Consider the following 55,346-nt stretch of genomic DNA (forward strand, 5'->3'; position numbering starts at 1 on the left):
TAAGCACTTGAACGCCGAAAGTAGTTGGGGGCTTCCCCCTGTGAGGATAGGACGTTGCCAGGCACTTGACCGATCTGCAGATTGCAGGTCGGTCTTTTTGTGTGTAGTCCCGAAAGAAATAGAAAAACTGACAAGTGAACGTCAATCCGTCATCAAGTCAGTTTTAAGACAAGCATCTAGATTAAAAAGAAGGTGTTGTATCAAGAAGGCGAGACTTGATTTGACGTAATAGCGCTGCAGCACGCGCTTCAAGAGGTGCTGGTAATTGATTTAAGGAGAAATATTGTAAGTCGAGACTCTCTCCATCTGTCATTTGTAATGTACCGGATACGTCTTTTGCTTGAAAGAGATGAATCACACTGTAGGTTTGGTCACCATTTGGATAACGGAAGAAGTAATCAGGACCAGAAAAGACGTCTAGCAGTTGAACGCTTTGTGCTTGAAGTCCGGTTTCTTCCTGCAACTCACGCATCGCGACTTCTTCAAGTGTCTCACCCGGTTCCATTGAACCACCGGGAGCCCCCAACTGTGCGTATCCGAACGATATTGAAATAGCAGTTCAAATTGTGAATTCATGACGAGTACGGTCGCGCCTACACTGATCAACGGTCGATTTCCTACGATTTTTCGTAAATCTAATAAGTATCCCATCTGTTCACTCCTTTCGTATCAGTATAGAAGAATATTCATTAGGACAGTTAGTAAAAAGAAATGAGGCAAAAAGACTTGCCAATTTAAAAAACACATGTTATATTAATATCTGTCGAAACGTTATATCATCGCGGGGTGGAGCAGTCTGGTAGCTCGTTGGGCTCATAACCCAAAGGTCGTCGGTTCAAATCCGGCCCCCGCAACCAATTTTTAAATAATCAAATCCGAAACGTTTATCGTCGCGGGGTGGAGCAGTCTGGTAGCTCGTTGGGCTCATAACCCAAAGGTCGTCGGTTCAAATCCGGCCCCCGCAACCAATTTTAAACTTAACTTCAACTTTACTACGAAACGTTCAGCGTTTCGTATTTTTTTTTGCCTTTTTCGTCCGGTACAATAGAGAAGGACGAACAGTACGTATTAAAGGAGGAGACATCGTATGATAGAACTGGAAATGAACAGCTTGGAAGAAACGACTGCCTTAGCTCTTGAACTCGGACGACGTGCTGAAGCAGGGATGGTCATTACGCTTGACGGAGATTTAGGTGCTGGGAAAACGACCTTTACTCAAAGCTTTGCGAAAGGATTAGGTGTGACGCGTCATGTCAATAGCCCTACCTTTACGATCATGAAAGTCTATACGGGACGTCTCCCTCTCTATCATATGGATGTTTATCGCCTGGAAGGTTCCGGTGATGATATCGGACTTGAAGAATATTTGAATGGTGAAGGCGTCGCCGTCGTCGAGTGGTCTGAATTGATTGCGGACAGCCTTCCACCGGAACGGTTGGCAATCACGATTACACGAACGGGTGACGATAGCCGCCGTTTTGAGCTGACACCGATCGGAGAACGATACATTACATTATGTGAGGGATTGAGATCATGAAAATCGTAGCTATTGATACATCGACGAAACAATTATCGGTCGCTCTTTCAGACGGAAAACAGATCGTAGCAGAAGCTTCTTACGTCACGTCTTTGAATCATGCGACAAAACTCATGCCGTTACTTGAGCGCTTGATGGCGGAAGCGAAGTGGGCACCATCCCAACTGACACGCGTCGTCGTTGCTGACGGTCCTGGTTCTTATACGGGATTACGGATTGGAGCGACGACAGCGAAGACACTTGCCTATACACTCGGTATCGAGCTCGTTGCCATCTCGACACTTGAACTGATGGCAGCTTCGACAGGTCATACGGGACGCGTCGCAGCGATTCAAGATGCGCGACGTGGTGCAGGTTTTGTCGGAGTATACGACGCCGGGAAACGAATCGGTGAAGAACAACATGTCGAAATCGCCTCTTTTGTGAAGACGTTAGCGCCAGATACGCTCATCACAGGAGACGTCGATACATTTGAAGAACTTCTTCAACCATTTGAAAAGGCGGCTCCTGCGTTTCGGACGCCGCGTGCCGGAGTGCTCGCCTTACTCGGTGCAACACGCGAGACAGTCGAAGCGCATGCGTTTGAGCCACGTTACCTGCGTCTGGCTGAAGCAGAAGCGAAATGGATCGAGGCACAGCGTCATGAGTAAGGGGATTCGTCGCATGACCGTAAACGATGCTGCAGGTGTTCACGCCGTCGAACTCGAATCGTTTGCGACACCGTGGACACTGGATGCCTTCGAAGCAGAAATGACACAAAATCCGAATGCCTATTATGTCGTTGCCGATCAAGATGGTATCGTCGGGTTTGCTGGTCTGTGGCATATTGCGGATGAAGGACATATTACGAATATTGCCGTCAAGCAGTCGCACCGCGGACAAGGACTTGGGGAAGACTTGCTAACGGCATTGATCGCGGTCGGTCGTGCACTCGATTTGCGGGCGATGACACTTGAAGTACGTGTCTCGAACACACCGGCGCGAACCTTATATGAAAAACTCGGATTTCACTATGTTGGTATCCGAAAACGATATTATCAGGACAACAATGAAGATGCTGCCATCTATTGGCTGGAGCTGGAGGGAGAAGACTTATGACACAACCATTGATTCTAGCAATCGAATCGAGCTGCGACGAAACGGCGGCTGCCGTCGTTCGTGGAGGAACCAACGTCTTATCGAATGTCGTCTCGTCTCAAATTGAAAGTCATAAACGATTCGGTGGAGTCGTGCCTGAAGTGGCATCACGACATCATGTCGAACGAATCACATACGTCATCGATGATGCGTTGACGGAAGCAAACGTAACGATCGACGATATCGATGCGATCGCTGTCACGGAAGGTCCCGGACTGGTCGGGGCATTACTCGTTGGTGTCAGTGCGGCAAAGACACTTGCTTTTGCGCATAATAAGCCTTTGATCGGTGTTCATCATATCGCAGGTCATATCTACGCGAATCGTCTCGTACAAGAGCTTGAATTCCCGCTCGTCTGTTTGATTGCATCAGGTGGGCATACGGAACTGATTTACATGCCAGAAGACGGTGTATATGAAGTCATCGGTGAAACACGAGATGATGCAGCAGGGGAAGCCTATGATAAAGTCGCTCGAACATTGAAGTTACCGTATCCAGGTGGTCCACGAATCGATCAGTTGGCACAAACCGGTCAGGATACGTTCCATTTTCCACGCGTCTGGCTCGAGAAGGACTCGTATGACTTTAGCTTCAGCGGTTTAAAGTCAGCGGTCATCAATGCCGTGCATAACGCTGAGCAACGGGGAGAAGTGATCATCCCGGAGGATTTAGCTGCGAGTTTCCAAGCGAGCGTCGTCGAAGTCCTCGTGACGAAGGCGATCCGTGCCGTGAAGGATAAAGGGGGACGCCAACTGCTGCTTGCTGGTGGTGTCGCCGCCAACAAAGGATTACGTAACGGTCTCGAAGCAGCGTGTGCGAAGGAAGGAATCGATCTCGTCATTCCGCCGATGCACTTGTGTGGAGACAATGCGGCGATGATCGGAGCGGCTGCGATTCATCCATATCGCGCGTTACGCTATTCGACACTTGCCATGAATGCAGAACCTGGGCTAGATTTAAAGTAAGGAATCCGAACAACTTGGGGGAAATGGAATGAAAAAAGTCATCATCGCATTGTTAGCGGTACTGGTCATCGTCGCGATCGGACTTCAGGTCCGAGAAATCGTCAACGCATACCAAGTCGCCTATAAGGAAGAACTCGTACCCGATAAGAAAGCGGTCGAGACGAACACGAAACAACGTCCACTTTACGAAATCGGACGAGCAGAAGGGGAAAAAACCCGGATTCAAAAGTTGTACGCTTTTGATCAGACAATCAATGGGAAGCTCAGTAACGTCGTCATCGTCGATCGGAAGTACGGTTTAACGAACAAGGCGAGTGATGATTATTTCATGATTGCTCCCGGAACACCAGTGACGAATCAAGAGAAGAAGTCATTCGAACCGATGATTCAAAAGATGGATGCGGAACAAGTCCAAGCAGAAGTGATCTCGAAGCACGAGGTGACAGCTGTTGAAAACAATAAAAAACGGACTGTGACGTTATTTAAGGTCTTTTATAAAGATACGGATCAAAACGAATACCTCTTCTTCATCGAAAAAGAGGGCGGGCTGAAACTCGATCTATTCAAGAAGGGCTACTCACGTCTTTCCAATTACTAATCCATTAAAACAGCGGATTCCTAAAAAGGAGTCCGCTGTTGTTCGTTCATTGCCATTCAGTGATACCGGTCAAGTCATCATAGATGCGATCCGGATCAAGATTTAATTCTTCGACCGGAAGTCCGTTTCGATTGATCCATGCCGTTTTGAAGCCGAAACTCTTTGCCCCGGTGATGTCCCAACCGTTCGAGGACATGAAGAGGATCTCCTCGCGTTTTAAACCGAGTGTGTTCAACGCATGCATATAAGAAGCAGGTGCTGGTTTATAGTGTTTGATGTCATCAACACTGACGAGATGTTCGAACCGATCGGCTAAACCTGACTGTTCGATCAACGGATCGAGCATATCATGGGAACCATTCGAGAAGACGACCAAACGCTTATGCGCCATCGTCTCGAGAACAGAGCTAACTTCTGGGTACACATCAAGTGTCAGGTACGTCTCCATTAAAGTCGTGATTTGTTCCTCGGTCACATGGAGCTTCAGTTCGAGTAACGTATAACGGAGGGCATCTTGTGTCACTTGGCTGAACGGCACATATTGTCCGTTCAATTGTCGCAAGAAGGAGTACTCCAGTTGTTTCTCTCGCCAGCGTTTACTGATCGCTTCTCCGTGTCCCGGATACAGCTCCTCTGCTTGCTCTTTGACGGAATGGACATCGAATAATGTACCGTAGACGTCAAAGACGAGTGCTTGAATCGTCATAAAAACATTCATCTCACTTTCATAGAGTCTGTTTTAAGAATTCCCTTACATGACGGATTCAAACGATACTTATGAATGCACCTGCTGCAAAAAGCGATGAAACGTCTGTGCGAACGCGCGACAAGCGGCTTGTTTCTCCGGTGTGTTCGGATCAAACTCAATCTTCAAGCCATCCGTGACGATGGTCGCCCCAGCTTCTTTTAATGCGTCTTCAATCAAATCAACGGCTGCGCAGTACTTCGGATAATCAAGATCACCCGAGCCAAAAGCAGCAGCCGGCATCCCGTCTAAAAATTGTTCCCGTAGCTCCTCGACGAAATCTTCTGCTTCATACGGTAAATCACCGTCTCCCCATGTATATGAGCCGAGTAATAGACCATCAAAACGTGATAGATCCTCCCCGACGAATTGATCCAGTTCTGTGATCGTCACGTTGACATCGTGTTGCTCGAGCTCACGTTGAATGATCGAGACGATATCTTCTGTATTACCGGACATACTGACGAATCCAATTGCAATCTGCATGCATGTTCCTCCTTTCGCTGTACTTCCTTACTTTAATTGATAATGATTATCAATGTCAAAAGATCATATAAAAAAACACCTTCCGAAGAAGATGCTTTTTCATACATTAGTCTTGTAGTTCGGCCCATTCCTCAATGGAACGAATGACCGGTTCGAGTTGACGCCCTTTGTCGGTCAAACTGTATTGAATCTTAATCGGACGATCGGGAATGACAGTCCGGATGACGATGCCTTCCGCTTCGAGCTCCTTCATACGTTCCGTGAGCATACGACCTGATAATTCGGGGATGGCATCTTGAATCTCATTGAAACGACATGTCTTCGTCAACAAGTGACGTAAAATCAGACCTGTCCATTTCTTACCTAAGATTTCAAAGGCATGTTCGACTTTGGGACAAAGAGCCGGTTGGATTGCGACTTCTTCCATCAGCACTCATCCTTTCTATAGTTGTAGTATACCCGCTTCTGCTAAAAAAATCGAATCATTTTACTTAATGTAACAAAAAGAACTAAAACAAATCTATTTACTTTTAGTAAGTGATAAGATATAGTCTGTTTATCGAGTTACTTAAAGTAACTTAAAAACATTAGGTAAAAGGAGAAGAGAGAAATGATGGATACAGGACTTTTAATCATTCGTTTAATCATCGGTTTAACATTTGCTGCACACGGTACACAAAAATTATTTGGTTGGTTTGGTGGACACGGCATCGCTGGAACAGGCGGTTGGTTCGAATCAATTGGCATGAAGCCAGGAAAAGCACTCGCGATTACAGCGGGTCTTGCTGAATTAATCGGTGGATTATTGTTTGCAGGCGGGGTATTCCTCTGGATCGCTGCAATCCTCATCATCGGTTCGATGCTTGTCGCGATCGTTAAAGTACACGGTGCGAATGGTTACTGGGTGACGCAGAACGGGTACGAATACAACATGGCATTGATCGTCATCGCCCTTGGAGTGGCGATGATCGGTGCTGGAGACTATTCACTCGCTGCACTCATCGGGTGAGGAAAAAGGTGGGTCATTCATGAAGTTCGAGGCATCAACGCTTAGCGCAAAAGACAATTATAAATTACTGATCGGAAGCATCATTCCGCGTCCGATTGCCTTCGTGACGACGCTAGGGGAAGACGGGACGGTCAACGCCGCCCCCTTTTCCTTCTTTACGGTCGCATCAAGTAGTCCGCCACAACTGGTGATTGCCGTACAACGGACGGATCAGGGACAAAAGGATACGGCACGTAATATCCTAGCAAAACAAAGCTATGTCATCCATATCGTCAGCGAAGAAATCGTCGACGCAGTCAATGAGACGGCTGCGCCACTCGCTTACGGTGAAAGTGAACTCGAACGGACGGATTTAACGCTCGTCGATAGCGATGCAATCGACGTGCCCGGAATCGCGGAAGCGAAAATCCGGTTCGAGATGCGCTTAACGCAACACGTCGAGCTAGAAGGTGCCGATCTGTTGATCGGGGAAGTACTGCGCTATCACGTCGCGGATGAACTCGTCGAGTCGTTCCGGATTGACGCAGCAGGATTGAAGGCTGTCGCTCGTTTAGCAGGGAATGATTATGCGACGATCGGGAAGACGTTTACGATTGCCCGACCGACAAAATGATAGTAGTGTGAATGCTTGATTCATCGTACGATTCGTTTTGATTCAAACAAAAGGAGTGGAGATACCGGTCTAGCTACCGGAATCTCCACTCCTTTTTCTCATGTCGTTCATCTGATTCATCGATCGGACTTCAAGGTTGCGAATCGATTTCGTTTGAAGAGGCTTCAAGACCATGACGTTTACTGTACTGATAGCCATCGAGCAAATAAAAGACGATTGCGAGTGCCCAAATGCCGACACAGCTGATCAAGAAAGCGGTGAGCGGTGAGACACTACCGTAATACGATAGGATCAACGGGTCAGTGAGTTCGACGAATAGCTGTGTCGTCAGGAGCGTACAGCATAATCCCGAGAGTAAACTGACGAAAAGACCGCTCCATGTCTGGATGACGAGACCAATCATACAAGAAATCAGGAGAAACAAAGGAAGCGCGGCATTAAAAGCATCCGGCCGGATGAAGGTCGACACGTAGTCCGCATACATCGGTACGAAATAAAGGATGCCGGATAGCAGTCCTTGAATCAAGTTAATGAAAAAGCTTTTCGTCCGCATCAGTGTTGGTTCTCCCATCGTTCCATCAATTCGAGTAGATCGACATCGATCTGGTCCCGTTCCGCAGATAACGCTGTCGCTTTTGGAATATCATTAAAGACTTCCGGTTCGCAAAGCAACTGTTCGATTTCCGCTGAACGCTGTTCGAGCCGTTCAATATCTTGTTCGAGTTGTTCGATTTGCTGACGGCGTTTTTTTTCTTCTTTCTGTGCTTCTTTGTCGATCGTCTTCGATGCCGTGACTTTTGCCGCTTTTGCCTCTTCGGCTTCAAGGCGAGCGATTTCTTCTTGTTCGGCCTTCTTCTCTGTGTAGTACGAATAATCGCCGAGGTATTCTGTCACACCAGCTTCACTCATCTCGATGACGCGTGTCGCGATCCGATCGATGAAGTAGCGGTCATGGGAGACGAAGAGTAGCGTACCTTCATAGTCGACGAGAGCGTTCTCAAGGACCATCTTCGAATCCAGATCCAAGTGGTTCGTTGGCTCGTCAAGGATGAGGACGTTAGTCTTCCGGAGTTTCAGTTTTGCGAGCGCGAGACGTCCGCGTTCGCCACCAGACAATTCATGAACGATTTTGAAGACATCGTCGCCGCTGAACAGGAATTGTCCGAGCACAGAACGGACTTCTTGTTCGCGCATCAGTGGCCATTCGTTCCAAATCTCATCGATGACACGGTTCCGGTCATTGAGTTCCGCTTGCTCTTGATCGTAATACCCGATCGAGACGCCGGTGCCGAAACGGAAATCACCGAAGAGAGGACGTAAACGACCGACGAGGACTTTTAAGAGCGTCGACTTCCCGATTCCGTTCGGTCCGACGAGTGCCAGTGATTCGCCGCGTTGCAAGCGGAACGTGATGTCTTTTGAGACAGCTTCTTCGTAACCGATTGCCAATTGATTGACTTGAAGAACGTCATTCCCGCTCTGTTTTTCGATTGGGAAGGAGAGGACCGTACTGCGTTCATCTCCATCTGGTCGATCGAGCCGGTCGACCTTCTCAAGCCGTTTTCGAACGCTTTGAGCACGCTTTGTCGTCGTCGCCCGAGCGATATTTCGTTGAATGAAATCCTGCATCTTTGCAATTTCTTCTTGCTGCTGTTCGAACTGTTTCATTTCTTGATCGTACAATGCCGCTTTTTGCTCGAGGTATTTCGTATAGTTCCCCGTGAACTTACGACAGACATTACGAGAGAGCTCATAGACGACATTGACGACTTGATCGAGGAAGTACCGATCGTGCGAGACGATCAGAACGGCACCACGATAACCACCGAGGTAACTTTCAAGCCAAGCAAGCGTATCGATATCCAGATGGTTCGTCGGCTCATCGAGAATGAGAAGCTCTGGTGCTTGCAGGAGCATCTTCGCTAAGGCGAGCCGTGTCCGTTGACCTCCGGACAATGTCTGGATCCGGCGTGAGTAATCGTCTGGATAAAAGCGCATGCCGTGCAGGACGGAGCGAATATTCGCCTCAAACTGATAACCACCTGCTTCAGAGAAGTCATGTTGCGCTTGATCGTACGTCTTCAGAAGTCGATCGTAAGCGACCGGGTCGTTCAAAATGTGCTCCATGCCCATCTCGATTTCCATCCGGCGCAGTGTCCGTTCTTGTTCTTGCAGATGTTCAAAGACGGTCAGCATCTCGTTCCAGATCGTCTCATTCGATTCGAGACCACTGTCTTGCGCGAGATAGCCGATTTTGACATCTTTACCTTTCATGATATCGCCCGAGTCATGACTGAGTTCACCAGCGATGATTTTGAGCAAGGTTGATTTACCGGCACCATTTCGACCGACGAGCGCAATTCGGTCGCGCTCCTGTACTTCTAGTTTGATATTTTCTAAAATCGGCTCGACGCCGAATGATTTCGAGAGTTGGTTGACTTGTAAGAGTATCATTTCCATCCATCCTTCCACCCTTTAGTCTATCACGAACAAAAGCGCGAGGTCCTGCGGAATATATTATTTGTGACTCTATGTGAAGTGGTTTACAATCAAGGAGAGTAGAAAGCTTTTTGCAAAGATTTGGGTGCCACGATGGATGTGGCCGAAGGGGGAACTGCAGGATGAATGGACCAGACACAAAAATTCCACAAGCGACAGCAAAACGGTTGCCGCTATATTATCGTTTCATCCAAAGTTTATACAATTCAGGTAAGCTCCGCGTTTCTTCTGCTGAGTTAAGCGAGGCGGTGAAGGTTGATTCAGCAACGATTCGTCGCGACTTTTCCTACTTTGGGGCACTAGGGAAGAAGGGGTATGGATATAACGTTCAACATCTCTTAACGTTTTTCCGGAAAACCTTGAATCAAGATGAGGTGACGAATGTCGCCTTGATCGGGGTCGGTCATCTCGGAACAGCGTTTGCAAATTATAACTTTTTAAAGAATAATAGTACTCGGATAGTCGTTGCGTTTGATGCGGACGAAGAGAAGGTCGGAACAACGACGCATGACGTTCCAATCTATCATGTTTCGGACATGAAAGAACAAATCGAAGCGAATCAGGTCGATGTCGCCATCTTGACGGTTCCATCCCAGTTCGCACAGTCAGTAGCGGATGAGTTAGTCGAGTATGGTGTGACAGGCATTCTGAACTTCACGCCTGCACGGTTGAACGTGCCAGCGAGCGTTCGGGTTCATCACATCGATTTATCGATCGAGTTGCAGTCGTTAGTTTATTTCATGAAGCATTATTCGCAATCAGCTGAAGGAGTGAAATCATAATGGAAAACCTTATCCCGCTCACGTTAGGTATCGGACCTGCGAGTATCGGATTAATTGCTGTCGTCGCGTTGATCATCTTTGGACCGAAGAAGTTACCGGAATTCGGTCGTGCTGCCGGTCAAACATTGAAAGAGTTCAAGAATGCCACGAACGGCATCATGGACGACGATAAAAAGGACGAACCGAAAGAGAAGTGATTGAATCATGACGGTTGATCAAGAACAAAGCATGACGTCGCACCTAGACGAACTGCGTAAGCGGATTGTCTGGTCGCTCCTCATCGTCGTCGTCCTGTTCGCTGTCGCATTTCCGCTCGTCCGACCGCTCGTCCGTTTTCTGCAAGCGGACTTAAAAGAGCTCGGTATCGGATTAAATGCCTTCAACGTCGCCGATCCTTTAATGTTGTATTTGAATCTTGCGTTCATCATCGCGCTGATTTTAGCGTCACCGTTCTGGATGTATCAACTGTGGGCATTCGTCCGACCAGGGCTTTATGAAAAGGAACAAAAAGCAACACTGACATATATTCCAGTCATCTTCTTTCTATTTTTGGCTGGTGTAGCCTTCTCGTATTTCTGGTTGCTTCCTTTCTTGCTCGAAGTCTCAACGGATCTCGGGAAAGAATTGGGGATCGAGCAAGTCATCGGGGTCGAAAACTACTTCAGTTTCTTGATCCGGTTGACGATGCCGTTTGGTCTTCTCTTCCAATTGCCGGTCGTGACGATGTTCCTGACACGTCTTGGTCTTGTGACGCCATATTTCATGCGAAAGAATCGGAAATATGCGTATTTCGCGCTGTTCGTCGTTGCGGCATTGATCGCACCGCCGGACGTGACGTCACACTTGATGATCTCAGTGCCGTTGTTCGTTCTCTATGAAATCAGTATCTTGATTTCTGCGCGGACGTATAAAAAGGTCTTGATCCTCGAGCAACAGGCAGAGCTTGAACGACAGGCGGATTTGATGCGTGAATTGAATAAATGAATCGTGAATTCCTTCCAGCAATTTCGGGAGGAATTCTTTTTTATGAAAGCGTTATGTTTATATTGATAAAGCAGTTAGCGATGCGTATACTAAAGATAATTCATGGGGGCTTAGCTCAGCTGGGAGAGCGTTTGGCTGGCAGCCAAAAGGTCGTCGGTTCGATCCCGATAGTCTCCACCAAGTTCATACGTTCAACTCCTCGAGTGCTCGAGGAGTTTTTTTTTATGTTCCCAGTTAAATTCCTTCCAAATATAAAATGTCACCAAAAAGAAATAAATTAAAAAAATAGACAAATATAAATTGTTTATTTCCATTAAATTCATTAAACTAAAAATACAGAATTTTCTTTAAACTGTTTTATTAGTATTACTACTATGGTTTTACAGAAAAGGGGAAACGAACGCATGAAGAAGAAGATTGCACTTATGGCAGCCGTCTTAATGACGTCTTCCAATCTAGTCAGTGCGCAAGGTGCACTGTCCTCGCAAGATAAAGCGACGGGTCAAAAACCGCAGGCGCTCTCACTGAAGAAATCGGGGCAAGAAAAGAACTACAAACAATCGGATAAAGTTCGAGTCGTCATCGAGATGGAACAAAAACCGGCGATTCAAATCGCCCAAGCTCAAAACAAGCGGTATAGCACATTGAGTAATGCCGAAAAGGAATCGATCAAGGATCGACTCGTCAGCGTCCAAAAATCAGTCAAGTCAGCTATCGCTAAAAAGGCGATTCCTGTTACATATAAAGAAAGCTTCACAACCGTCATCAATGGATTCAGTGGTGAAGTGAAGTTCGGTGACATCGAAGATATCAAACAACTCGACGGAGTCAAAAGTGTACATATCGCGCACGAATATGCGCGCCCAACCGTCGATAAAGGTGCCAAGCCAGACATGCTGTACAGCAAGGACATGGTCAATGCGAAGGAAACGTGGCAGGACTATGGCTTTAAAGGGGAAGGAACCGTCGTCGCGGTCATCGATACGGGGATTGATCCATCGCACAAGGACATGGTCTTGAGTCCAGAGACAAAGGTGGATTTAACCTCTTCGAAGGTCGAGAGTACGAAAGAAACAAAAGGCTTAAAAGGAAAGTACTTCACGGAAAAAGTACCGTACGGCTATAACTATGCCGATCACGACAGCGAAATCCGTGACTTAGGTGCGGGGGCATCGATGCACGGGATGCACGTCGCAGGTACGGTCGGAGCAAACGGGGATGAAGCGAACGGCGGCATTAAAGGGGTCGCTCCAGAAACACAGCTCCTTGCGATGAAGGTCTTCGGTAACGATCCAGGGATGCCATCGACATTTAGTGATATCTACATCAAAGCAATCGATGATGCCATCGCACTTGGAGCGGACGTCATCAACATGAGTCTCGGTTCGACGGCATCGTTCGTCAACGCAGATGATCCGGAGCAACGCGCGATCGTCAACGCGATGAACAACGGTATCTTGTGTGCGATCTCTGCTGGTAACTCGGCGTTTGCAGGTCATGGTGCGGGTAATCCATATACAGCAAACCCGGATATCGGTGTCGTTGGTGCACCAGGATTGACGAGCCAGGCGCTCCAAGTCGCGTCACTCGAAAATACGAAATTGACGCTTGAAGGCATGGCGCTGACGATCGACGGTCAGGATGTCGGTTATTTGGCATACCAAAAACAAGATTCGCCGAATCCGATTGCCGTCTTCGATAAAGAGAAGAAGGATGTCGTGTATGTCGGTGACGGTCAAGCTTCGAACTATGAAGGTAAAGACGTCAAAGGGAAAGTCGTCTTCGTCGTGCGAACAGGTGATTTTAACTACAGCATGATTCAAGCAGAAGCTGAGAAGCAAGGCGCAGCAGGTGTCATCGTCCGTGGTAAAGTCGATCACGGGGATTACGTCAGCATGGCGCTCAACAATCCGACGATTCCACTCGTGACGCTTAGCATCGCGGACGGGAATGATCTCGAAGCAAAAGCAAAAGAAGGCAAGGCAATCGCAGTGACATTTGACGGAAAAGCGGTCTCAACCGATAACCCGGTCGCAGGACAAATGTCTGACTTCACGTCATGGGGTGTCACGCCAAGCCTTGACTTCAAGCCGGAAATCACGGCACCAGGTGGGAAAATCTATTCGACGCTTAATGATAACGAGTATGGCGTCATGAGCGGTACATCGATGGCAGCACCACACGTCGCTGGAGGAACAGCACTCGTCATGCAACGGATTGCGAAGGACTTCAAAGTCACTGGTGCAACACGCGTTAAACTCGCCAAAAACATCTTGATGAATACATCGCGTCCGCAACTCGATCAAGGAAAATACAACGCACAATTGAAAACAGGCAACTTCTACTCCCCACGTCGTGAGGGAGCTGGACTGATGGATCTTCGTGCTGCGATGAAGACACCAGTCGTCATCACAGAGACAAAGTCAGGTGAAGGCAAGGCATCCTTGAAGGAAGTCGGCGAGAAGTTCACATTCACGCTTGATTTAAAAAACTACAGCAATGAAAAAGTGACGTATAAGCTAGCGGGAACGGTTCAATCAGATCTCGGTGCAAAAGGATCGAACTTCCTTGAAGCAAATGGAATCTTCAAAAAAGGAACGATCGGTACGGTAGATGCCAACACAGGCACATACCCGATCTCATTTGCAGTCGGCTCGAAGAAAGCGAGTTCAGTCTCGATTAATCCGAAGAGCTCAACGAAAGTCAGCGTGTCAGTCGATTTGAAGAACACAACTGACTGGGCGAACGAGCTTCCGCTTGAACAAGTCTTTAAAAACGGCTACTTCGTCGAAGGATTCGTCCGTCTGATCGATACGAAGAGCAAAAATCCAGAACTGACAGTTCCTTATGTTGGGTTCAAAGGAAAATGGGATCAAGCTCCGATTTTAGATGCACCATTGTACGATAAAAACAACACGTTCTATGGATTGACAGGTCTAGCGACTGAAGTGAAGGATGATTTCGAATTCCTTGGTACGAATGCCGCTGGAAAAGTTGTCGCGAACAAAGTCTCGTTCTCACCGAACAACGACGGTAGCGCAGATGAAGCTTTCCCGATCATCTCATTCCTTCGCAATGCGAAAAAAGTCGAGTATTCGATTCTTGACCGGAATAAAACAACACTTCAGAAGCTTGATATGCAAACGGACGTCGTCAAGAACTACTACGACAGCGGTTCAGAGGACGGCTACACACCAGTCACAAGCGCTGCTTGGGACGGAACGATCAACGGGAAACCGGTCAAAGATGGTCTTTACTACTACAAAGTCAAATCGGTGATCGATTATCCGAACGCAAAATGGCAGACGAATCTCTTCCCAGTCTATGTCGATACGAAAAAACCAGCAGCTACTGTGAAATGGGATGCTGCGAAATCAACACTTTCATGGACAGCAGGCGACCAAGGAACAGGAGTTGCGTCATACGATATCCTCGTCAATGGCAAGAGTGTCTTAAAGCAACCACTTGCCGCAACAGAAAAAGCGTACACGTTGACGGATCTGCCGGAGCGCGCGAAGATTGCCTTCGTCGTCAAAGACTATGCTGGAAACAGTGTGAAAAAAGACGTCAACACGACAGGCGTTGATAAAGCCGTACCAAATGTTCAAATCGATACACCGGTCGCTCTTGGTCTTGCAACATCAAAAGTCATCAACATCGCGGGTCATGTCTCTGATGAGTCAGGTATCAAATCGTTCAAGATCAACGGAAAAACTGTTAAACTGCGTTTCGATGCAGCCCAACAAAACTATGCGTTCAGCCATGACGTGACGTACACGACAGATGGCGTCAAGTCATTCAAGGTCGAAGCATACGATGGAAAAGGAAATCGTGTGGCGTTCAACCGTCAAGTCATCATCGACACAGAATTACCAACGATTCGCGTCACAGCACCAAAAACCGTCTCAAGTAAAACAAAAACAGCTGAGATGAAGATCGTACTTCGCGATAACTACAGCGAATTACGCTTCGACTTCAATGGTAGCGCGGAATACCGCCGGACGTTCAAAGAACCGTACGTCATGAAAGCCTTCAAAAAGACGATCACGAAAAAAGTGACGCTCAAAAAAGGAAAAAACACGTACAACTTGAAACTGAAGGATCTGGGTGGACACGTCGTTACGAAAACAGTCGTCATCACGAAAAAATAAGTTAACAATGAACAAGCCAGGCGGAAATCCGTCTGGCTTTTCGTTGTGTGTCGAAGCGCCTTGAAGGGTTTATGAGACGAGTGGAGGGGGAAATTTAAGAGCAGAAACAATTAGAGGGGGAACGACCATGAATCCGTTTACGACATTAATCGCCTTCATCGTAGGGTGTCTCGTTTTATATCTCGGTATCCGTGACAAAAATGGCTGGCTGATCGGTGTCGCGTTGATACCGCTCGCGATCGTTGCTTATAGTGTCATCTATCTGATCATCCAGGTCAGTGCATAGTCTCTAATGAAAGATGTCTTGTCCGAAGCGACAGGACATCTTTTTTTTGAAAAATCGCACTACAGGTGAAACCGATACAGTAAAATGTAAGTATATGACAGTATAGAGAGGTGGGAGATCATGGAACACGTACATACACAAACGGAAGCATTAGCGACGTTATACGAAGAGATGCACCAAAAGACAAAGACCGGCATATGGGTCATGCTTGCAGCATTTTTAGCACTCAGTAACACACTGGAGAAGCCGGTTTATGCGATGATCGTCCCATTATTGTATTTTGGCTATGACATGCTCGTACAACGCAAGCGGTTCGCGCTTGTCGCGAAATATTCATCAGAGGCATCAGCAAGACGTCTCTATCAGGTGCATGTCTTGATCGGCATCTTACAATACGGAGCGCTTGCCGCCCTGATTGTCTGGGCAGCTGATCGCCCGAACATGTCTTTCTTAATCGGTCTGATCATCGTCGTCATTCCGTTTTACTGGATCTGCCGAAAAACGCTAGAGTTCGTCTCACGAAAGATCGATCCAACGTATGTGACGGAAAAAGAAATTCATCAAGCTTGCTAAAGGAGACGATGTCATGCAAACGGATCGAGAAGAACGTCTACAAAAACTTGCCCTCGCGTACCGGGACGTCGAATGGCTCGGTACACGCTGGTATTGGAACATGTTTCTGTTCATAACAGTCGGTATCTTGATTGAATGGAAGGATCTCCCGATGCTGATTTTGGCGATTCCAGCCATTTTTCTCGCCTCCGATTTTCGTTATCAACTAAAAAAACGAGAAATTTTAGAAGACTATCTCTCAAACGCACAAGTTCGCCGGCAATTTCTACTCCGTATCGGTAGTCATGTTCTGTTGTACGCCGTCTTGACGGTCGTCATCATTCAGACGATCGATAGACCATTCTGGCAGATGTTTGTTGCGATATTTGCGATCTTAACACCGCTCTACTTCATCAGCGAATGGATCATCCGACGTGACGGAAAGCGTGATCCAGATTATATCAGTGACGTTGAAGTTGCCCGCTTCGTCAGACAGAAAGGAACATCGCAATGGAACACCTATTCGAGCGACAAGCACGTCTGAACCTATTGGTACGTCCTGTGCGTTCCGTCGCCTATTTCTTTTTGGTCCCTGGATTGATTTTTGCGTTACCTGCTTGGTTTATGCCGACAATTACATCCGTCTTTCTTCAGATCATGCTCTTTTGTCTTTGCGCGACAGCAGTCTCTCGAGAAATTGTCCGTCTACGGCTCATGAAGTCATATTTAACACCAACTATGTATCAACAAACCGTTCAAAAGGTCGCTCGTCTGACAATCATCGGGTATGTCGTTGCATGGCTGATCGCCGTCGTCATGCTGTCGATTCCAAGTGCTCCTGGTTATTTATTCGTCGTCTTCCTCTTTTGGATTGGTGGGTTTAGTCTTGGTGTCACTCGAATGAATCGGTTAGCCAAACAAATCGATCCAGCCTACGTCTCGATGGGGGAAATCGAACGTGCGTGGTGGAAACGATAAAGCAAAAAATCCGCATCAATCAGCGAAAGACGCTGTTTGATGCGGATTTTTGATTATTTCTTCAACAAGAGATAGATAAAATAAGGTGCTCCGATCAAGGCGACGACGATTCCAGCTGGCACGCCGTCCGGTCCCGCAATGTTGCGTCCGATCGTATCAGCGAACGCAAGCAACCATCCGCCGAGCAAGAGGGCAATCGGCAAGAAGAACTGATGCCGTGGTCCAACGAGCGCGCGGGCGATATGTGGCGCCATCAGACCGATGAAGGAAATCCCACCGGTGACAGAGACGGCAGCAGCGGCAAGTGCGACGGCTGTCAACAAGAGTTGGATCCGTTCTTTTTCAAGCGCGACGCCGACACCGATTGCGACCGGTTCATTCAAGGCAAGGAGATTGAGTTTATTCGCCTTATAGAACGTCAGCGGAATCAAGACGAGTAACCACGGTAACAGTGAGTAGACGAAGATCCAGTCCGTCCCCCAGATGTTACCAGCGAGCCACTTAGCGATGAAGTCGACCTTTTCACGACGCGTCGACGAAATCAGAATGACCATGATTCCGGAAAGCGCCATCGAGAAGCCAACACCAGTCAAAATCAAGCGAATCGGTTGCAGTCCTTGCACACGATCGTATGAGAATAGATAAATCGCCATCGCGGTCACGAGTGCACCGAGAAAGGCAGCGATCGGTAACAGATAAATGAATGATCCGACATCGACCGGGAAGTACAGGAAAAACAAGGCGACGGCGACACCAGCTCCGGTATTGATGCCGATGATACCAGGATCAGCGAGTTCATTGCGCGTGATCCCTTGGAGGATCGAACCGGATAAAGCGAGTGCCATTCCTGCCATGACGGTGATGAGCAGTCGTGGTAAGCGGAGCGAATAGAGGACGAACTCCTCTTTGAACGAGCCGTTTCCAAGTAACGTCGGCAACAAACGATCATAGGATAGGGAAGCAGGTCCGAGACCGATGCTGACGACGAGTGTTGCGATTAATAGTGCCAGTAACGTCCAAAACGTCAGTTGCTGGCGACGACGTAAACGAGATTCCATCATGAGAAAGCACGCCCTCCTTTCCGAACGATCAAGAGGAAGAATGGTAGTCCGAGCATTGAGACGATCGCGATGACCGGAGTCTCGTAGGGAGCATACAATGTCCGACCGATCGTATCGGCAAGTAACATGAACGTCGCACCAAAGATCGCGGTCATTGGCAGGATGAACCGATAGTCCGTCCCGACGATCGCGCGGACGATATGTGGAATCATCAGCCCGATGAACGCCATGTTACCGACGAGTGCAACAGCAGCACCTGCAAGCAGAATGACGACAACATAAAGTACTGCTTTGATCCGCTGGATGTTCTGCCCGAGTCCGAGCGCGACTTCTTCCGATAGACTGAGAATCGTCAATTGTCGGGAGAAGATGAAGGCAATCACAATCCCGATCGCGATGACCGGAGTGATGACTTGCAGTTGTCCCCATGTCGACCCGACGAGTCCACCGGACGTCCATTGTGAGACATCTTGAGCGATCTTGAAGTAGATGCCGATGCCTTCCGCAATCGCATACAGAAAGGCTGAGATTGCAGAACCGGCAAGGACGATCCGGAGTGGCGAAAAACCACCTTTTTTCGAAGCACCGATTCCAAAGACAAGTGCTGCCCCAAGTGCTGCTCCGAAGAAACAAGCAATCATGATACCGAAGTACTCAATTTTCGGGAACAGGACGATGACGAGTGCAAGTGCTGCGTTCGCACCCGCCGTCAGACCGAGCAGACCAGGATCGGCGAGGGGATTGCGTGTCATCGCCTGCATGATGGCACCAGAGACACCGAGTGCCGCTCCGACGAGGATTGCTGCTAATTCCCGTGGCAGGCGGATTTCCTGGACAATTTTTGCTTTTTCATTCAACGGTCCGAACGTCAAGGCGTTCCAGACTTCGCGGATCGTCGTATCGGCAGCGCCGAACGTCATCGCGATCCAGAACATCCCGAAAAAGAGGACAAGACCGAGTGTGATTTTTATGCCGAACGGAATTCGACCAGCTGACATGAATGTCGCCTCCATTTCTGATTCAGGGAGTGAGCCGCAAAAAAGGAAGGGATCCCGCAGGTTCCCTCCCTTATTTATTATGCACCAAGGAAACTTTTCTTGAAGAACTCGAGTTGACGTTCGAGTGTGAGAGGATCATTGAAGTAGAACTCCTTCGAATCGACTTCGAAGACATGATCGTTTTTGACGGCTGGAATGTTTTTAAACGTATCCGTTTTCGTGAATGAGTTGTCCGCTTCTGCGCTCTTGCTGAAGACGAGGTAGTCGCCTGCATATTCAGGGAGGACTTCTGGTGACAACGCATAGTAACCATCTTTTAATGCCATCTTCGTGACTTTATCCGGCATTTTTAATTTCATTTCTTGATAGAGAATCTCTGTTCCACGACCCCAGTTGTTGCCGAAGACGTAGAGTTGTTTATCGAAACTTTCGATGACAGAAACAGTAGCATCTTCACCGATTTTTGCTTTGATGTCTTTACCGGCAGCAGCGGCACGTGTTTTGAAGTCTTTGACCCAATCGCGTGCTTCCTGTTCTTTGTTGAGCAATTTACCGATTTCGATATGTTGCGTCAAGTAGTCGACTTTTCCGTATGTGTACGTGACCGTCGGAGCGATTTTTTTGATTTTGTCGAGGTTTTTCGTTGTCGAGTAGCCGATGATCAAGTCAGGATCGAGTTCGATGATTTTTTCAACGTTCTCTTCCGAAACTTCCGTGACATCTTTTAGTTTATCGAACTTCGGATTCGCTTTTGACCACGAATCAACACCAACGACAGGAACGCCGAGTGCCATGACGTTGCCGGCAAAACCAGCGAGGACCACGACTCGTTTTGGATGAGCTGGAACTTTAATGTTTCCATTTTCTGATTTATATGTGATCGTTTCGTTTTTCGAACCAGATGCTGCGTCGTCTTTTTTCTCTGTATTGCCACACGCTGCGATGACGAGCGTGAGAATGAGTAGAACCGGTACAAGTAGTTTCTTCATGATTTAATCTCCCTTGATTAAGTTGTAGGTGATACACATCGGCTTGTTCGTCCGCGGATCGCGTCCGATTTCAGCATCGATATGGAATACTTCTTGTAAGACATCTTTTGCGATGACTTCCTCACACGTTCCGGCTTTGACGACTTCGCCGTTTTTCATGGCGATGATATAGTCGGCGAAGCGTGCCGCTTGATTCAAGTCATGCAGGACCATGACGATCGTCCGTCCTTCGGTCCGGTTGAGGTGTTCGAGCAGTTCGAGCACCTCGAGTTGGTGGGCGAGATCAAGATAAGTCGTCGGTTCATCGAGAAAGATGATATCCGTCTCTTGGGCGAGTGCCATCGCAATCCAGACCCGTTGACGTTGACCACCAGACAGCGCATCGACCGGACGATGTTTGAACGCCATCGTATCCGTTGCTTCGAGTGCCCAATCGATGATTTCATAATCGTGTTTCGTCAAGCGTCCGAATCCTTTTTGATAAGGAAAACGACCGTATGAGACGAGCTCTGCGACCGTTAGACCACTTGCACTTTCCGGAGTTTGTGGCAGGATAGCCATCTTCCGAGCAAGCAGCTTCGTGCTTTCCTTCGCGATATCAAGACCATCGAGCAACGCCCGCCCCGATTGATGGGGAATGATCCGTGTCATCGCTTTCAGCAAAGTTGATTTGCCGCATCCGTTCGCGCCAATGATCGTTGTGATTTGACGATCGGGAATTTGGACGGACAAGTCTTTGACGATGGGACGATCACCGTAGCCGATATTGATTTCTTCTGTTGCTAGACGTACCATACGCGACGACTCCTTCGTTGTTCTCTCCATTTTTCAATGATAATGATTATCACTATCGTCTCATTAACCATACCAGTCTCATAAAAACGCTGTCAACATTTTTTCTTGTGTTCAAGAGATGTTCACGTTATCATGAGAGAGTGAGAATGATAATCAATAACAATCAAGGATGAGGAGTGAGTGAGATGAGGGAACAGGAGTTGTTCGACGTAACGATCATCGGTGGAGGACCAGCAGGGTTATATTCGACGTTCTATAGTGGTCTTCGAGGTATGAAGACGAAATTGATCGAGTATCAAGCAGAACTCGGAGGAAAACTGCACGTCTATCCGGAAAAGATGATCTGGGACGTCGGTGGACAGCCGCCGATCACTGGTGAAAAACTCATGGCTCAACTCGTCGAACAAGGACTGACATTTCAACCGACTGTTCAATTGAATGAAAAGATCATCTCGATCGCAAAAGACGTCTTCGGTAACTTCGTCTTAGAAGCGGAATCGGGGCAGATTCATTATTCGAAGACGGTCATCGTCGCGGTCGGCGGTGGCATCCTCAATCCACAAAAATTAAAAGTCGAAGGCGCGGAACGTTTCGAAGTGTCAAACTTGAACTATACGGTTAAATCGATTGAACGCTTTAAAGGAAAGACCGTCATCGTCTCAGGTGGTGGGAACTCAGCGATCGATTGGGCAAACGAACTCGAACCGGTCGCGAAAAAGGTCTACGTCACGTATCGGCGAGATTGTTTTTCAGGGCACGAGGCGCAAGTTGATCAACTTGTCAAAAGTTCGGCGGTCTGCCTCCTCAATACGACGATTCACAAATTAATCGCCAGTCCCGATCACCAACGGATCGCGTCGGTTGAATTGATCGACTGTCAAACAGATGAGGTCGTCGAGATTCCAATTGATGAAGTCATCATTAATCATGGGTATGAACAAGATGCGGCGCTACTTGACGCGTGTGACCTCGATATTGCACGGGTCGATGACTTCTACATCGCCGGGAATGCCGCGAGTGAATCGAGTGTACCGGGACTATATGCAGCAGGAGATATTCTTTCGCACGACGGGAAGGTCCATTTGATCTCGGGTGCGTTCCAAGATGCGGCAAACGCCGTCAACCGGGCGAAACGCTTCATTGAGCCGGAAGCGCCAAAAGTGGCGATGGTGTCGTCACACAATGAGGTCTTCAAAAAACGCAATCGTGCGTTGATTGAGGAACGCGTTAATCAACAATCTTAAAAATTATGAAAACGTCCAAAATGCTTGAAAACAAGCGGATTTTGGACGTTTTTTCGTACAGAATTCGGTTTTGTACTATAACAGATGGATTTGACAATGTGCTGTATTTAGGACAAAATTCTATTTATGTTCCACTACATGTAGGATACAAGTAAGACGGATGTATAAGGAGGAAGCGTATGACAACTACGAAACGTAAGCCCATTGGCCTTGCCTGGCAGATTTTAATCGGCTTGATTCTCGGGATCACAGTCGGTGGTGTATTTTATGGGAATCCCCATGTCGCGGAGTGGCTCAAGCCAATCGGTGATATCTTTATCCGGATGATGAAAATGATCGTCGTCCCAATCGTCTTTACGACGATCGTCCTCGGTGTCTCATCGGTCGGTAGTCCGAAGAGTCTCGGACGTCTCGGCGTCAAAACACTGGGTTACTTCACGATCGTGACGATGATCGCCATCTTCACGGGGCTATTTGCAGCCAATCTGATTGAACCAGGTGCTGGCATTAATATGTCGACACTGGATAAAACGGATATCTCATCATATGTCGCAACGGAAGAGACGACAAAAGACGAAGGACTCGTCGAAAAAATCGTCAATATCGTACCGACGAACATTCTCGATGCGATGGTTCGCGGTGATATGCTCGCTATTATTTTCTTCTCAGTCTTATTCGGACTCGGTGTCGGTTTTGCAGGAGAGAAGGGTCAACCGGTCATTCGTTTCTTCGAAGGTGTCGCAGCAGCAATGTTCAATCTCGTCAACATCGTCATGAAGTTCGCACCAATCGGTGTCTTCGCCTTGATTGGTGTGACGGTCTCGACGTTCGGGATTGACTCGCTTGGTTCGTTATTCAAGCTCATCGCGACATTGTATGTCACAGCGCTTCTCTTCATGATCATCGTCTTCGGCGGCATCATGAAGTGGGTTGGTGTTCGGGTCTCAGACTTCGTCCGCGTCTTCAAGGATGAATTGCTCTTGACGTATTCGACAGCCTCTTCAGAAACGGTTCTTCCACGGATCATGGAAAAACTCGAGAAGATGGGCGTGCCGAAATCAATCGTCAGCTTCGTCGTACCGACGGGTTATTCGTTTAACCTCGATGGATCAGCACTCTATCAAGCACTTGCTGCCTTGTTCATCGCACAGATGTACGGGATCGACCTCTCGATCGGGACGCAGATCACACTTGTCTTCGTCTTGATGCTGACATCAAAAGGAATGGCTGCCGTTCCAGGCGTTTCGTTCGTCGTATTGCTCGCAACACTCGGTACGGTCGGTATCCCGGCGGAAGGACTTGCCTTCATCGCGGGGATTGACCGAATCATGGATATGATGCGTTCCGTCGTCAACGTTACAGGAAACACGCTCGCTTCACTCGTCATCGCGAAGTGGGAAGGTGTTCTTGATGAAGACCAACTCGATACGTTCATGTCGACAGAAAATAAGAAAGACGACATCCGCAGTGCGTGATTGTCGTAAGTATGGGGAAGGACTGAATCATCAGTCCTTCTTTTTCGTTTGCGAAAATGTATTAGGGTAGTTACTCGTCATTGGTATTGTTGCAGTCTGTATCGTACAATTTTACTTAGCAAGATTTGAAAGAGCTTAGAGTCCCACGATTGGACTCTGGATTTATGGCTATTAAGAAACAGTACATACACCGTGGTCGAGATTTAGTATTTATTAGAGAGAGGTGAGGGAACACGATGGAACGACAAGACGTACCCGCTTGGGTACTGGCACTCGAACAGGAGCATCTCGAGTTCATCCGAAAGTTCGTCTTGAGCTCCGGTTCGTTGAAGGACATGGCAACGGCCTATCAAGTATCCTATCCGACCGTCCGGGCGAAGTTGAACCAGTTGATCGAGCGGATTGATTCGGTGCAGCAGGAAGATGTCGAATTCATCAACATGATCAAGAACTTGGTCTTAGATGAACGGTTGAGTCTCGATGTGGCGAAGACGATCATCGATTCCTACCGCAAGGGTCAAGCGAAAGAATAAACCAAAAAACGAGATTCCCGCTTGACGGAAATCTCGTTTTTTTATTGTTTATCGTTCTTTTTATCCTGTTCCTTCTTGATCATCTTCTTTGCTGCTGCACGGAAGCGGAAGATCAAGTAGAGACGGTAGAAGTCGATTGCGGCGAACAACGTCAGCAGGATCGTCCAGAAGTTGAAGACCGTTCCCGCCTCGACTGAGTTATTGTAGGCAAGGAACATGAAGAGAATACCGAATATGGCATAGAACACTGCCATGAAGTTCGAGCTTTGACGCATGAAAACACGACCTTTCGTAAATTAAGACATCGCGTAGATGGCGAGTACGACGATTCCGTTGTTAAAAACATGGATGGCGATCGGAGCAAGGATCCGGCGCGTCTTGACGAAGACGAGCGAGAAGACGAAACTCATCGCGACATAGATTAAAAATTTGTTGTCTTGGTGAATCAGTCCGAACAAGGCACCCGTCAAGATGAAGCTGAAGAAGAAACCAAGCTTCGATGAGAGATTGCCGAACATGATATGCCGGAACAAGAACTCTTCCATGATCGGTCCAAGCAAGACGACCATGACTTGCAGGAGCGGGATGACTTGAATCGCTTGAATGATTTGATCCGTATTTTGCGATTTCGCGACATTTTCGATCCCGCCTGCCATCCAGGCATCGATCAAATTGACGCTGATCAAGAGTGCATACAAAAGCGCAATCCCGATCCCGATCCATTTTAGTGTATCCATCGGATCGGTTTGACGTCCTTCTGCCTTCCATTTCTGCCAATCAGGACGCAGACAGTAGTAGGAGACGATGACGGCGACCGTGAAGCCGATCGCGAGCCACCAACCGGCGACGTCAGCAATGACGTTCTTCGGAAGGAAATACTGGAACGAACCCGGAACCAATTGGACGATCAAATAGATGATGATCGGGATGACGTGACGCTTTTGCCACTTCTCCGCCATCAGAAAAGGCAGACTGATTGGATTTTTCATCGTACAGGACACAACTCCTTTGTAATGAAGGTACTGTCCCGATTGTAACAAACAAACGGTCTTGGCGCACGATTGACGATGATTCAAAGGTGTCGATTTCGGGAAAACGGATAAAGGTTCAGGCTTGAATTCAGGAGAGAAAGCGTATAAGATAAAAATATGTTAGCACTCAACGAAAGTGAGTGCTAAAAACAATCATTTTCAAGGAGGATGTTTCGCATGTTAAAACCACTTGGTGATCGCATCGTGATCGAAGTCGTTAAAAAAGAAGAAACAACACTCGGAGGAATCGTTCTTCCTGGGTCAGCGAAAGAAAAACCACAAGAGGGTAAAGTCGTCGCTGTCGGTACTGGCCGTGTGACAGAGCAAGGCGTACGTGTACCACTTGAAGTGAGTGTCGGAGATCACGTCATCTATGCACAATATGCCGGTTCGGAAGTCAAAGTCGACGGCAATGAATACTTAATTTTACGCGAAAGCGATATTTTGGCAGTAGCCGAGTAATTCAGTCAATCATCTATAAGGGGGATTTCAGTCATGGCAAAAGAGATTTTATTCAGTGAAGAAGCACGTCGGGCAATGCTCCGCGGGGTCGACGCATTAGCGGATGCAGTCAAAGTCACGATCGGACCAAAAGGACGCAACGTCGTCCTCGAGCGAAAGTTCGGTTCACCACTCATCACGAATGATGGCGTGACGATCGCGAAAGAAATCGAACTCGAAGATCACTTCGAGAACATGGGTGCAAAACTCGTCGCAGAAGTTGCCTCAAAAACGAATGAAATCGCAGGGGATGGTACGACAACAGCGACAGTCCTCGCACAAGCGATGATTCGGGAAGGTCTCAAAAACGTCACAGCGGGCGCAAACCCGATGGTCATCCGTAAAGGAATCGAAAAAGCAGTCCGTCGTGCTGTCGAAGAGTTGCACACGATTGCAAAACCAATTGAAGGTAAAGAAGCGATCGCCCAAGTCGCAGCGATCTCAGCAGCGGACGAAGAAGTTGGTCAATTGATCGCAGAAGCAATGGAACGTGTCGGTCAAGATGGTGTCATCACGATCGAAGAATCACGTGGCTTCACGACAGAACTCGACGTCGTTGAAGGAATGCAGTTCGACCGTGGTTACGCGTCACCATACATGATCACGGATTCAGACAAGATGGAAGCGGTCCTTGAAAACCCGTACATCCTTGTCACGGACAAAAAAATCTCGAACATCCAAGAGATTCTTCCAGTCCTCGAGCAAGTCGTTCAGCAAAACAAACCACTCCTCATCATCGCAGAAGACGTCGAAGGCGAAGCACTTGCGACCCTCGTCGTCAATAAACTCCGTGGTACGTTCAACGCGGTAGCAGTCAAAGCACCAGGCTTTGGTGATCGCCGGAAAGCGATGCTTGAGGACATCTCGATCGTCACAGGCGCAGAGTTGATCACAGAAGACCTCGGTCTTGATCTGAAAGAAACACAAATCACGCAACTCGGTCGTGCGTCGAAGGTCGTCGTCTCAAAAGACAACACGACGATCGTCGAAGGACATGGACACGGAGATTCGATCGAAGCACGCGTCGGTACGATCCGTGCACAAATCGAAGAGACGACAAGCGACTTCGATCGCGAGAAATTACAAGAGCGTCTGGCGAAACTCGCAGGTGGCGTAGCGGTCGTCAAAGTCGGAGCAGCAACCGAGACTGAGCTCAAAGAACGTAAGCTCCGGATTGAAGATGCACTCAACGCGACACGCGCAGCAGTCGAAGAAGGCATCGTAGCAGGTGGGGGAACAGCTCTCATTCACGTCACGAAAGCTGTCGAATCGATTCTGTCGGTCTCAACAGGCGATGAAGCAACAGGTGTCAACATCGTTCTTCGTGCACTTGAAGCACCACTTCGTCAAATTGCGGAAAACGCAGGTCAAGAAGGCTCAGTCATCGTCGAGCGTCTCAAGCATGAAGCACCAGGAATGGGCTACAATGCGGCGACAGACGAGTATGTCGACATGATCGAGACAGGAATCGTCGACCCAGCGAAGGTAACGCGTTCAGCACTTCAAAACGCGGCGTCCGTTTCAGCGATGTTCTTGACGACGGAAGCTGTCATCGCCGATAAACCAGAACCAGCTGGATCTGCTCCTGCAATGCCTGATATGGGCGGCATGGGTGGAATGGGCGGAATGATGTAAGGCATTTCATCTCTAAGTACCGAATCCTAGTAAATAGGGTTTGGTACTTTTTTATACTTCATACTTTCAGAATGATTTGAATAATTATTCTTTTATTTGTAATATTATACTTAATGTTTAAGCGATATACATATATAGAATTAACTAGAAGTGAATGAGGGGAGATTTAACATTTAATCGTCGCCTTACGTTCATAGATCAAAAGAGAGATAGGTGTCATCAAATGAATGAAATTTTAAAAGGTATAATAACGTCCGGGACGCTCATTATCGCTATTGGAGCACAAAATGCATTCGTTTTAAAACAAGGCTTATTAAAAAATAATATTTTCTGGGTAGCCTTGGTGTGTTTCTTATGTGATGTGTTACTGATGTGCACGGGCGTATTAGGGGTCGGTACTGTTATTAAAAACAATACGTTTGCGAATGTTGGTCTTGCGATTGTCGGAGGACTATTTCTGCTATTATACGGATTCAAATCTTTTCGAAGTGCGTTTTCATCGTCAAGTGCAATCGATATTTCAACCGATGTTAAAATCATTCCCATTCATAAAACAATTTTAGTTACATTAGCAATTACACTTTTAAATCCACATGTATACCTAGATACGGTCGTTGTCATCGGTGGTATAGCTGGGACTTTGACATTTGATCAAAAAGTCAATTTCTTAATTGGAGCCTTAATTGCCTCGTTTGTCTGGTTTTTTGGCTTAGGGTATGGATCGAGATGGCTCATTCCTGTATTTAAACAACCAAAAGCGTGGAAAGTATTAGATTTTGGAATAGGATGCTTAATGTTCTGGCTATCGTATCAATTGATTCAGTTTGCTTTAGAAAAAAGTTAAAAAGATCTTTAAAGGACTAAGGAGCAACTGCAAAATATGAAGGACGATGAGATTTTATATTTAGTTGAGCAGATGTCTGAGGAAAAGTACTTCTATCAGGAAGAATCGAAGTGCTATACGAACGAAGGCTCACCATCAGACACCGCTTATGAAAAAGTTCGTCATTTTAGGGACGCGAATATGCTTCCGAGATTGAACACGTTACTCGACAAAGTGAAACAAGCAGAACAAAAACAACATCTTTATTTTATGATTGGAACGATTGGTGAGAATTCGGGAGATGTTCGTGCAGGGATGTTATTGCTTGAGAAACTGGAGCAAGAAACAAAGCCGAGTCTTCTCGAAAGTATCTTAGAAGAAATAGCAAAACAACGATGCATTCATAATACAGAACGAATTGTAAAATACATAGACGATTCTCGGTCGTCTGTTCGAGAGGCTGCGATTCAAGCATTGCGAGTCTGTCGAGATGAGATAGCAGAGGATGCATTAATTCGTTTGATTACGACATCAAATAACTCTTTTGATATCATGAGTGCTAATTTTGTTTTAGCCACGATTGGAACAGAGCGAGCAATTTCTTATTTGATTCCTTTGTTGGACCATTCGCGAGGAGACGTTAGGCATTCGGCTTTAGCTGCACTGAGTGAACTTGGAAATGGATTAGATCTTTCAATATTTTTGCATGGACTAAAAGATCGATCTAGCAATGTGAGAGAGTATGCGTTAGTCGCAATCGAGCGACATGGTGATGAAGTAGCGATTGAACCGGTAATCAAACGTTTACAAATATTATTGAAGCGAAAGCGACAGATACAGACAGATGAAGTCATAATCGCTCTTCGATTTTTATATCGATACCAGCATTCCTCTCAGGCGATTCCTAAATTATTTCATTGGATCATTCAAACAAAAAGAGAACTTTTGTTTGACGAAGAATGGCAATGGATCGAAGACCATTTTACTTTCTACTGATGGGCTCGAGGGTAGGTGGAGATAACGATCAATAAACAAGCCTGACTTCTCACTAGACGTGAAGAAGGTCAGGCTTGTTTATTTTAAGAAAATTAGATGCTCTTTAATTACTCCAGTTCATTCTCCTCAATAATCTTATCCGACAGCTTTAACTGCTTACTCACATCCTTCACTTGATTTCGACAGAACTTCAGCTCGACCTTTTTCTCAGTCGATACATCATAACAAGTGCCTTCGCCTGATGCTTTCGTCAAATCCGCTTCATAGTAATAGTCCTTGTAGCGGAACGAACCATCACGGAAGCCCGTCAGATTCGGTTTGTCGTCGATGAGGGATTGCCCCATCATATAGGACGTTTTGAGGTTTAATAGATCAATGATCGTTGGTGCGATATCAATCTGTCCGCCATTCTCTCTCATGACCCGACCGGTTTGCTGGTCGGGTTTTTTGATGAAGAGCGGGATGCGGCGCTCGAGTTCAAAGGCAGCAACGGGAGACGATACATCCGCCTTTTTGCGCATCTCACTGCCTTCATTGACGAGTCCACTATCGTGATCGCCATAAAAGATGACGAGCGACTGATCCCAAAGATCCCGTTGTTTCAACTCATCAATCATCTTTCCGACACCGGTGTCGACGTAATGGACGGTCTGGTAATACCGTTTCAACATTGGATCCTCATATCCGGACAGATCAAGCGTCTGATCTTCCTTGTCGATTTCATACGGTGTATGACTCGTCAACGCGACTAAAAACGAGAAGAACGGTTCTTGCAGCGTCTCCATGTGATCAATCGATTCGAGGAAGAACTGCTGATCGTTCAGCGCCATGCCGATCTTTTTTTCTTTTGAATAATCATTTTGGCTGAAGAAGTGCTTAAAACCGATGTTCTTGTAAACATCGTCACGATTCCAGAAACCTTTTTCGTAAGCGTGCATTGCTGCCGTATCGTATCCGTTCTTCTCAAGTAACGCAGGTAGCGGCTCAAATTCATTCGTCGGATATTGCGTATAAACGGAACCTGATTTCAACGGGTAAAGCGATGTGTTCGTGATGAACTCAGCGTCCGAAGTTCGTCCTTCATGTGTCTGGTGGTAAAACGACGAGAAGTAGAGCGATTCCTTCTTCAACTGATTCAGGTTCGGCGTTACTTCTTCGCCATTAATGGTCTGGTCGATGACAGAAGCCTGGAACGACTCGAGTTGCACCAAAATGATGTTCGGTGTCTTTTTCGCACCGGTTGGATTCGTCTGCTCCTTTTGGTTGATGCGCTGTTGTTCCTGAGCCGTCAATCCGTCGCTCGGTCGCCCGGTCACGCCTTTGAAAGCGTCCCACCCGTGATAACCCCAAAAGCCGAACAGGTAGTAGTCACGCATATCGGAGATTGTTGCCGTCGGTTGACGATCTTCCGTTAGCGTCCGGTACGTCAGCAGCGAGGCAGACAAAATAATGCCACTGACTGCAAGAAGTCCAGCTGTCCGGCGTCGTGTTTGCGCTGTCGTTACTTCCGGTCGTTTGCGGAAGACAAAGAGCAGTACCATGAAAATCAAACTATCAGCGAACAAGAGGAAGTCTTGCGGTACGATCAAGGCAGTGAAGCCGCTACTGACGTCACTCATCTGCGTCATCTGTGAGAGGAGCGAGACGGAGAGGAAGTCCTCGAAGTAACGGTAGTACCACATGTCGGAAGCCAGCAGAAAACTGTGCGCCAGCAGTAGACCGAGCCAGACCCAGCGGCGTTTATTCCACGGAATCAGTAACGTCCAGCTCGATAGGATCAGCATGCCAGCAAGATTCATCAGTGTTAAATGAAGCGAAAGGTCGGTTTTTGTAAAATAACTAAATAGCATGAACTTCAGCATGCCAAGTAACAGATAAAGGGTGTAGCGAATCGCCATGGTCAGTACTCCTTACGTGTGTCGTCAATCGGTCTTTACCCTAAACGGCAAATCGAGGAACGCATAGATGTGGGAAGTATACAATCTGAAGGTGAAATGGCGATTGTTTCTGAATCAGGCAAAAATAGAACTATTACCAAGACAGGAAGTCATGTTCGCTCGTTTCATGAATTAATCGAGGAATTGGTTTGAATTTCCTCTTGAATTCAAACAATTGACGTTAATTTGCGCGGAAAGCGGGAATAGAAAGCGTGTACGTCCATCGTCCGTCACTGTCTTTTAAAAAAGGAGCGAAGTCATGTCAAACGTGAAACTAGCGGTCATCTATTACAGCGCAACCGGAACGAACCATCAACTTGCCTCATGGGCAAAAGAAGCGGGAGAAGCAGCAGGGGCGGAAGTCCGTCTTGCGAAAATCAAGGAGACAGCCCCAGCAGAAGCGATCGCTTCGAACCCATTGTGGCAAAAGCATGCGGAAGCCACACGTGATATCGAAGAAGCGACACCGGATCTACTCGACTGGGCAGATGCGATTATCTTTAGCGTCCCGACACGTTACGGTCATGTCCCAGGACAATTCCAACAGTTCCTCGACACGACAGGCGGACTGTGGGCACAAGGCAAACTCGTCAATAAAGTCGTCAGTGCGATGTCGTCGGCACAGAATCCGCATGGCGGTCAGGAAGCGACTGTTCTCGCAGTTTATACGACGATGTTCCACTGGGGTGCAATCGTTGCGGCACCAGGTTATTCGGATCCTGTCTTGTTCGCAGCGGGCGGAAATCCATATGGTACATCGGTCACTGTCGACCAAGACGGTAACATGGTTGAATCAGTCGAACCAGCCGTGCGCCATCAAGCGAAACGGACGGTTGAAGTGGCAAGCCGTCTTAACTCATAACATTACCTAATTCAAAAAGCGCCGGAATGCTGATTCGCATTCTGGCGCTTTTTCGTATGCATCATGTATGTTGTGTCAACGGAAGTTCGACTGTGAACGTCGAGCCTTGTCCTTCGATCGACTCGACATGGATTTCTCCATCATGTCCACGCGCAATTTCGCGACAGATCGAGAGCCCAAGACCAGTACCGCCGATTTGACGGGTGTCCGAATTGTCAACACGATAGAATTTTTGGAACAGGTTACTCATCGCAGAAGCTGGGATCCCGATACCCTCATCTTGAATCGCGACCGTGACCCGTGACGCGTGTCGCGTCAGTTGAATATCGATCGTTCCACCAGCTGGTGAGTATTTGATCGCATTGTTGATCAGGTTACTGAATAATTGGCGAATCTTCTTCGCATCCCCTTCGACGATCAATGGTTCGACGTTTCGGAATATTTCAATCGCGTGGGAAGAAGACGACAGACTATGCAACTGTTTCAAATCCCGAATCATCGCGACGATATCGAACGGTGCCATCTCATATTCCTGACGGTTTGCTTCCATCCGTTGCAAGTCGAGGAAGTCATTGATCAACAGCGACAGGCGTTCTGTTTCCGAATGGACCGCTTCGAGATACTTCTTCTGTCGCTTCGGTGGCAGGTCCCGCTGAATCATCAGCTCAGTAAAGCCATAGATCGACGAGAGTGGTGTCCGTAGTTCGTGTGAGATCGTCGAGACGAGTTCGTTTTTGATCCGGTCAATCTCGACTTCATTCGTCACGTCACGTAAGACGAGTAGAATCCCGCGGAACTGTCCACCATAATGAATGCTCTCGGAGTACGTCTTGATGAAGCGTCGCTCTTGATCGATCGAGAAGGTGGTTCCTTCACCGATTTCTCGTTTCACGAACGTCTTTTTCAAGTAACGTTCGAATTCCGGTAGTTGGTCGACGCGATGCTTGAGTTGAACGACAGACGGAGTGATGTTCATCAGCCCATTCTCATCGAGACTGTCATCAACCGGATGGTCAAACAGATCGAGCAATGGTCGGTTGATTAACTGAATGTTGCCGTCGGGCTCGATATACACGATCGATTCACGGATCGAGTTCAACAGTCGCGCTGTTTTTTCCCGTTCGCGTTCAATCTCGTCGAACGTCCGCATCCGTAGGAGTGACAACGCTAGCTGACGCGCGAAGGCAGCGAGTTCTTCCTGCTCGTAACGATCAAACCGATCCTGATTACGGGACAAGAAGATATAGGCGATGATCTCATTTTGACTCGGATCAAGAACCGGTGTGACAGCGCGCGCGACTTCATCTTTGAACTGCGTATGCGGTCGTTTGTCTTGTCGCGACTCACGTAATAACGGCTCAATCGTTGGCATCCAATCTTCGACTGTGAGCGGTGTCTGCGGATAAAAGACGATATCGATCACTTTCGTACCATCTTTGAAAATCAAGGCACCTTGCGTCGCATTCGTGATTTCAACCATCTTTTGAATGACGGCAGGATAGGCACTGATGCTATCACGCGACGCAAGTGTCTCCGTCAATTGATTACGTAGCCGTAAATGGGACTCGTTCCGTTGCGTCAGTTTCAACGCATCTTCGAGATTAACGTTCGTCGACATCAATTGGTGTTTGTTTTCAATCAAGGCTGTCGCCATCTGATGGAACGATTTACTCAATTCACCGATCTCGTCAGCACGGTTCAGCGGAATCAACGGTAACGTATGCTCACCACTTGCAAGGAGCTTGCTCTCCTTGCTGAGAAGGTGGATTTGTCGCGTCGTCCGTTCGATGAACGGGCGGACGATCAGCAAGATGACGAGGAACAACACGATCAGGTTGACGAGCCAAATCCACTCAGCGTACTTCGTCTGCGTGACAAGCTGTTCTTTTGCACCGAGTTCTTTCGCGCGGAGACTACTCCGGTAGTTCGTGAACGTACTCTCCATCGTGTTGACACTTTTACGCATCGTTTCACTGTTCGAGGCATTCATCTTGAACTTCCGATTCGGGTCCCGAGGTACTTGTGGCATCATCGCTTTTAGACTCGGCATCTGCAGGAAACGCTCGTCAATCATGCCCGATTGCTTTGCTTGGACGTATTTAATCAAGCTGGGCATGACGAAATTTGTATAAGAATTATAGAGCGACCGGATATCAGACGCATAGATTTGATCCGCTTTGTATAAGCGATTCTTTTCAAACCAAGCCGTCTGTTGTTCGAGTGATGCCTTCTTTTCATCAATCACGTCGAGCACGGCGTCATCTCCGAAGACGATATAGCCCCGCATCTCGTATTGAAGGGACTGCCAATCGTCCCAGAGTTTCGTCGCCCGATCTTCGCGCATGCTGATCGCATCGAGCTCTTGTTTGGCATCCATGACTTGGTGGTTCGTATAAAAATAAGCAGCCAAAGAGGAGACGGATAAGGTAATAAGAATGAGATAAAATGACGACATGATCTGTCGACTGATCTTTTGATTGAACCATTTTCGCATATGGATTATGGATGCTCCTTTGTATATGTGAGTCGAGGGTCGATTAGATGTATTACATTGGAATATTTGTTACCGTAATCGTACATTTTTTAGACGGATAAATATAGTCATAATGTATAAAATATCTTCAAAATAAGAGATTCACGTTCACAAGAAAATAAAGAACGACAAAAAAGCAGGACGAGAGCCTAGTCTCATCCTGCTTCGATACCTATTAATGATGTTCAACGACAATCTTTCCAATCGTTTTTCCACTTTCGACGAGACGGTGTGCTTCTTTTAGATTGTCGGCGTTCATGCCGATCAATGTCTGTGTCACCGTCGTCTCGAGCGTATGCTCTTCGATCCATGCTGCGACTTGCGTCAGAATCTCATGTTGGCGAATCATATCATCTGTCGTAAACAGCGGGCGCGTGAACATGAATTCCCAGACGAACGTCGCACTCTTTTGTTGGAGCGCACTTAAATCGAGTTTTTGATTCGTCTCGACGATGCTACAGATTTTCCCTTGCGGTGCGATCACATCGACCATCGTCTCGAAATGTTGGTCCGTCGCATTGAGACAGAAGATATAGTCAACGTATTTGTAACCGAGGGCTTCGAGCTGAGGACGGAATGCGTCGTGGTGATTGATCGTATGATGCGCACCGTGTTCCTTCGCCCAATCAATCGTCTCGTCGCGTGACGCGGTACCGATGACCGTCAATCCAGCGTGATTCGCAAGTTGTGTCGCAATCGAACCGACACCGCCAGCGGCTCCGATGATGAGGATTGTCTTCTTAAGATTCGACTTAGCATCAAACGTCAATCCGAGACGATCGGTCAATGCTTCATAGGCTGTCAGCGTCGTCAACGGGAGAGCAGCCGCTTCACTGAACGTCAACCGTTCCGGTTTTTTAGCGACAATTCGTTCATCGACGAGTTGGAAGTCGCTGTTTGATCCAGGGCGCTGAATTGCACCAGCGTAATACACTTCATCACCGACTTGGAAGAGGGAGGCATCATCGCCGACTTCAACGACGACTCCCGCTGCATCATAACCGATGACCCTCGGGGCGTCTTCGTCTTTCCCGTGGGCACGGACTTTCGTATCGACTGGGTTGACGGAGACAGCTTTGATCTCAACTAAGAGATCGTGTCCTGTTGCTTCTGGTCGTGGTAGTTCCAGATCAATCAGACTATCTTGTTCCGTTAAAGGTAAGTGTCGGTGGAAACCGACAGCGGACATATTCGACATCAACAATCATCCTTTCCAGATAGGAATCGTTTCTCTCCATCTGTTCCACGCCCGCTCGGTCTTAAAACCAGTTGCGAAACTTTGAAAACGGATTCCCCTTCTGTCATCAACGGAAGAATGCTGGATAGATATGGTAGCATATGAGAGTAGCTATCCATTTTCGAGAAGGAGCGATTTTGTATGTATGACGTCATCTCTCTACCGGCAGGAACGACTCAAGTCACGATTGAACGTTACCTCGTCCATGCTCATCCGCACCCCCGTCCGTATCGACCCGCGCGTTTGATTGCCTTACGTCAAAGTGGTGGCGTCATGCATCGACTGTATCGCACGGAGCGGGAAATCGTGCTCTCTCCGCACGAGGCACTCGCCCCACAAGTCCAGCGCCTCTCGTTCTCGCAACAGGAGCGTGTCCTTGCGTATATCGAAGAACGTCGCGCAAGCTTTGGTTTTGATGAAGGGGAGGAATACAAATTTTACTTACTCGAAGTAGCATATGAACTTCGTCACTTACCACGAACGGATCGACCGATTCGGGCACATACGTACTATCAACTGGATGAGCTGTTGTCGGGTCGACCGCTCGTCTTGCGAGCTAGAAGTTAAGAACGCTCCACATGAGATAAAAAAACAGTCCGCCTTTCCTTACGTTCATCGCGAGGAGGGCGGACTGTTTATTAAAGTGCTGGCGTTGGCGTCGGTGTGACACCGGTCTTCGCATAAGTTTGATCGATTGCAGTCCGAATTTCCTTGACGGAGCTACCTTTTTGATAAGCGACGATCGACTGTGCCGCGATATCGAGACACGTACCACACGTAATGCCGTGCGTCGTCCAGGTCGTTGACGTAGCGTTCTGTTCTTCGATGAAGCAGTCATAGTTGCTCGTATGACCCGCAGATTCACCACAACCGCAATAACATGGCATTTTCTTCAATAAATCGGAATGTTTAGCGACGGAGCGATAGATTGTTTGAATCGATTGATCCTGCTCATCGAGAAAAGCAGGTAACGTGTCCGGTCCCGCGGTCTTCTCGAGTTGATCATCGGCACCGTGACTGGCATGGTCAGCGTGATCTTCGTGATTCGTGTGTTCTGTTTTTGGAGTATCCGTCTGTTCAGCCGTCCCGCATGCAGCGAGCAACAGGCTGAGACTAAGTGGAAGTCCAAAACGATACAGTCGTCTTTGCATAGTCGGCCTCTCTTTCATTGTCTTACCTTCATTATAAGGAAAGTAAAACGATGAAAGCATGACGATTTATTGACGCTTATTTCGTGAGTGCTTGTGTGATCGTCTTGATGTTCGCTTGCATCATACTGTAGTACGTGTCGCCGTCTTTACCCGGTGCCCCGAGCGAGTCGGTGAAAAGTGTACCAGCGATCGGAACGCCGGTCTCACGAGAGACAGTCTCCATACTCCGCCGGTCGACGCTTGTTTCGACGAATAGGACAGGGATGTCTTGCTCCTTGATCGTATCGACGATCCGGCGGACTTGTGCCGGCGTTCCTTGATTATCCGAGTTGATCTCCCAAATATAATCCGCTTTGACGTCATAGGCAGTTCCGAAGTATTTGAAGGCACCTTCACTCGTGACGAGGTGACGTTCTGCTTTCGGAATGTCGGCAAACTGCTTTTTCGCTTCCTGATCAAGCGTCTGCAGTTGTTTGATGTAAGCCTCGGCATTTTTCTCGTAGTCCGCTTTGTGCTTCGGATCTTCCTTGATCAATGCCTGCTTGACGTTTTCGACGTATTGAATGCCGTTACTCACATCGAGCCACGCGTGCGGATCGGTTTCTGATTCCTTGCCTTTCGTCGTCAGGTACTTTGGTTCGACGCCTTGACTTAAACGATAGACTGGCGCGTCAGACGCGTCTTTGCCAGTCGTTGCCCGAAGTTTGTCGAACCAAGCACCGCCGGCTTCAAGATTCAGACCGTTATAGAAAACGACATCCGCATCCGCCATCGCTTGTACGTCTGCCGGAAGTGGATCATACTCATGCGGATTTGCCCCAATCTTAACCATGCTGTGAACATCAACGTGTTCACGACCAACTTCGCGGGCGAGATCAGCGAGAATTGAATACGTCGCAACGACCTTCAGCTTTCCGTTATCTTCTGCTGGTGTCGAACAAGCAGCAAGCAAGACTGTGCTGAGGAGGACGAACAGGAAAAATTTTAATTTCATACCGTAGACTCCTTTCGTTTCCGGTGACGCATCAGACCGTGACGTGGTGAAAAGATGAAGACGAGTGCGAACAGCGTCGTCGCGACGAGGACGATCGATGCACCAGAGGATAAATTGTAGGTGAAGCTGAAATACAGTCCGACGATGGCGGACAGCGTACCGAAGCCTGCTGCTAGGAACAGCATCCGCGAGAGACGGTTCGTCAGTAAATACGCTGTCGCAGCTGGTGTGATCAGCATCGCAACGACGAGGATGATGCCGACCGTCTGAAGGGAAGCGACGGTGACGAGTGTCAGCAATGTCATCAATCCATAGTGAATCCAGCGTGTCGATAGTCCATAGGCTTGCGCCATTGTCGGGTCAAAGGAACTGATCAGCAACTCTTTGTAGAACAAGAAGATTCCCCCGAGGACGATCAATCCGATGATGACGGTCATCCACATATCGCTCGGACGGACCGCGAGGACGTTGCCGAACAAAATGTGATAGAGATCGCTACTGCTGCGCAAGAACGAAATCAAGATGATCCCGAGGGCGAAGGCGGACGTGAAGAGGATGCCGATCGCTGTGTCGTTCTTGATGCGACTGTTTTGGCTGACGAAGCCGATTCCAATTGCCGTCACGAGACCTGTGACGATGGCACCGATCAAGAAGTTGATCCCGAGTAGATAAGAAATCGCGACACCAGGTAAAACGGCGTGCGAGATCGCATCACCCATTAACGACATCCCGCGTAAGATGATGAAACAGCCGATCACGCCGCAGATGATGCCGACCATGACGGCGGTGATCATCGCTTTTTGTAAGAACTCATACTGAAATAATGCCTCGATGAACGTCATCCTTGTCCCTCCTTACGTCGTTCGAATAGCGGTAAGCCATACGCTGGTTCGAGCCACTCCGGCGTCAAGATATCAGACGGAGGACCGACAGCGATTAGTCGTTTGTTCAACAGCATCAACGTGTCGAAATAGTCCTCTGCTTTATGCAGATCATGGTGGACGACGACAATCGTCCGCCCTTCGGCTCGGAGTGTCCGTAAGAGTTCGATGATCATCTGCTCACTGGCGACATCGATACCGACGAACGGTTCGTCCAGCAACAGTAGTTCTGCTTCTTGGGCAAGGGCACGCGCCAGAAAGACCCGTTGTTGTTGTCCGCCTGACAGTTCACCGATTTGCCGTTCGGCATGATCGGACATACCGACGCGTTCGAGACATTCCATGGCGAACGCTTTTTGTGCTTTCGATGGTCGTTTGAATAAGCCGAGCTTCGGATAACAGCCCATCAACACGACATCCTGCACACGAACCGGGAAGTCCCAATCAATTGCACTTCGTTGCGGGACGTATGCGACACGTGACCGGACAGCTTCGATTGGTTGATCGAGTACGCGTAACTGCTCGATCCGAGCCGGGATCAGACCGAGGATGGCTTTTAAGAAAGTGGATTTACCGGCACCATTCGGTCCGATGATACCAATCAGCGAAGCGACCGGAAGACGGACGGATACATCGGCGAGTGCATGGGTATCAAAATAGGAGACCGTGAGACGGTTAACATCAAGGGCGTACATGAATGCTCACTCCTTTGGTTTTATGGTATAGAGAAGGAAAGTTTCCTTAGGGCAAAAAGTAGATTAAAAATTTTTGATGATTCATTACTAGAGAAAGATTCGGTCTACTAATAATGTTTCCTTAAGGCAAACTTTAAAGCCGTGAGAAACAGTTGTCAACTGTTTTTCGATATCGATCGCGAATCAACTCGTGCTAAGATGAAAAGGCAGAATCGTATGGGGGTGAGGAGATTGCGTCAGACAGCAGAACAACAATGGAAGTGGCTATTGCTCGATGCGCTTGCGAAGGAAAAGCGAGAGCAAGCACAGCAAGTCATCGAAGAAGTCTATCCGTATGACATCGCGCAAGTGTATGAAGAATTAGGAGAAGACGATCAAGCACGACTCCTCGATTATCTCGATCACGAACGATTGGCAGATGTGCTTGAGGAGCTCGAAGGAGAGCAACGTCTTGCCGTCTTGCGTCGTTTAGACGTCGAGCGCGCCGGGCATGTCCTCGATTTAATGGAAAACGATGATGTCGCGGATTTACTGGAGGAACTGGGACCAGAAGAAACTGACCGTTTGCTTGGTAGCATGCGGACAGATGAGGCACTGATCGTCCGCAATCTCTTGACGTATCCACCGGAGACGGCAGGGCGTTTGATGACGAACCGGTTCATCTGGGTGGGAGAGGATTTCACGGTCGGTGAGACGGTCGAGAAGATGCGTGACTACATCGAATACTCGGAGACGATCAATTACGTGTACGTCGTCAATCAACTCAGTGAACTCGTCGGTGTCATCTCATACCGGGACGTCATCTTAGCTGAAAATACGGAACGAATCAGCGATGTCATGGAGACAAAGGTGATTCGGGTCGCAGCAGAGACCGATCAGGAAGAGGTCGCGCAATTGTTCGAACGCTACGATCTCGTTTCGCTACCGGTCGTCGAAGGCGATGTTCTCGTCGGATTGATTACGGTCGATGATGCACTCGATGTCTTACGGGAAGAAGCGAATGAAGACATCGAGAAACTCTCAGCATCCGGTAAATCAATTGATTTCGAGACGAAGCCGTGGATTGCTGCAACCCGGCGCTTGCCATGGCTCGTCTTGTTACTGTTCATCGGGCTCGTCTCCGGATCGATCATCAGTCAGTTCGAAGAGACGCTTTCAAAAGTTGTCGCGCTCGCCTTTTTCATGCCAATGATTGCTGGGATGACCGGAAATACCGGTACCCAATCGCTCGCGGTCGTCGTCCGTGGATTGATCACGCGTGAAGTCGATAAGCGGGTCGCGACGCGATTAATCCTACGAGAACTTTGGGTTGGTTTGATCATTGGTGTCATTTGTGGTGTCTTGATTGCTATCATTGCGTACGTCTGGCAAGGAAGTGCCGTCTTAGGTCTTGTCGTCGGCAGCTCACTCGTCATCACGCTGATTTTTGGAACACTGGCTGGAACGATCATTCCGCTCATCTTACATCGCTTAAAGATCGACCCGGCGATTGCGTCCGGACCGCTGATCACGACGTTGAACGATATCTTGTCGCTCCTCGTCTACTTCGGGATCGCGACCGCGTTCATCAGTCGCTTGATGTAAAAAAACCGAACCGATTCGCCTTCTCTTCAAGAGAAAGGGAATTGGTTCGGTTTTTTTCATGCATTCTCATGCGTCGTGCGAATCCAGACCGCCAGTGGACCGATGTCGTCAAAGCCTGCTTCGAGCGCCGTGATCAGGTGATCACCGTATTCGTATCCGACGAGTGGTTGACCGGGGAAGTGTGCGGAGCACAAGCGTGCGATATCATCCCATAAGCGTTCATCAAGATAGTCGGAACTAACGTACATCAATCCGGTCGTCGTTTGGTTCGAGTAGGCGATGCAACTTGCCTGTTGTGCTTCGCAATAGAAAAAGCGGACGTCCGGATGTTGCCATAACGATTCCGGTAACTCCGGTGTCGCTTGGATTGCTTGGAAGCGAGTAAACTGCGTGGCATCCGTGACGACAGACCAATCGACGGGAAGAGCGCGACGATCGAGTATGGCGGGACGGGTCATCCATTCCGCTGTGAACAGGTGACTGAGACCAGCGCTTGAGAAATCATAGCTCGCCGTACAGTCCTTGATGCTGTACACGTCGGTTGCATTAATTCGCTGATGAGGAAGGCGAACCATCAGTTCCGGATAATAACTTGGAACGCTTCCTTTAGCGAGCCAGGTCGATTCGGTTTCTGTCACCTGGCATCCGACTTGTTCACAAACAAGGCGACACCAATCGAAATTGTTTTGGATGGCAGATTGACGCATGCTTGATCCCCCCTTAATCCTCTTCCGGTTGTTTAATCAAAACGTATGACAAGGTAGCAATTAACGTCAAGAACAACCCGCAGCCGATCGTAATATACGCCATCGTGAAGACCTTACCGAGCGTCGTCGTCGGGATGAATGTCGGATGCCCGACCGTACTCAGTGTCGTGATGCAAAAGTAAAGCGCATCGATGACCGAAAGGTTTTCTTCCGTACTGTAGAAGATCGTCCCAGAGACGAGTGTCAACAAACAAAGAATCAGTAGTCCGCGGAAGTAAGACAAGTGAAAGGCGCGGCGCAATCCCTTGAATAGGCGTGAAAAAATCGTCAGTACAGATATCATCGAATCTCTCCTTTAAGATCGGTGCGTCGAGTCCATCGTATCATGAATGAGATAATCATTCTTTCCGGCATGTTTGACACCATCTATCACCTGATCAACCTGTAAGTTCAAGTGAAGAGGCATTTTTCTTGAATGGAGGAAGAACATCCCATAAGTAAGCGAACGTGAATAAGCTGAGCAGTTAGTGTTGCGGATGTGATGGAGTGCGTAAAAATATATCAATCGACATATAGAACATGATGAAGGTCGGAATCAGATAGACGATCGTAAAAAGAAACAAGGATGGCATGCGTTCCGCTCTTCGAGATGATTTTTAGATAGATAGTCTCAGTATAGTGGGCGCAGATTGCTTAGGCGGATTGAAATTTTAAAAAAGGGGAATCAATCGAGATTCAATGTCAGCCGTCGTATTTTAGCGACACCTTGGAGTCCTGACGGATCATGATGCGTCTTATGGGCGACGAAATGTTCATCGGCTTCCGTCGTCCGGATTCGTAACGGACGTTCGTCACGGTGGACGACCTCGAAGATCACCTCAGCCAGAGCTTCTGCCGATTGGCGGTCGGCATGTCGCGTTCGGTACGTCTGCAAATAAGCCGTGATGATCGGTTTGAAGTCGTCTTCGTGTAAGCCACCCGTCCGTTCAAGTTGATCGAGAACATTTGCGGTAAAGTTCGTCTCGACGGCGGCCGGTTCAATCAGGGTGACGTCGATATTGAAGTACGGTTTATAGTAGGTCGCAAGACTTTCGAACAGCCCTTCGATCGCAAACTTACTGGCACAATACAATTCATTCATCGGTTGACCGACGAGACCACTGACGCTTGAAGTCGCGAGTAAGTGACTACCTTCCGGTGCTTGTTTGAGTAAGGGGAGGCAGGCTTCAATCGTTCGGATGACACCGAAGACATTCGTTTCGAAGAGTTGCTTGATTTCATAACTTGTCGCTTGACCGAGTGCGCGCAGTAAACCATGACCGGCGTTGCAGAATACAACGTCCAGGTGATCGACCTCTTGTTCGATTTGCCGGATGGCTGCCTTCACGCTTGTTTCATCTGTGACATCGAGCGACAAGAAGGTGAGCGTCGGTAACGACACAGTCATCTCACCCGGACTCCGAACACCAGCGTAGACAGACCAGCCGGCTTCCGCAAACCGCTGCGCCGTCGCCAGACCGATACCGGAAGAAGCACCCGTGATCAATATCGTTCGCATATCAATTCCTCCGTTCTGAAAGTAGTTGTCTTCTATTATTTACCCGAATTATCGTCGAATTATTTGCAATAAAATTGCATATAGTAATGAAAAAACTTAATATAAAGAAAAAAGGAGGTAGGAATCGATGGGGCAAATCGAACGGCTGCAACAGATGCGGGAATGGATCAAGACGAGTCCTGAAATTTCGCTGGATCAACTGATGCAGGAGTATCAGATTTCACGAGATACCGCACGTCGTGACGTCATCGTCCTCGAACAAGAAGGGGAGATCATTCGTGTTAAGAATGGATTAGTCCGTGCTGGTGGGACGCTTGCATATGAACAGCGGACAGAGAAACCGGAAAAACGGCGGATCGGACAGCGCGCGGCGCGTCACGTCCAAGCGAATGATCGCTTATTGCTCGACGCTGCAACGACGGTATCTGAGATGGCACGGGCACTTCCGCCTTATCCACTACACGTCATCACGAACTCCCTTGACATTGCAGACTATGTCGGAGCTCGCATGGATATTGAGCTGTACGTCACGGGAGGGCGTTTCGACCGGCATGCGCGAAGCTTGAGTGGGATCAAGACGGCAGACGACATCCTGAATTATCAAGTCGATTGTGTTTTTCTTGGAGCATGTGGGTTGACGGAAGAAGGACTTTTTGCGGAACAACTCGAAGAAGCGGTCGTAAAGAAAGCGATGATTCGAAGTGCGACCCGTGTCATCGTCCTCGCGGATCATACGAAATTCAATAAACGCTTTTTGCATAAGGTCTGTGATTGGGGACAAATCGATATGCTCGTCACCGATCAAGTACCAGACGCAACGTGGCAAGAACGATTAGATCATTATCATGTCGATCTCGACGTGACAGAGGAGGAAACAACATGAACCCGATTCAAACGACGCTCGTCGGATTTGGTTTTTCAGCGGTGACGTTTCACGTTCCGTTCTTACAGGCATTACCGACATTTGAAGTGACGCAAGTCGTCTCGAGTCGACCGGAGCAGGTGGCACAACATTTCAGTGAGGCGATAGTCGTCGCGACACTCGCTGATGCGTTGCAAGATGAGAATACGGAACTTGTCGTCATCACGACACCAACGGCACTGCATTTCGAAATGGCAAAACAAGCGATCGAAGCAAAAAAGCACGTCTTACTCGAAAAGCCGGCCGTCGTGACGATCGAAGAAGCACTGGCGCTGCAAACGTTAGCAAAACAACACGGGGTTCAAATCGCCGTCTATCAAAACCGTCGCTTTGACGGGGACTTCCTGACACTTGAACAATTAATGGAAATGAACGAAATTGGGGACTGGCAAGTCATTGAGTCACGCTTTGATCGCTATCGCCCGGTTGTTCGAGAGCGTTGGCGGGAACAAGCGGGTGATGGTGCCGGCATCCTGTTTGATCTCGGCTCACACTTACTCGATCAAGCACTTGCCTTGTTTGGAGAACCGGATGCTCTGACGGGCGATGTTTACCTGCAACGTGACGGTGCTGTTGTCGATGACGGTTTCCATGTCACGCTACATTACGGTACGCGGCGTGTCATTCTTCGCTCGGCATCCTTCATCCAAGGACCGACACCGCGTTTTGAGTTCCATGCGACACGCGGCAGTTACATCAAATACGGAATGGATCCACAAGAAGGACGGCTTGCGAAAGGTCATGCTGTCGATGGACAGCTCGGCGAAGATGAAGTGGACTCCTATGGCTATCTCCAGATCGCCGATCAGCCAGTTGAGCGCCTCGCGACACTTCCAGGCAGTTATGCGACGTTTTACGAACAGTTGGCGGAAGGACTTCGCGGTGGACGGGTACCTGTCGATTTACGCGACGCTGAAAAAACAATGCGCTTGATTGAAGCAGTGCGCATCAGCAGTGATGAAGGGCGACGCCTCTTACGAAAGGAATGGGATGCATGGAAGAATTGAAAGTGCTGCTTGCGGAAGAGGAAGAACTCGTCCTGACGTCACTGACGAATACGGAAGCGATCGGGATGGGACATGAGTTGATCGGACGGGCGATGAAGAAAAACTTGTCGATTGCCGTTGAAATCAAACGGAATGGGCAGCGTTTATATTACGCGGCGCTCGATGGTACGGCACCGGATCAAGAAGAGTGGATCCGCCGGAAATCGAACGTCGTCTTTCGACATGGCTATAGCTCGCTGTACATGCGTCGGTATAATGAGAGCAAACATCGCTCGTATCATACGATGTATGCTGTTTCTCCAGCCGATTATGTCGATGCCGGTGGGTCGTTCCCGATCCGGATCGAAGGAGTCGGTGTCGTTGGTACGATCACCGTTTCCGGTCTATCGCAGGAAGCAGACCATCGTCTTGCGACGGAAGCGTTGCGTTTACTTAAGAGACAACAGCTGGAACAGTGATATAGATTCATTCGATGTCCTCGCGATGTTCCATTCGCTTTCCTTGGGCGAGACACAAACTGGTCTCGGCTGCCACAGACAGCCGACTCTGGTCTTGTTCGTCTCTGACAGCACGATAAATTGTGCTTTTTCCTGTCGAAGTCGTGTGGAGAAATGAGGACACAGAACAAAATAATGGAATCAAAAAAGTCCGAACGGGTGAGAAAGAACTCGTTCGGACTTTTCGTATATGAGGATTGATGGATCTCTGTTGATGGACGTGCAAGACGAAGACTCCTACGGGACAGCGGAATAGGTGAGACCCCGCAGACGCATAAGCGGCGAGGCGGCTCGCCTTCCGCCCGAGGAAAGCGGAGTCTTGCACGGGAATCAACGCTGAAACTTCGGTCACGATGCCATCGAATCAGATGAAGCGGACACGTCTTTGCGTGTGTTCCCGCGATAGACGAAGTAAAGCGCAGCAAGCATCGCAAGCAGACCAAGCAGACGTTTTCCGTCGAGCGGAACGACGACGCCACCGAACGCACCGATGTGATCAATGACCATACCTGCTGCGAGTTGACCGATGACGGTCGCGATACTAGCTGCCGTGACACCAATCTGCGGAACGGCAAGAATCGTCAGGAATAGATAACTGACGCCGAACAGGACAGCACTTAGTTGCCAACGAGGTGCTTCGAGCAAGAGTAGGACGTTTCCTTGTCCGAAGAAGAGGATGGCTAAAGCGAGAATCAGCATCCCCGTGAAGAAGGTCAGAAACGTACTTTCGAGAGCCCCTGCCTTTTGACTGAAGGCACCATTGATAGACGACTGTGCGCTCAGCATGACGCCACCGAGTAATGTAAAACCGAGTAATAGAATATTCACGAGCGAACCTCCTTAAAAGATAAGAAATAGGGCGACGAGCATCAGAGCAGAAGCCATTAGCTTGTCGCGATTGATCGGACGTTTCGGACTACCAAGCCAACCGTTATGTTCGATGACCATACTAGCGACCATTTGACCGAGAATGACACTGATCATGGCGAGACCGACACCGACGAGCGGGATGCTGATGATCAGGATCGTCAAGTAGATACTGCCGAGCAGACCACCGAGCAAGGTCCATTTCGGTGCGCGGAATGTATAGCCGAGTGAACCCCTTCCGAAGAAGAGGACGATCAATCCGATGATGATCGTACCGGCGAAGAAATTATAAAAGCTACTTTCGAGTTTTCCGACGAAGTTCCCGAGCTCACCATAGATTGCTCCTTCGACACTTAAAGCGATACCCGCAAGTAACGCGAGTGCGTAATACACGATTTTCAACAGAATTCATCCTTTCATGAATCTAAATATCGAGAAATGTCGATATGTAAGGCGAGGAGAACGGATCAAAGTTCTCCTTTGAGGTACGCTGCAAGCTCCTGGATTTTTTCTTCATTTCGCCGGTAATACGTCCATTTGCCGTGACGTTCGGATTCGAGCAATCCGACTTTTTGCAACATCGTAAGATATTGGGAGACGGTCGATTGAGATAAGTTCGCCTTCTCTTGGATATCTCCGACGCAAATGCCTCCCTTGTCCGACAAATTCGTCGCGAGATGAGCCGTCGGCTTATTGAAATGAGTCTCGGGATCCTTGAGCCAGCGTAAGATATCAAGACGTACCTCGTTCGATAATGCCTTGAATAGATCCACTTGATTTGTCATACGCTTAAATTAATCGATGATTCTCGATATGTCAATTCAAGACACTTATGGTTGAACGAATGCATGCTTGAGAAGGCGATGTGTCACTTTAGTTGCTGTATACGGCTCAAAACCGAATCGTTCATAAAAGGTACTGGCATCGTCCGTATAGAGCCAGAGCTCGGAATACGTCAAAAGTGCTTCCGGGATGATTTTCTCAAGTAGTTGCGTACCAACACCGTGGTGTCGTATTTCTGGTAAGACATAGACATGACGAATCCGACCGACGTCGTTCGTGCCGGTTTGTTTCATATACCCCCCGCACGCGATGACGTGTCCGGAAAGAGATAAAGCGACGAACAATGCCTCACCATCCTCTTGGAACGTTTCATTTCGCCGTTCGCGTAGCATCCGTTCGATGAAGGGATAGCCTTCCTGTGTACTCTTTGATAGAATTGGTAACCAGTTGAAGGCATCAAAATCGTTGACCCGTTCGATTGTCATCTCCATCTGTCATTCCTCCTTCTTCTCTCTTGGATATTCCTTTTTCGGGAGCGGGAAAAACACGAATCGAGAATCAATTCGAGCTTTTTTTAAATAGAGACTGGATTTTTAAAAGCCATTTTGCGTATAATGAGAAGTAATGGATTGAACGCAAATGAAAGGAAGTGGCCGTCACAATGAGCCTCAGCCGTTTAAGTAAAGAAGAGATTACTGATCTTTCGCTGATCGAATTCGTCAATGAAATGTTGCAAGAAGCTGGCGAACAGCCAATCACGTTCGATGACATCACGTCAGAAATCGAAAAGTACCATACGTTTACAGATGAAGAAGACAAGTTCGAGAAACTTGCTCAACTCTATACAGACATGAACATCGACGGAAACTTCGTTAACGTCGGAGCGAACCGTTGGTCACTCCGCGCTTGGTATCCGTTTGATAAGTCGGATGAGGATCTCGTCATCGAAGCGCGTCAACGTGGAGAACTTGATGAGTTTGAAGAAGAGTTCAACTATGATGCAGAAGAAGATGAGTTCGAGACGATCGAAGACGATCTCGATACATTCGCGAAGACAGCGGACTATGATTCAGCTGACGACAGCGAAGACGAGGATACGTTCAAAAAAGTCGCAGCCATCGATGATCTCGATGACGATCTCGACGAAGAAGACTTAGAAGACTTCGAAGAAGAAGAGGAAGTCTAAGCACGATCAACTACAACTGTACAGCTGCTATTTCCCTATAGAAATGGCAGTTTTTTCGTTGACGGCTGACGAACGAGCGCGAAAATTTTTCTCTGAAAAATTAGGCTTGACGAAGTTTTCCGAATGACGTAAGTTAGTCATGGGCTTCTTTAAGCAACGTGCTTATTTCAGCAAAAGTGTCTCCTATTATGGGGGCACTTTTGCTTTTTTGTTTTTACCACCTCTGTTTTGTTGAGATGTGAATTAGAGAAGGGAGCAATATTTAACATGACAAAGTATATTTTCGTAACAGGTGGCGTCGTATCGTCACTCGGTAAAGGGATCACCGCTGCATCGCTCGCTCGTCTCTTGAAAAACCGTGGCCTTAACGTCACGATCCAAAAATTTGACCCATACATCAACATCGACCCGGGTACAATGAGCCCGTACCAACACGGGGAAGTTTTCGTCACAGATGATGGCGCAGAGACGGATCTTGACCTTGGTCACTATGAGCGCTTCATCGACATCAACTTGAGCCAGAACGCGAACGTCACGTCTGGTCGTATTTACTCGACGATCCTCAAGAAGGAACGCCGTGGAGACTACAACGGTGGAACAGTCCAAGTCATTCCGCACATCACGAACGAAATCAAAGACCGTGTCTTCCGTGCTGGAAAAGAAACGGGCGCAGACGTCGTCATCACGGAGATTGGTGGAACAGTAGGGGATATTGAGTCGCTTCCGTTCATCGAAGCCATTCGCCAAGTGAAAAACGATATCGGAAAAGAAAACGTCATGTACGTCCACTGTACGCTTGTTCCGTATCTTGCAGCAGCAGGTGAGCTCAAGACGAAACCGACACAACACAGTGTCAAAGAACTCCGTAGCTATGGTATCCAGCCAGACATCATCGTCTTACGTGCAGAGCACCCAGTCCCACAAGAGATGAAAGATAAAATCGCTCTCTTCTGTGACACACGTCCGGAAGCAGTCATCGAAGCACAAGATGCATCGACGCTCTACGAAGTACCGCTCAACTTGCAACGTCAAGGCATGGACCAACTCGTCTGTGACTACTTCAAGTTCGACACACCAGTTGCTGACATGACGGCTTGGAAACAACTCGTCCACACAGTGACGCACCTCGAGAAGACGACGAAGATCGCACTCGTCGGGAAATACGTCGAATTGCGTGATGCGTACATCTCAGTTGCAGAAGCACTGAAACACGCTGGATTCGCCTTCAACAGTGATATTGAAATCGACTGGATCAACGCAGAAGACGTGACGCGCGAAAACGTCAACGAATTGCTCGGTTCAGCAGACGGAATCCTCGTTCCTGGTGGATTTGGAGAACGCGGAATCGAAGGGAAAATCGAAGCGACACGTTTTGCACGTGAAAACAACGTACCGTTCTTCGGTATCTGTCTCGGTATGCAACTCGCGACAGTTGAATTCGCACGTAACGTCCTCAATCTTGAAGGCGCACATTCAGCGGAAATCGACCCAGCGACACCATACCCAATCATTGACTTGTTGCCAGAACAAAAAGACATCGAGGATCTCGGTGGTACACTCCGTCTCGGACTTTACCCATGTAAACTCGAAGATGGAACGAAAGCACGTGCCGCGTATTCAAGCGAGCTCGTCTACGAACGTCACCGTCACCGTTATGAGTTCGGTAACGAATTCCGTGAGCAATTCGAAGCGAACGGCATGGTCTTCTCAGGTACGAGCCCAGACGGTCGTCTCGTTGAGATCATCGAGATTCCAGAACACAAATGGTTCGTCGCGTGTCAGTTCCACCCAGAATTGATCTCGCGTCCCGAACGTCCACAAGCACTCTTCCATGACTTCATCCAAGCTTCACTTGGTGAATGAAAAGAAAGATAATCAAAGACGCGGTAACCTTCAGCATTTTGAAGGTTACCGCGTCTTTTTTTTGATTGGTTATATTCAGAACTACATATTATAGAAGAAAAGTGTTAATCCCACTCTTCCGTCATCTCTTGTAGTTGCGTCAAGATATGTGTCAGGAGGAACGCGCAAAGGGCAAGACTCGGCAGTCCGTGACGTGAACCGTCCTCTGCCGGAAGCAATCCTTTATTAAACTTCAATGCGAGCGGTGCAATCGAACGCTCGAGCGTTTCTGTCACGTCACTGAGTGTGACGATCGCATAAGGCGTATGCCATGCGTCATAGCGGGCAAGAGAAGCGAGAAGGTCGGAGCGTTCCGTATCTGGCGTAAAGATTAAGACGCGATCGACAGCGTGCAGTGTCTTTCGATCCTTGATTTTCGTAACCCGTTTCATCTGATCCGGACCTTCTGAGAGCATTGGATAGAGTCCTTCACATTCACCGTAAGCGTCGACGTAGACCGTGCCTTCTCCGACGAGCGCCTGTGCGAGCAGACGGACGACATCGAATAGTTCGTCTTCCTGTTTTGCGAGCGTTTGCAATTTTCCGTTGAATTGTGTAGCTAAGATTTTCATCATTTTTCTTCATCCTTTCTGTATTTCTCTCAAGGACAGTATAAAGCAAGTTTTGCTTTAGTGTAGAATGGAAATAACTAGAGGGGGAGTGGCAGAGATGAAAGGCAGATTGTTGATCGTCGAGGATGAGCCGGGAATCCGGAACTTACTTGCACAATTGTTCCGGACAGAAGGGTATGAAACGGACGTCGCCGTCGATGGAGAGGAAGCGATCGTCTATTTACAAGAAGCGGCATATGATTTGCTGTTGATGGATGTCAACATGCCGGGGCGGACCGGGATCGAGGTTTTACGTCATCAGGACCGGATCGGACGACGTGTCCGGACGATTTTAATGACGGCACTCGGTGAAAAAGAAGCGATGGAAGAAGCGAAACGATTAGGGGTCGTCGCCTTCTTCGGGAAGCCATTTGACATCTTCGAATTAAAAAAAGAAGTGACTGTGCAAATTTCTCACGATGTAAGCGGTTAATCTTTCACGTCGCCGTCACAAACCAAAAAACCAAGCGAAATGCTGTACGTTCCGATGAATCAGTATGTTATAATCAGTCTGAAATTGCACGAGTTCGTGTAAGCAGCGATCAAAACAGAGGAGGATGTCATTATGCCATTAGTATCTATGACAGACATGTTAAACAAAGCTCTCGAAGGTAAGTATGCAGTAGGTCAATTCAACATCAACAACCTCGAGTGGACACAAGCGATTCTCGGTGCGGCTCAAGAAGAGCAGTCACCAGTTATCCTTGGAGTATCTGAAGGTGCAGCACGCCACATGGGCGGATTCTACACTGTCGTGAAAATGGTTGAAGGTCTCGTACACGACATGAAAGTAACAGTTCCAGTCGCAATCCACCTCGACCACGGTTCGAGCGTTGAAAAATGTAAAGAAGCGATCGACGCTGGATTTACATCTGTCATGATCGATGATTCGCACAGCCCGATCGACACAAACATCGAAACAACTAAAGCAGTCGTTGAATACGCTCACGCTAAAGGCGTTTCAGTTGAAGCGGAAGTTGGTACAGTTGGTGGACAAGAAGACGACGTCATCGGTGATGTCATGTACGCGAAACTTGACGAGTGTGTACGCATCGTTAAAGAAACTGGAATCGACACGCTTGCTCCTGCACTCGGTTCTGTTCACGGACCATACAAAGGTGAACCAAACCTCGGATTCAAAGAGATGGAAGAAATCCGTGACGCTACAAACCTCCCACTCGTTCTTCACGGTGGAACTGGAATTCCGACACACGATATCGAAAAAGCGATCTCACTCGGAACTTCAAAAATCAACGTTAACACAGAGAACCAAATCTCATTCGCGAAAGTCGTTCGTGAAGTGTTGGCTGAGAAACCAGAAGCATATGACCCACGCGTATTCATCGCACCAGGTCGTGAAGCAATCAAACAAACTGTCATCGGTAAGATGCGTGAGTTCGGTTCAAGCAACAAAGCTTAATCGACTCCTCTTTAAAGTGCGGTAGACTTCGGTCTACCGTGCTTTTTTCATATCATATGAACGTGTATTCGATGGAAAACAGTAGGACTTCTCGTGAAAAAAACCTATAATAGAGTCGTAAGCGATTTCAAGGGATGAAAGGGGAACGAGAAAGATGAGATTTTTCATTGACACAGCAAACGTAGAGGACATCAAGAAAGCACATAAAATGGGGATTTTAGATGGTGTCACGACGAATCCATCGCTCGTCGCTAAGGAGGGCGTCGATTTCCATACAAGACTTCGTGAAATCTGTGAAATCGTCGGAGATGTCTCTGTCAGCGCTGAAGTCATCGCGCTTGATGCAGAAGGAATGATTCGCGAAGGGAAGGAACTTGCCCAGATCGCACCGAACATTACGGTTAAGGTTCCAATGACTCCGGCCGGACTCGAAGCGGTCGCAGCACTTTCAAAAGAGAAGATCACGACGAACGTCACATTGATCTTCAATCCGAACCAAGCATTACTCGCAGCCCGTGCTGGTGCGACATACGTATCACCATTCCTCGGTCGTCTAGATGACATCGGTCAAGATGGAATGGGGCTCGTCGAGACGATTGCTCAAATTTTCGTCGTACATGATATTCCGACACAAATCATTGCGGCATCGGTCCGGAACCCGGTTCACGTGACGAACGCTGCTCTTGCGGGCGCAGACATCGCGACGATTCCATTCTCGGTCATCGAGTCACTCACACACCACCCACTCACGACGCAAGGAATTGAAAAGTTCCTCGCGGACTGGGAAAAAACGCAGCAATAATCGTAGCGAAGAGAAAGGTTGATGGAACGTGGACATTTTGCATATCGTAGGGCAACAACGCCTAGAAGGAACCGTATCAATCAGTGGTTCGAAGCAAAGCGCCATTCCGTGTCTTGCTGCAGCTCTACTGACGGATCAGACGGTCATTCTAGAAGGCGTGCCGGAAATTGGCGACGTCGCGACAATGATCGAGATTTTAGAGACGCTCGGCACGGTCGTGACACGTCAAGGCGATATGGTGACGATTGATCCAAGTCGGGTTGAATCGATGCCGTTAACTGGTGCGGAGACGCGCAAGTTACGCGGATCGATCTACCTCATGAGCGTTCTGGCGGCCAGATTCAAACAAGGAGTCGTCGGTCTGCCTGGGGGTTATGACATCGGACCACGACCGATTGATTTACACATTAAAGCACTGGAGCGTCTCGGTGTTTCCGTACGTAACGAGCAGGGCGTCCATTACATGCGCGTCGACCGTCTCGTCGGAAACCGAATCTATCTCGATCTTCCGTCATTCGGAGCGACGATCAGTGCTTTACTCGTCGCTGTCTTCGCTGAAGGAACGACTGTCATCGAAAACGCTGCCTATGATCCAGAAGTCATCGATGTCAGTACGATGCTGACGAACATGGGAGCAAATGTCAAAGGGGCAGGAACGGATGAGATTCGAATCAAAGGTGTCTCACGCCTGAGTGGTTGCCGGCATACCTTGATTCCAGACCGGATGGAAGCAGGAACGTTTTTGACGATGGGCGCGGCACTTGGGCGCGTCACCGTCGATAACGTCATTCCGCTCCATCTCGAGAGCGTTATCCAAAAACTCGAGCGGTATGGTGCGTTGATCGAAGTGACAGATGATTCCGTCACGGCGACATTTCATGAGGCGAAGCCGGTCGATATTCGTGTCTTCCACTACGGTGGATTCCCAAGCGATCTACAACCTGTCATCTCGGCAGCGTTGTTGCAAGCGAAAGGAGCGAGTATCGTTGTCGATAAGTTGTACCCGCAACGTTTCCGACATGTACAGGAGTTACGGCGCTTAAACGCCCGAATCACGCATGAAGACGCTTCGATCATCATTCGTGGTGGCGAATCCTTACTCGGTACGGAAATCGAGGCACCAGATCCACGCGGTGGCGCAGCACTTGTCTTGGCGGGACTTCTCGCTTCAGGGGAGACGACATTGCACCACGCAGAAGTGCTTGACCAGAGTTACGAACGATTTGATCAGAAGTTGAAGGAACTAGGCGCCCTCGTATGGCGTGAAACGATTTGACCGATTTGTAACAAGGGAGAGGGGACATACACATGGAGAGAAGTCTATCAATGGAACTTGTACGCGTCACGGAGGCGGCAGCACTTGCCTCTGCACGCTGGATGGGAAAAGGATTGAAGAATGAAGCGGATGATGCGGCAACAAGCGCGATGCGTGATGTCTTCGATACGATTCCGATGAAAGGAACCGTCGTCATCGGGGAAGGCGAGATGGATGAAGCACCGATGCTTTACATTGGAGAAAAGCTAGGAAATGGGTATGGACCACGACTTGACGTCGCTGTCGATCCGCTCGAAGGAACGAATATCGTCGCAAAAGGAACATGGGGCGCACTTGCTGTCCTCGCTGTTGCGGATGCGGGAGATTTACTCCATGCACCGGACATGTACATGGATAAGATTGCAGTTGGTCCGGAAGCAGCAGGACACATCAGTCTGGATGCGACGATTGAAGAAAACATCGCAGCCGTCGCAAAGGCGAAGAACAAGGAAATCGAAGACGTCGTCGTCTCGATCCTTGATCGCGAACGTC

Annotated in this window: 61 protein-coding genes, 3 tRNA genes and 1 pseudogene (1 of these 65 running past the window's edge); 38 read left to right on the plus strand and 27 right to left on the minus strand. The window is 48.2% G+C overall.

All coding sequences use genetic code 11. The annotated features are described in order from the left end of the window. Nucleotides 1–181: 181 nt before the first annotated feature. Nucleotides 182–651, minus strand: a pseudogene (locus ASG02_RS12845) (NUDIX hydrolase). Nucleotides 652–780: 129 nt separating this feature from the next. On the opposite strand from ASG02_RS12845, the gene ASG02_RS12850 reads away from it, so the two are divergent. From ASG02_RS12850 to ASG02_RS12880, 7 genes are all read left to right on the plus strand, one after another. Beyond that, a tRNA-Met gene (locus ASG02_RS12850) sits at nt 781–857 on the plus strand. A 34-nt stretch (nt 858–891) separates the two neighbouring features. Next, nucleotides 892–968 (plus strand) — tRNA-Met (locus ASG02_RS12855). Nucleotides 969–1,087: 119 nt separating this feature from the next. After that, nucleotides 1,088–1,537, plus strand: a complete 450-nt coding sequence (gene tsaE / locus ASG02_RS12860; protein ID WP_035410846.1) for a tRNA (adenosine(37)-N6)-threonylcarbamoyltransferase complex ATPase subunit type 1 TsaE — start codon at nt 1,088–1,090, stop codon at nt 1,535–1,537. Next, nucleotides 1,534–2,187 carry a tRNA (adenosine(37)-N6)-threonylcarbamoyltransferase complex dimerization subunit type 1 TsaB gene (gene tsaB / locus ASG02_RS12865; protein ID WP_035410843.1) on the plus strand — a complete coding sequence of 218 codons (654 nt, stop codon included), beginning with the start codon at nt 1,534–1,536 and terminating at the stop codon, nt 2,185–2,187. Before tsaE ends, tsaB begins: the two co-directional genes overlap by 4 nt. A gap of 13 nt (nt 2,188–2,200) precedes the next feature. Beyond that, nucleotides 2,201–2,635: a ribosomal protein S18-alanine N-acetyltransferase gene (gene rimI, locus ASG02_RS12870; RefSeq protein ID WP_035410841.1), complete on the plus strand. Its 435-nt coding sequence runs from the start codon at nt 2,201–2,203 to the stop codon at nt 2,633–2,635. Next, entirely contained in the window at nt 2,632–3,639 is a 1,008-nt protein-coding gene (tsaD, locus tag ASG02_RS12875; RefSeq protein ID WP_035410838.1) for a tRNA (adenosine(37)-N6)-threonylcarbamoyltransferase complex transferase subunit TsaD, read from the plus strand. The genes rimI and tsaD overlap by 4 nt, the downstream gene beginning before the upstream one ends. Before the next feature lie 28 nt (nt 3,640–3,667). Then, the gene (locus ASG02_RS12880; protein ID WP_035410835.1) at nt 3,668–4,237 is read left to right on the plus strand and encodes a hypothetical protein; all 570 of its coding nucleotides are present in this window, start codon (nt 3,668–3,670) and stop codon (nt 4,235–4,237) included. 46 nt (nt 4,238–4,283) lie between these two features. Here the strand turns inward: ASG02_RS12880 and ASG02_RS12885 are convergent, their stop codons facing one another. From ASG02_RS12885 to ASG02_RS12895, 3 genes are all read right to left on the minus strand, one after another. Next, on the minus strand, nt 4,284–4,943 hold the full coding sequence (locus ASG02_RS12885; protein ID WP_035410831.1) for a haloacid dehalogenase type II: 660 nt from the start codon (nt 4,941–4,943) through the stop codon (nt 4,284–4,286). Nucleotides 4,944–5,012: 69 nt separating this feature from the next. Then, a complete protein-coding gene (locus ASG02_RS12890) occupies nt 5,013–5,468 on the minus strand; it encodes a flavodoxin (RefSeq protein ID WP_035410828.1) in 456 nt (151 codons plus the stop codon). Between the two features lie 106 nt (nt 5,469–5,574). Next, a complete protein-coding gene (locus ASG02_RS12895; RefSeq protein WP_023469609.1) occupies nt 5,575–5,895 on the minus strand; it encodes a helix-turn-helix domain-containing protein in 321 nt (106 codons plus the stop codon). Nucleotides 5,896–6,078: 183 nt separating this feature from the next. Here ASG02_RS12895 and ASG02_RS12900 point away from each other — a divergent pair, with 183 nt between their 5' ends. Together ASG02_RS12900 and ASG02_RS12905 are read left to right on the plus strand one after the other, a co-directional pair. Next, the gene (locus tag ASG02_RS12900; protein ID WP_035410825.1) at nt 6,079–6,477 is read left to right on the plus strand and encodes a DoxX family protein; all 399 of its coding nucleotides are present in this window, start codon (nt 6,079–6,081) and stop codon (nt 6,475–6,477) included. 19 nt (nt 6,478–6,496) lie between these two features. Continuing rightward, the gene (locus ASG02_RS12905; RefSeq protein WP_035410823.1) at nt 6,497–7,090 is read left to right on the plus strand and encodes a flavin reductase family protein; all 594 of its coding nucleotides are present in this window, start codon (nt 6,497–6,499) and stop codon (nt 7,088–7,090) included. Nucleotides 7,091–7,220: 130 nt separating this feature from the next. On the opposite strand, the gene ASG02_RS12910 is transcribed toward ASG02_RS12905, so the two are convergent. Then, complete coding sequence (locus tag ASG02_RS12910; RefSeq protein ID WP_056064108.1) at nt 7,221–7,643, minus strand: hypothetical protein; 423 nt, start codon at nt 7,641–7,643, stop codon at nt 7,221–7,223. Beyond that, complete coding sequence (locus ASG02_RS12915) at nt 7,643–9,544, minus strand: ABC-F family ATP-binding cassette domain-containing protein (RefSeq protein ID WP_035410903.1); 1,902 nt, start codon at nt 9,542–9,544, stop codon at nt 7,643–7,645. Before ASG02_RS12915 ends, ASG02_RS12910 begins: the two co-directional genes overlap by 1 nt. 167 nt (nt 9,545–9,711) lie before the next feature. Between ASG02_RS12915 and ASG02_RS12920 the strand changes: the two genes are divergently transcribed. From ASG02_RS12920 to ASG02_RS12955, 9 genes are all read left to right on the plus strand, one after another. Then, a complete protein-coding gene (locus tag ASG02_RS12920) occupies nt 9,712–10,371 on the plus strand; it encodes a redox-sensing transcriptional repressor Rex (protein WP_023469604.1) in 660 nt (219 codons plus the stop codon). Continuing rightward, nucleotides 10,371–10,568 (plus strand): twin-arginine translocase TatA/TatE family subunit, encoded by a 198-nt coding sequence (locus ASG02_RS12925; RefSeq protein ID WP_029342825.1) that lies wholly within the window; start codon nt 10,371–10,373, stop codon nt 10,566–10,568. The genes ASG02_RS12920 and ASG02_RS12925 overlap by 1 nt, the downstream gene beginning before the upstream one ends. Nucleotides 10,569–10,575: 7 nt before the next feature. Continuing rightward, nucleotides 10,576–11,355, plus strand: coding sequence for a twin-arginine translocase subunit TatC (gene tatC / locus ASG02_RS12930; RefSeq protein WP_035410816.1), 780 nt, complete (start codon nt 10,576–10,578; stop codon nt 11,353–11,355). 104 nt (nt 11,356–11,459) lie between these two features. Next, nucleotides 11,460–11,535, plus strand: a tRNA-Ala gene (locus ASG02_RS12935). A gap of 224 nt (nt 11,536–11,759) precedes the next feature. Then, nucleotides 11,760–15,506: a S8 family serine peptidase gene (locus tag ASG02_RS12940; RefSeq protein WP_035410813.1), complete on the plus strand. Its 3,747-nt coding sequence runs from the start codon at nt 11,760–11,762 to the stop codon at nt 15,504–15,506. Nucleotides 15,507–15,633: 127 nt separating this feature from the next. After that, entirely contained in the window at nt 15,634–15,792 is a 159-nt protein-coding gene (locus ASG02_RS15735; RefSeq protein ID WP_034801002.1) for a hypothetical protein, read from the plus strand. A gap of 120 nt (nt 15,793–15,912) precedes the next feature. Then, nucleotides 15,913–16,365, plus strand: a complete 453-nt coding sequence (locus tag ASG02_RS12945) for a hypothetical protein (protein WP_035410810.1) — start codon at nt 15,913–15,915, stop codon at nt 16,363–16,365. 13 nt (nt 16,366–16,378) lie between these two features. Then, nucleotides 16,379–16,888 carry a hypothetical protein gene (locus tag ASG02_RS12950; RefSeq protein ID WP_052019116.1) on the plus strand — a complete coding sequence of 170 codons (510 nt, stop codon included), beginning with the start codon at nt 16,379–16,381 and terminating at the stop codon, nt 16,886–16,888. Continuing rightward, nucleotides 16,855–17,322 (plus strand): hypothetical protein, encoded by a 468-nt coding sequence (locus tag ASG02_RS12955; protein ID WP_035410806.1) that lies wholly within the window; start codon nt 16,855–16,857, stop codon nt 17,320–17,322. Before ASG02_RS12950 ends, ASG02_RS12955 begins: the two co-directional genes overlap by 34 nt. Before the next feature lie 53 nt (nt 17,323–17,375). Here the strand turns inward: ASG02_RS12955 and ASG02_RS12960 are convergent, their stop codons facing one another. From ASG02_RS12960 to ASG02_RS12975, 4 genes are all read right to left on the minus strand, one after another. Then, the gene (locus tag ASG02_RS12960) at nt 17,376–18,380 is read right to left on the minus strand and encodes an iron ABC transporter permease (RefSeq protein ID WP_197026239.1); all 1,005 of its coding nucleotides are present in this window, start codon (nt 18,378–18,380) and stop codon (nt 17,376–17,378) included. Beyond that, nucleotides 18,380–19,381 carry an iron ABC transporter permease gene (locus ASG02_RS12965; RefSeq protein ID WP_035410802.1) on the minus strand — a complete coding sequence of 334 codons (1,002 nt, stop codon included), beginning with the start codon at nt 19,379–19,381 and terminating at the stop codon, nt 18,380–18,382. Before ASG02_RS12965 ends, ASG02_RS12960 begins: the two co-directional genes overlap by 1 nt. A 77-nt stretch (nt 19,382–19,458) precedes the next feature. After that, nucleotides 19,459–20,370 carry an iron-hydroxamate ABC transporter substrate-binding protein gene (locus ASG02_RS12970; RefSeq protein WP_035410799.1) on the minus strand — a complete coding sequence of 304 codons (912 nt, stop codon included), beginning with the start codon at nt 20,368–20,370 and terminating at the stop codon, nt 19,459–19,461. Between the two features lie 3 nt (nt 20,371–20,373). Then, the gene (locus ASG02_RS12975) at nt 20,374–21,165 is read right to left on the minus strand and encodes an ABC transporter ATP-binding protein (protein WP_023469594.1); all 792 of its coding nucleotides are present in this window, start codon (nt 21,163–21,165) and stop codon (nt 20,374–20,376) included. Between the two features lie 185 nt (nt 21,166–21,350). Between ASG02_RS12975 and ASG02_RS12980 the strand changes: the two genes are divergently transcribed. The 3 genes from ASG02_RS12980 (at nt 21,351) to ASG02_RS12990 (ending at nt 24,417) form a co-directional block, all read left to right on the plus strand. Beyond that, complete coding sequence (locus ASG02_RS12980) at nt 21,351–22,409, plus strand: NAD(P)/FAD-dependent oxidoreductase (protein WP_056064111.1); 1,059 nt, start codon at nt 21,351–21,353, stop codon at nt 22,407–22,409. A gap of 179 nt (nt 22,410–22,588) precedes the next feature. Then, nucleotides 22,589–23,884, plus strand: a complete 1,296-nt coding sequence (locus ASG02_RS12985; RefSeq protein ID WP_035410792.1) for a cation:dicarboxylate symporter family transporter — start codon at nt 22,589–22,591, stop codon at nt 23,882–23,884. A gap of 236 nt (nt 23,885–24,120) precedes the next feature. Beyond that, a complete protein-coding gene (locus tag ASG02_RS12990; protein WP_035410791.1) occupies nt 24,121–24,417 on the plus strand; it encodes a DUF2089 family protein in 297 nt (98 codons plus the stop codon). Nucleotides 24,418–24,458: 41 nt separating this feature from the next. Here the strand turns inward: ASG02_RS12990 and ASG02_RS12995 are convergent, their stop codons facing one another. Both ASG02_RS12995 and ASG02_RS13000 read right to left on the minus strand, forming a co-directional pair. Then, nucleotides 24,459–24,692: a DUF4305 domain-containing protein gene (locus ASG02_RS12995; protein ID WP_023469589.1), complete on the minus strand. Its 234-nt coding sequence runs from the start codon at nt 24,690–24,692 to the stop codon at nt 24,459–24,461. A 21-nt stretch (nt 24,693–24,713) separates the two neighbouring features. Beyond that, a complete protein-coding gene (locus ASG02_RS13000) occupies nt 24,714–25,406 on the minus strand; it encodes a CPBP family intramembrane glutamic endopeptidase (protein WP_035410790.1) in 693 nt (230 codons plus the stop codon). Between the two features lie 219 nt (nt 25,407–25,625). Between ASG02_RS13000 and groES the strand changes: the two genes are divergently transcribed. The 4 genes from groES to ASG02_RS13020 all read left to right on the plus strand — a co-directional run bounded on the left by groES (nt 25,626) and on the right by ASG02_RS13020 (nt 29,403). After that, entirely contained in the window at nt 25,626–25,910 is a 285-nt protein-coding gene (gene groES, locus ASG02_RS13005; protein WP_023469587.1) for a co-chaperone GroES, read from the plus strand. A gap of 33 nt (nt 25,911–25,943) precedes the next feature. Next, nucleotides 25,944–27,584 (plus strand): chaperonin GroEL, encoded by a 1,641-nt coding sequence (groL, locus tag ASG02_RS13010; protein ID WP_029342811.1) that lies wholly within the window; start codon nt 25,944–25,946, stop codon nt 27,582–27,584. 223 nt (nt 27,585–27,807) lie between these two features. Beyond that, a complete protein-coding gene (locus tag ASG02_RS13015) occupies nt 27,808–28,428 on the plus strand; it encodes a LysE/ArgO family amino acid transporter (protein WP_056064114.1) in 621 nt (206 codons plus the stop codon). Between the two features lie 36 nt (nt 28,429–28,464). Further along, the gene (locus tag ASG02_RS13020) at nt 28,465–29,403 is read left to right on the plus strand and encodes a HEAT repeat domain-containing protein (protein WP_056064116.1); all 939 of its coding nucleotides are present in this window, start codon (nt 28,465–28,467) and stop codon (nt 29,401–29,403) included. A gap of 107 nt (nt 29,404–29,510) precedes the next feature. On the opposite strand, the gene ASG02_RS13025 is transcribed toward ASG02_RS13020, so the two are convergent. Then, complete coding sequence (locus tag ASG02_RS13025; protein ID WP_035410787.1) at nt 29,511–31,301, minus strand: LTA synthase family protein; 1,791 nt, start codon at nt 31,299–31,301, stop codon at nt 29,511–29,513. 298 nt (nt 31,302–31,599) lie between these two features. Between ASG02_RS13025 and wrbA the strand changes: the two genes are divergently transcribed. Next, the gene (gene wrbA, locus ASG02_RS13030) at nt 31,600–32,202 is read left to right on the plus strand and encodes an NAD(P)H:quinone oxidoreductase (protein ID WP_035410786.1); all 603 of its coding nucleotides are present in this window, start codon (nt 31,600–31,602) and stop codon (nt 32,200–32,202) included. 61 nt (nt 32,203–32,263) lie between these two features. On the opposite strand, the gene ASG02_RS13035 is transcribed toward wrbA, so the two are convergent. Together ASG02_RS13035 and ASG02_RS13040 are read right to left on the minus strand one after the other, a co-directional pair. Next, on the minus strand, nt 32,264–34,696 hold the full coding sequence (locus ASG02_RS13035) for an ATP-binding protein (protein ID WP_035410782.1): 2,433 nt from the start codon (nt 34,694–34,696) through the stop codon (nt 32,264–32,266). A gap of 214 nt (nt 34,697–34,910) precedes the next feature. Then, nucleotides 34,911–35,933: a zinc-binding alcohol dehydrogenase family protein gene (locus tag ASG02_RS13040; RefSeq protein ID WP_035410780.1), complete on the minus strand. Its 1,023-nt coding sequence runs from the start codon at nt 35,931–35,933 to the stop codon at nt 34,911–34,913. 180 nt (nt 35,934–36,113) lie between these two features. Here ASG02_RS13040 and ASG02_RS13045 point away from each other — a divergent pair, with 180 nt between their 5' ends. Next, complete coding sequence (locus ASG02_RS13045; RefSeq protein ID WP_035410778.1) at nt 36,114–36,539, plus strand: hypothetical protein; 426 nt, start codon at nt 36,114–36,116, stop codon at nt 36,537–36,539. A gap of 71 nt (nt 36,540–36,610) precedes the next feature. Here the strand turns inward: ASG02_RS13045 and ASG02_RS13050 are convergent, their stop codons facing one another. From ASG02_RS13050 to ASG02_RS13065, 4 genes are all read right to left on the minus strand, one after another. Further along, nucleotides 36,611–37,123, minus strand: coding sequence for a PCYCGC motif-containing (lipo)protein (locus ASG02_RS13050; protein ID WP_035410775.1), 513 nt, complete (start codon nt 37,121–37,123; stop codon nt 36,611–36,613). Between the two features lie 76 nt (nt 37,124–37,199). After that, nucleotides 37,200–38,117: a metal ABC transporter substrate-binding protein gene (locus ASG02_RS13055; protein ID WP_035410772.1), complete on the minus strand. Its 918-nt coding sequence runs from the start codon at nt 38,115–38,117 to the stop codon at nt 37,200–37,202. Further along, entirely contained in the window at nt 38,114–38,959 is an 846-nt protein-coding gene (locus ASG02_RS13060) for a metal ABC transporter permease (RefSeq protein ID WP_035410769.1), read from the minus strand. Before ASG02_RS13060 ends, ASG02_RS13055 begins: the two co-directional genes overlap by 4 nt. After that, nucleotides 38,956–39,693 (minus strand): metal ABC transporter ATP-binding protein, encoded by a 738-nt coding sequence (locus ASG02_RS13065; protein ID WP_035410766.1) that lies wholly within the window; start codon nt 39,691–39,693, stop codon nt 38,956–38,958. Before ASG02_RS13065 ends, ASG02_RS13060 begins: the two co-directional genes overlap by 4 nt. Nucleotides 39,694–39,924: 231 nt before the next feature. On the opposite strand from ASG02_RS13065, the gene mgtE reads away from it, so the two are divergent. Further along, a complete protein-coding gene (gene mgtE / locus ASG02_RS13070) occupies nt 39,925–41,277 on the plus strand; it encodes a magnesium transporter (RefSeq protein ID WP_035410763.1) in 1,353 nt (450 codons plus the stop codon). Nucleotides 41,278–41,333: 56 nt separating this feature from the next. Here mgtE and ASG02_RS13075 read toward each other — a convergent pair whose 3' ends face one another. The 3 genes from ASG02_RS13075 to ASG02_RS13085 form a co-directional block, all read right to left on the minus strand. After that, the gene (locus tag ASG02_RS13075; RefSeq protein WP_056064119.1) at nt 41,334–41,984 is read right to left on the minus strand and encodes a hypothetical protein; all 651 of its coding nucleotides are present in this window, start codon (nt 41,982–41,984) and stop codon (nt 41,334–41,336) included. Nucleotides 41,985–41,997: 13 nt separating this feature from the next. Continuing rightward, entirely contained in the window at nt 41,998–42,327 is a 330-nt protein-coding gene (locus ASG02_RS13080) for a potassium channel family protein (RefSeq protein ID WP_035410757.1), read from the minus strand. A 381-nt stretch (nt 42,328–42,708) separates the two neighbouring features. Further along, nucleotides 42,709–43,542: an SDR family oxidoreductase gene (locus ASG02_RS13085; RefSeq protein ID WP_056064122.1), complete on the minus strand. Its 834-nt coding sequence runs from the start codon at nt 43,540–43,542 to the stop codon at nt 42,709–42,711. Between the two features lie 127 nt (nt 43,543–43,669). Here ASG02_RS13085 and ASG02_RS13090 point away from each other — a divergent pair, with 127 nt between their 5' ends. The 3 genes from ASG02_RS13090 to ASG02_RS13100 are packed head-to-tail and all read left to right on the plus strand — an operon-like array spanning nt 43,670 to nt 45,929. Then, nucleotides 43,670–44,425, plus strand: a complete 756-nt coding sequence (locus ASG02_RS13090; RefSeq protein WP_056064125.1) for a DeoR/GlpR family DNA-binding transcription regulator — start codon at nt 43,670–43,672, stop codon at nt 44,423–44,425. Next, complete coding sequence (locus ASG02_RS13095) at nt 44,422–45,471, plus strand: Gfo/Idh/MocA family oxidoreductase (protein ID WP_056064128.1); 1,050 nt, start codon at nt 44,422–44,424, stop codon at nt 45,469–45,471. The genes ASG02_RS13090 and ASG02_RS13095 overlap by 4 nt, the downstream gene beginning before the upstream one ends. Further along, the gene (locus ASG02_RS13100) at nt 45,459–45,929 is read left to right on the plus strand and encodes a heme-degrading domain-containing protein (RefSeq protein ID WP_056064129.1); all 471 of its coding nucleotides are present in this window, start codon (nt 45,459–45,461) and stop codon (nt 45,927–45,929) included. Before ASG02_RS13095 ends, ASG02_RS13100 begins: the two co-directional genes overlap by 13 nt. Before the next feature lie 387 nt (nt 45,930–46,316). On the opposite strand, the gene ASG02_RS13105 is transcribed toward ASG02_RS13100, so the two are convergent. From ASG02_RS13105 to ASG02_RS13120, 4 genes are all read right to left on the minus strand, one after another. Further along, the gene (locus ASG02_RS13105; protein WP_035395771.1) at nt 46,317–46,796 is read right to left on the minus strand and encodes a DMT family transporter; all 480 of its coding nucleotides are present in this window, start codon (nt 46,794–46,796) and stop codon (nt 46,317–46,319) included. A 12-nt stretch (nt 46,797–46,808) separates the two neighbouring features. Beyond that, nucleotides 46,809–47,237 (minus strand): DMT family transporter, encoded by a 429-nt coding sequence (locus ASG02_RS13110; RefSeq protein ID WP_035410744.1) that lies wholly within the window; start codon nt 47,235–47,237, stop codon nt 46,809–46,811. A 65-nt stretch (nt 47,238–47,302) separates the two neighbouring features. Beyond that, nucleotides 47,303–47,620, minus strand: coding sequence for a helix-turn-helix transcriptional regulator (locus ASG02_RS13115; RefSeq protein WP_035410742.1), 318 nt, complete (start codon nt 47,618–47,620; stop codon nt 47,303–47,305). 45 nt (nt 47,621–47,665) lie between these two features. Then, nucleotides 47,666–48,109 (minus strand): GNAT family N-acetyltransferase, encoded by a 444-nt coding sequence (locus ASG02_RS13120; RefSeq protein WP_056064132.1) that lies wholly within the window; start codon nt 48,107–48,109, stop codon nt 47,666–47,668. A gap of 170 nt (nt 48,110–48,279) precedes the next feature. On the opposite strand from ASG02_RS13120, the gene rpoE reads away from it, so the two are divergent. After that, the gene (gene rpoE / locus ASG02_RS13125) at nt 48,280–48,804 is read left to right on the plus strand and encodes a DNA-directed RNA polymerase subunit delta (RefSeq protein WP_035410737.1); all 525 of its coding nucleotides are present in this window, start codon (nt 48,280–48,282) and stop codon (nt 48,802–48,804) included. A 267-nt stretch (nt 48,805–49,071) separates the two neighbouring features. After that, on the plus strand, nt 49,072–50,667 hold the full coding sequence (locus ASG02_RS13130; protein WP_047394418.1) for a CTP synthase: 1,596 nt from the start codon (nt 49,072–49,074) through the stop codon (nt 50,665–50,667). 104 nt (nt 50,668–50,771) lie between these two features. On the opposite strand, the gene ASG02_RS13135 is transcribed toward ASG02_RS13130, so the two are convergent. Beyond that, nucleotides 50,772–51,281, minus strand: coding sequence for a DUF2529 family protein (locus tag ASG02_RS13135; RefSeq protein ID WP_035395788.1), 510 nt, complete (start codon nt 51,279–51,281; stop codon nt 50,772–50,774). Nucleotides 51,282–51,375: 94 nt separating this feature from the next. Here ASG02_RS13135 and ASG02_RS13140 point away from each other — a divergent pair, with 94 nt between their 5' ends. The 5 genes from ASG02_RS13140 to glpX form a co-directional block, all read left to right on the plus strand. Next, nucleotides 51,376–51,750: a response regulator gene (locus ASG02_RS13140; RefSeq protein ID WP_035410731.1), complete on the plus strand. Its 375-nt coding sequence runs from the start codon at nt 51,376–51,378 to the stop codon at nt 51,748–51,750. Between the two features lie 132 nt (nt 51,751–51,882). Continuing rightward, entirely contained in the window at nt 51,883–52,737 is an 855-nt protein-coding gene (gene fba, locus ASG02_RS13145; protein ID WP_035410728.1) for a class II fructose-1,6-bisphosphate aldolase, read from the plus strand. Nucleotides 52,738–52,891: 154 nt separating this feature from the next. Beyond that, nucleotides 52,892–53,539 carry a fructose-6-phosphate aldolase gene (gene fsa, locus ASG02_RS13150; protein ID WP_023469552.1) on the plus strand — a complete coding sequence of 216 codons (648 nt, stop codon included), beginning with the start codon at nt 52,892–52,894 and terminating at the stop codon, nt 53,537–53,539. Nucleotides 53,540–53,567: 28 nt separating this feature from the next. Then, nucleotides 53,568–54,815, plus strand: coding sequence for a UDP-N-acetylglucosamine 1-carboxyvinyltransferase (gene murA / locus ASG02_RS13155; protein ID WP_056064136.1), 1,248 nt, complete (start codon nt 53,568–53,570; stop codon nt 54,813–54,815). Nucleotides 54,816–54,847: 32 nt separating this feature from the next. Next, nucleotides 54,848–55,346, plus strand: partial view of a class II fructose-bisphosphatase gene (gene glpX / locus ASG02_RS13160; RefSeq protein WP_035410722.1) — the 5' portion only. The gene runs 467 nt beyond the window's last position; the window shows 499 of its 966 coding nt (coding positions 1–499); it begins with the start codon at nt 54,848–54,850; the stop codon falls past the right edge of the window.

This window comes from Exiguobacterium sp. Leaf196 (assembly GCF_001423965.1).
GTDB lineage: Bacteria > Bacillota > Bacilli > Exiguobacteriales > Exiguobacteriaceae > Exiguobacterium_A.

What these genes read in the sequence shown, in the direction of transcription:
- ASG02_RS12915 (WP_035410903.1), bottom strand. Translation starts at nt 9,544, where the DNA reads ATGATACTCTTACAAGTCAACCAACTCTCGAAATCATTCGGCGTCGAG.
- ASG02_RS12970 (WP_035410799.1), bottom strand. Translation starts at nt 20,370, where the DNA reads ATGAAGAAACTACTTGTACCGGTTCTACTCATTCTCACGCTCGTCATC.
- tatC (WP_035410816.1), top strand. Translation starts at nt 10,576, where the DNA reads ATGACGGTTGATCAAGAACAAAGCATGACGTCGCACCTAGACGAACTG.
- ASG02_RS12910 (WP_056064108.1), bottom strand. Translation starts at nt 7,643, where the DNA reads ATGCGGACGAAAAGCTTTTTCATTAACTTGATTCAAGGACTGCTATCC.
- ASG02_RS12995 (WP_023469589.1), bottom strand. Translation starts at nt 24,692, where the DNA reads ATGCGTCAAAGCTCGAACTTCATGGCAGTGTTCTATGCCATATTCGGT.
- ASG02_RS12890 (WP_035410828.1), bottom strand. Translation starts at nt 5,468, where the DNA reads ATGCAGATTGCAATTGGATTCGTCAGTATGTCCGGTAATACAGAAGAT.
- ASG02_RS12885 (WP_035410831.1), bottom strand. Translation starts at nt 4,943, where the DNA reads ATGACGATTCAAGCACTCGTCTTTGACGTCTACGGTACATTATTCGAT.
- ASG02_RS12895 (WP_023469609.1), bottom strand. Translation starts at nt 5,895, where the DNA reads ATGGAAGAAGTCGCAATCCAACCGGCTCTTTGTCCCAAAGTCGAACAT.
- ASG02_RS13065 (WP_035410766.1), bottom strand. Translation starts at nt 39,693, where the DNA reads ATGTACGCCCTTGATGTTAACCGTCTCACGGTCTCCTATTTTGATACC.
- ASG02_RS13020 (WP_056064116.1), top strand. Translation starts at nt 28,465, where the DNA reads ATGAAGGACGATGAGATTTTATATTTAGTTGAGCAGATGTCTGAGGAA.
- ASG02_RS12940 (WP_035410813.1), top strand. Translation starts at nt 11,760, where the DNA reads ATGAAGAAGAAGATTGCACTTATGGCAGCCGTCTTAATGACGTCTTCC.
- ASG02_RS12950 (WP_052019116.1), top strand. Translation starts at nt 16,379, where the DNA reads ATGCAAACGGATCGAGAAGAACGTCTACAAAAACTTGCCCTCGCGTAC.
- ASG02_RS12965 (WP_035410802.1), bottom strand. Translation starts at nt 19,381, where the DNA reads ATGTCAGCTGGTCGAATTCCGTTCGGCATAAAAATCACACTCGGTCTT.
- ASG02_RS13055 (WP_035410772.1), bottom strand. Translation starts at nt 38,117, where the DNA reads ATGAAATTAAAATTTTTCCTGTTCGTCCTCCTCAGCACAGTCTTGCTT.
- ASG02_RS13060 (WP_035410769.1), bottom strand. Translation starts at nt 38,959, where the DNA reads ATGACGTTCATCGAGGCATTATTTCAGTATGAGTTCTTACAAAAAGCG.
- wrbA (WP_035410786.1), top strand. Translation starts at nt 31,600, where the DNA reads ATGTCAAACGTGAAACTAGCGGTCATCTATTACAGCGCAACCGGAACG.
- ASG02_RS12985 (WP_035410792.1), top strand. Translation starts at nt 22,589, where the DNA reads ATGACAACTACGAAACGTAAGCCCATTGGCCTTGCCTGGCAGATTTTA.
- ASG02_RS12975 (WP_023469594.1), bottom strand. Translation starts at nt 21,165, where the DNA reads ATGGTACGTCTAGCAACAGAAGAAATCAATATCGGCTACGGTGATCGT.
- ASG02_RS13120 (WP_056064132.1), bottom strand. Translation starts at nt 48,109, where the DNA reads ATGGAGATGACAATCGAACGGGTCAACGATTTTGATGCCTTCAACTGG.
- ASG02_RS13095 (WP_056064128.1), top strand. Translation starts at nt 44,422, where the DNA reads ATGAACCCGATTCAAACGACGCTCGTCGGATTTGGTTTTTCAGCGGTG.
- rimI (WP_035410841.1), top strand. Translation starts at nt 2,201, where the DNA reads ATGACCGTAAACGATGCTGCAGGTGTTCACGCCGTCGAACTCGAATCG.
- ASG02_RS12905 (WP_035410823.1), top strand. Translation starts at nt 6,497, where the DNA reads ATGAAGTTCGAGGCATCAACGCTTAGCGCAAAAGACAATTATAAATTA.
- ASG02_RS12980 (WP_056064111.1), top strand. Translation starts at nt 21,351, where the DNA reads ATGAGGGAACAGGAGTTGTTCGACGTAACGATCATCGGTGGAGGACCA.
- ASG02_RS13100 (WP_056064129.1), top strand. Translation starts at nt 45,459, where the DNA reads ATGGAAGAATTGAAAGTGCTGCTTGCGGAAGAGGAAGAACTCGTCCTG.
- ASG02_RS13050 (WP_035410775.1), bottom strand. Translation starts at nt 37,123, where the DNA reads ATGCAAAGACGACTGTATCGTTTTGGACTTCCACTTAGTCTCAGCCTG.
- rpoE (WP_035410737.1), top strand. Translation starts at nt 48,280, where the DNA reads ATGAGCCTCAGCCGTTTAAGTAAAGAAGAGATTACTGATCTTTCGCTG.
- fsa (WP_023469552.1), top strand. Translation starts at nt 52,892, where the DNA reads ATGAGATTTTTCATTGACACAGCAAACGTAGAGGACATCAAGAAAGCA.
- ASG02_RS13115 (WP_035410742.1), bottom strand. Translation starts at nt 47,620, where the DNA reads ATGACAAATCAAGTGGATCTATTCAAGGCATTATCGAACGAGGTACGT.
- groES (WP_023469587.1), top strand. Translation starts at nt 25,626, where the DNA reads ATGTTAAAACCACTTGGTGATCGCATCGTGATCGAAGTCGTTAAAAAA.
- ASG02_RS13025 (WP_035410787.1), bottom strand. Translation starts at nt 31,301, where the DNA reads ATGGCGATTCGCTACACCCTTTATCTGTTACTTGGCATGCTGAAGTTC.
- ASG02_RS13085 (WP_056064122.1), bottom strand. Translation starts at nt 43,542, where the DNA reads ATGCGAACGATATTGATCACGGGTGCTTCTTCCGGTATCGGTCTGGCG.
- groL (WP_029342811.1), top strand. Translation starts at nt 25,944, where the DNA reads ATGGCAAAAGAGATTTTATTCAGTGAAGAAGCACGTCGGGCAATGCTC.
- ASG02_RS12900 (WP_035410825.1), top strand. Translation starts at nt 6,079, where the DNA reads ATGATGGATACAGGACTTTTAATCATTCGTTTAATCATCGGTTTAACA.
- ASG02_RS12960 (WP_197026239.1), bottom strand. Translation starts at nt 18,380, where the DNA reads ATGGAATCTCGTTTACGTCGTCGCCAGCAACTGACGTTTTGGACGTTA.
- ASG02_RS13035 (WP_035410782.1), bottom strand. Translation starts at nt 34,696, where the DNA reads ATGCGAAAATGGTTCAATCAAAAGATCAGTCGACAGATCATGTCGTCA.
- ASG02_RS12990 (WP_035410791.1), top strand. Translation starts at nt 24,121, where the DNA reads ATGGAACGACAAGACGTACCCGCTTGGGTACTGGCACTCGAACAGGAG.
- ASG02_RS13075 (WP_056064119.1), bottom strand. Translation starts at nt 41,984, where the DNA reads ATGCGTCAATCTGCCATCCAAAACAATTTCGATTGGTGTCGCCTTGTT.
- ASG02_RS12945 (WP_035410810.1), top strand. Translation starts at nt 15,913, where the DNA reads ATGGAACACGTACATACACAAACGGAAGCATTAGCGACGTTATACGAA.
- ASG02_RS13130 (WP_047394418.1), top strand. Translation starts at nt 49,072, where the DNA reads ATGACAAAGTATATTTTCGTAACAGGTGGCGTCGTATCGTCACTCGGT.
- ASG02_RS13090 (WP_056064125.1), top strand. Translation starts at nt 43,670, where the DNA reads ATGGGGCAAATCGAACGGCTGCAACAGATGCGGGAATGGATCAAGACG.
- ASG02_RS12955 (WP_035410806.1), top strand. Translation starts at nt 16,855, where the DNA reads ATGGAACACCTATTCGAGCGACAAGCACGTCTGAACCTATTGGTACGT.
- ASG02_RS13040 (WP_035410780.1), bottom strand. Translation starts at nt 35,933, where the DNA reads ATGTCGAATATGTCCGCTGTCGGTTTCCACCGACACTTACCTTTAACG.
- ASG02_RS12925 (WP_029342825.1), top strand. Translation starts at nt 10,371, where the DNA reads ATGGAAAACCTTATCCCGCTCACGTTAGGTATCGGACCTGCGAGTATC.
- ASG02_RS13140 (WP_035410731.1), top strand. Translation starts at nt 51,376, where the DNA reads ATGAAAGGCAGATTGTTGATCGTCGAGGATGAGCCGGGAATCCGGAAC.
- ASG02_RS13045 (WP_035410778.1), top strand. Translation starts at nt 36,114, where the DNA reads ATGTATGACGTCATCTCTCTACCGGCAGGAACGACTCAAGTCACGATT.
- tsaE (WP_035410846.1), top strand. Translation starts at nt 1,088, where the DNA reads ATGATAGAACTGGAAATGAACAGCTTGGAAGAAACGACTGCCTTAGCT.
- ASG02_RS13135 (WP_035395788.1), bottom strand. Translation starts at nt 51,281, where the DNA reads ATGATGAAAATCTTAGCTACACAATTCAACGGAAAATTGCAAACGCTC.
- ASG02_RS12880 (WP_035410835.1), top strand. Translation starts at nt 3,668, where the DNA reads ATGAAAAAAGTCATCATCGCATTGTTAGCGGTACTGGTCATCGTCGCG.
- tsaD (WP_035410838.1), top strand. Translation starts at nt 2,632, where the DNA reads ATGACACAACCATTGATTCTAGCAATCGAATCGAGCTGCGACGAAACG.
- fba (WP_035410728.1), top strand. Translation starts at nt 51,883, where the DNA reads ATGCCATTAGTATCTATGACAGACATGTTAAACAAAGCTCTCGAAGGT.
- ASG02_RS13015 (WP_056064114.1), top strand. Translation starts at nt 27,808, where the DNA reads ATGAATGAAATTTTAAAAGGTATAATAACGTCCGGGACGCTCATTATC.
- ASG02_RS12920 (WP_023469604.1), top strand. Translation starts at nt 9,712, where the DNA reads ATGAATGGACCAGACACAAAAATTCCACAAGCGACAGCAAAACGGTTG.
- ASG02_RS15735 (WP_034801002.1), top strand. Translation starts at nt 15,634, where the DNA reads ATGAATCCGTTTACGACATTAATCGCCTTCATCGTAGGGTGTCTCGTT.
- tsaB (WP_035410843.1), top strand. Translation starts at nt 1,534, where the DNA reads ATGAAAATCGTAGCTATTGATACATCGACGAAACAATTATCGGTCGCT.
- ASG02_RS13000 (WP_035410790.1), bottom strand. Translation starts at nt 25,406, where the DNA reads ATGAAAAATCCAATCAGTCTGCCTTTTCTGATGGCGGAGAAGTGGCAA.
- ASG02_RS13080 (WP_035410757.1), bottom strand. Translation starts at nt 42,327, where the DNA reads ATGATATCTGTACTGACGATTTTTTCACGCCTATTCAAGGGATTGCGC.